Origin of the sequence: Chryseobacterium gallinarum (assembly GCF_001021975.1) — a bacterium.
GTDB lineage: Bacteria > Bacteroidota > Bacteroidia > Flavobacteriales > Weeksellaceae > Chryseobacterium > Chryseobacterium gallinarum.
The window spans coordinates 807,402-865,072 of the sequence record NZ_CP009928.1; the positions used below are offsets into that span (position 1 = coordinate 807,402).

Annotated in this window: 54 protein-coding genes (2 of these 54 cut by a window edge); 31 read left to right on the plus strand and 23 right to left on the minus strand. The window is 38.0% G+C overall.

Annotation, left to right across the window (positions count from 1 at the left end; translation table 11 throughout):
* Positions 1 to 672: the 5' portion of a T9SS type A sorting domain-containing protein gene (locus OK18_RS03695; protein WP_082129128.1), read on the minus strand. 267 nt of this gene lie to the left of the window's left edge; 672 of the gene's 939 nt are visible here — the first part of the coding sequence; the start codon lies at positions 670 to 672; the stop codon falls past the left edge of the window.
* A gap of 153 nt (positions 673 to 825) precedes the next feature.
* Here OK18_RS03695 and OK18_RS03700 point away from each other — a divergent pair, with 153 nt between their 5' ends.
* A complete protein-coding gene (locus OK18_RS03700; RefSeq protein ID WP_082129129.1) occupies positions 826 to 4,056 on the plus strand; it encodes a hypothetical protein in 3,231 nt (1,076 codons plus the stop codon).
* A gap of 123 nt (positions 4,057 to 4,179) precedes the next feature.
* Entirely contained in the window at positions 4,180 to 5,175 is a 996-nt protein-coding gene (dusB, locus tag OK18_RS03705) for a tRNA dihydrouridine synthase DusB (RefSeq protein ID WP_053327123.1), read from the plus strand.
* A 58-nt stretch (positions 5,176 to 5,233) separates the two neighbouring features.
* Here the strand turns inward: dusB and deoC are convergent, their stop codons facing one another.
* The 5 genes from deoC to OK18_RS03730 form a co-directional block, all read right to left on the minus strand.
* Positions 5,234 to 5,977 (minus strand): deoxyribose-phosphate aldolase, encoded by a 744-nt coding sequence (deoC, locus tag OK18_RS03710; RefSeq protein WP_053327124.1) that lies wholly within the window; start codon positions 5,975 to 5,977, stop codon positions 5,234 to 5,236.
* 9 nt (positions 5,978 to 5,986) lie between these two features.
* Positions 5,987 to 6,457, minus strand: a complete 471-nt coding sequence (locus OK18_RS03715) for an Lrp/AsnC ligand binding domain-containing protein (protein ID WP_002976659.1) — start codon at positions 6,455 to 6,457, stop codon at positions 5,987 to 5,989.
* A 28-nt stretch (positions 6,458 to 6,485) separates the two neighbouring features.
* The gene (locus tag OK18_RS03720; RefSeq protein WP_316932807.1) at positions 6,486 to 7,427 is read right to left on the minus strand and encodes an endonuclease/exonuclease/phosphatase family protein; all 942 of its coding nucleotides are present in this window, start codon (positions 7,425 to 7,427) and stop codon (positions 6,486 to 6,488) included.
* Between the two features lie 369 nt (positions 7,428 to 7,796).
* Complete coding sequence (gene trmD / locus OK18_RS03725; protein ID WP_050022137.1) at positions 7,797 to 8,468, minus strand: tRNA (guanosine(37)-N1)-methyltransferase TrmD; 672 nt, start codon at positions 8,466 to 8,468, stop codon at positions 7,797 to 7,799.
* Positions 8,465 to 9,727, minus strand: a complete 1,263-nt coding sequence (locus OK18_RS03730; protein WP_053327125.1) for an NAD(P)/FAD-dependent oxidoreductase — start codon at positions 9,725 to 9,727, stop codon at positions 8,465 to 8,467. The genes trmD and OK18_RS03730 overlap by 4 nt, the downstream gene beginning before the upstream one ends.
* Positions 9,728 to 9,792: 65 nt before the next feature.
* Between OK18_RS03730 and OK18_RS03735 the strand changes: the two genes are divergently transcribed.
* The gene (locus tag OK18_RS03735; RefSeq protein ID WP_053327126.1) at positions 9,793 to 10,656 is read left to right on the plus strand and encodes a glycoside hydrolase family 25 protein; all 864 of its coding nucleotides are present in this window, start codon (positions 9,793 to 9,795) and stop codon (positions 10,654 to 10,656) included.
* A 136-nt stretch (positions 10,657 to 10,792) separates the two neighbouring features.
* Here the strand turns inward: OK18_RS03735 and OK18_RS03740 are convergent, their stop codons facing one another.
* Complete coding sequence (locus OK18_RS03740) at positions 10,793 to 12,448, minus strand: alpha/beta fold hydrolase (RefSeq protein WP_053327127.1); 1,656 nt, start codon at positions 12,446 to 12,448, stop codon at positions 10,793 to 10,795.
* 256 nt (positions 12,449 to 12,704) lie between these two features.
* Between OK18_RS03740 and OK18_RS03745 the strand changes: the two genes are divergently transcribed.
* Positions 12,705 to 14,600, plus strand: a complete 1,896-nt coding sequence (locus OK18_RS03745) for an ABC-F family ATP-binding cassette domain-containing protein (RefSeq protein ID WP_053327128.1) — start codon at positions 12,705 to 12,707, stop codon at positions 14,598 to 14,600.
* 108 nt (positions 14,601 to 14,708) lie between these two features.
* Here OK18_RS03745 and OK18_RS03750 read toward each other — a convergent pair whose 3' ends face one another.
* The gene (locus OK18_RS03750) at positions 14,709 to 15,764 is read right to left on the minus strand and encodes a Gfo/Idh/MocA family oxidoreductase (RefSeq protein WP_053327129.1); all 1,056 of its coding nucleotides are present in this window, start codon (positions 15,762 to 15,764) and stop codon (positions 14,709 to 14,711) included.
* Between the two features lie 176 nt (positions 15,765 to 15,940).
* On the opposite strand from OK18_RS03750, the gene OK18_RS03755 reads away from it, so the two are divergent.
* From OK18_RS03755 to OK18_RS03765, 3 genes are all read left to right on the plus strand, one after another.
* Positions 15,941 to 18,232: a TonB-dependent siderophore receptor gene (locus OK18_RS03755; protein WP_053327130.1), complete on the plus strand. Its 2,292-nt coding sequence runs from the start codon at positions 15,941 to 15,943 to the stop codon at positions 18,230 to 18,232.
* Positions 18,233 to 18,317: 85 nt separating this feature from the next.
* A complete protein-coding gene (locus OK18_RS03760; protein ID WP_050022364.1) occupies positions 18,318 to 18,833 on the plus strand; it encodes a hypothetical protein in 516 nt (171 codons plus the stop codon).
* Positions 18,834 to 19,131: 298 nt separating this feature from the next.
* Positions 19,132 to 19,725 (plus strand): hypothetical protein, encoded by a 594-nt coding sequence (locus OK18_RS03765; RefSeq protein ID WP_050022143.1) that lies wholly within the window; start codon positions 19,132 to 19,134, stop codon positions 19,723 to 19,725.
* 91 nt (positions 19,726 to 19,816) lie between these two features.
* On the opposite strand, the gene OK18_RS03770 is transcribed toward OK18_RS03765, so the two are convergent.
* On the minus strand, positions 19,817 to 20,452 hold the full coding sequence (locus OK18_RS03770; protein WP_053327131.1) for a peroxiredoxin: 636 nt from the start codon (positions 20,450 to 20,452) through the stop codon (positions 19,817 to 19,819).
* A gap of 92 nt (positions 20,453 to 20,544) precedes the next feature.
* Here OK18_RS03770 and OK18_RS03775 point away from each other — a divergent pair, with 92 nt between their 5' ends.
* Positions 20,545 to 21,432 carry a mechanosensitive ion channel family protein gene (locus tag OK18_RS03775; protein ID WP_053327132.1) on the plus strand — a complete coding sequence of 296 codons (888 nt, stop codon included), beginning with the start codon at positions 20,545 to 20,547 and terminating at the stop codon, positions 21,430 to 21,432.
* A gap of 204 nt (positions 21,433 to 21,636) precedes the next feature.
* On the opposite strand, the gene sucC is transcribed toward OK18_RS03775, so the two are convergent.
* From sucC to OK18_RS03800, 5 genes are all read right to left on the minus strand, one after another.
* A complete protein-coding gene (gene sucC, locus OK18_RS03780) occupies positions 21,637 to 22,827 on the minus strand; it encodes an ADP-forming succinate--CoA ligase subunit beta (RefSeq protein ID WP_050022145.1) in 1,191 nt (396 codons plus the stop codon).
* Positions 22,828 to 22,958: 131 nt separating this feature from the next.
* The gene (locus OK18_RS03785; RefSeq protein ID WP_053327133.1) at positions 22,959 to 24,236 is read right to left on the minus strand and encodes a chloride channel protein; all 1,278 of its coding nucleotides are present in this window, start codon (positions 24,234 to 24,236) and stop codon (positions 22,959 to 22,961) included.
* A gap of 2 nt (positions 24,237 to 24,238) precedes the next feature.
* Positions 24,239 to 24,625, minus strand: coding sequence for a DUF423 domain-containing protein (locus OK18_RS03790; protein ID WP_050022146.1), 387 nt, complete (start codon positions 24,623 to 24,625; stop codon positions 24,239 to 24,241).
* A gap of 1 nt (position 24,626) precedes the next feature.
* Complete coding sequence (locus tag OK18_RS03795) at positions 24,627 to 25,697, minus strand: hypothetical protein (RefSeq protein WP_053327134.1); 1,071 nt, start codon at positions 25,695 to 25,697, stop codon at positions 24,627 to 24,629.
* A 166-nt stretch (positions 25,698 to 25,863) separates the two neighbouring features.
* On the minus strand, positions 25,864 to 27,192 hold the full coding sequence (locus OK18_RS03800; RefSeq protein ID WP_053327135.1) for a hydroxymethylglutaryl-CoA reductase, degradative: 1,329 nt from the start codon (positions 27,190 to 27,192) through the stop codon (positions 25,864 to 25,866).
* A 155-nt stretch (positions 27,193 to 27,347) separates the two neighbouring features.
* Here OK18_RS03800 and OK18_RS03805 point away from each other — a divergent pair, with 155 nt between their 5' ends.
* From OK18_RS03805 to gap, 5 genes are all read left to right on the plus strand, one after another.
* Positions 27,348 to 28,607: a putative DNA modification/repair radical SAM protein gene (locus OK18_RS03805; protein ID WP_050022365.1), complete on the plus strand. Its 1,260-nt coding sequence runs from the start codon at positions 27,348 to 27,350 to the stop codon at positions 28,605 to 28,607.
* Positions 28,608 to 28,714: 107 nt separating this feature from the next.
* A complete protein-coding gene (locus OK18_RS03810) occupies positions 28,715 to 29,476 on the plus strand; it encodes a TIGR03915 family putative DNA repair protein (RefSeq protein ID WP_316932811.1) in 762 nt (253 codons plus the stop codon).
* A 1,068-nt stretch (positions 29,477 to 30,544) separates the two neighbouring features.
* A complete protein-coding gene (locus OK18_RS03815; RefSeq protein WP_053327137.1) occupies positions 30,545 to 31,420 on the plus strand; it encodes a DUF4846 domain-containing protein in 876 nt (291 codons plus the stop codon).
* An 83-nt stretch (positions 31,421 to 31,503) separates the two neighbouring features.
* Entirely contained in the window at positions 31,504 to 32,490 is a 987-nt protein-coding gene (gene pfkA / locus OK18_RS03820; protein WP_053327138.1) for a 6-phosphofructokinase, read from the plus strand.
* A 33-nt stretch (positions 32,491 to 32,523) separates the two neighbouring features.
* The gene (gene gap, locus OK18_RS03825) at positions 32,524 to 33,528 is read left to right on the plus strand and encodes a type I glyceraldehyde-3-phosphate dehydrogenase (protein ID WP_053327139.1); all 1,005 of its coding nucleotides are present in this window, start codon (positions 32,524 to 32,526) and stop codon (positions 33,526 to 33,528) included.
* A 97-nt stretch (positions 33,529 to 33,625) separates the two neighbouring features.
* Here gap and OK18_RS03830 read toward each other — a convergent pair whose 3' ends face one another.
* A complete protein-coding gene (locus tag OK18_RS03830; RefSeq protein WP_050022151.1) occupies positions 33,626 to 34,177 on the minus strand; it encodes a hypothetical protein in 552 nt (183 codons plus the stop codon).
* A gap of 178 nt (positions 34,178 to 34,355) precedes the next feature.
* On the opposite strand from OK18_RS03830, the gene OK18_RS03835 reads away from it, so the two are divergent.
* Both OK18_RS03835 and recA read left to right on the plus strand, forming a co-directional pair.
* Positions 34,356 to 35,540 (plus strand): oxygenase MpaB family protein, encoded by a 1,185-nt coding sequence (locus OK18_RS03835; RefSeq protein WP_053327140.1) that lies wholly within the window; start codon positions 34,356 to 34,358, stop codon positions 35,538 to 35,540.
* A gap of 296 nt (positions 35,541 to 35,836) precedes the next feature.
* The gene (recA, locus tag OK18_RS03840) at positions 35,837 to 36,841 is read left to right on the plus strand and encodes a recombinase RecA (protein ID WP_053327141.1); all 1,005 of its coding nucleotides are present in this window, start codon (positions 35,837 to 35,839) and stop codon (positions 36,839 to 36,841) included.
* A gap of 246 nt (positions 36,842 to 37,087) precedes the next feature.
* Here recA and OK18_RS03845 read toward each other — a convergent pair whose 3' ends face one another.
* Positions 37,088 to 38,395 carry a hypothetical protein gene (locus tag OK18_RS03845; protein ID WP_053327142.1) on the minus strand — a complete coding sequence of 436 codons (1,308 nt, stop codon included), beginning with the start codon at positions 38,393 to 38,395 and terminating at the stop codon, positions 37,088 to 37,090.
* A gap of 379 nt (positions 38,396 to 38,774) precedes the next feature.
* Here OK18_RS03845 and OK18_RS03850 point away from each other — a divergent pair, with 379 nt between their 5' ends.
* From OK18_RS03850 to OK18_RS03915, 13 genes are all read left to right on the plus strand, one after another.
* Positions 38,775 to 40,094: a site-specific integrase gene (locus OK18_RS03850; protein WP_053327143.1), complete on the plus strand. Its 1,320-nt coding sequence runs from the start codon at positions 38,775 to 38,777 to the stop codon at positions 40,092 to 40,094.
* A gap of 536 nt (positions 40,095 to 40,630) precedes the next feature.
* Positions 40,631 to 41,023: a single-stranded DNA-binding protein gene (locus OK18_RS03860; RefSeq protein WP_053327145.1), complete on the plus strand. Its 393-nt coding sequence runs from the start codon at positions 40,631 to 40,633 to the stop codon at positions 41,021 to 41,023.
* A 43-nt stretch (positions 41,024 to 41,066) separates the two neighbouring features.
* Positions 41,067 to 42,140 (plus strand): DUF932 domain-containing protein, encoded by a 1,074-nt coding sequence (locus OK18_RS03865; RefSeq protein WP_053327146.1) that lies wholly within the window; start codon positions 41,067 to 41,069, stop codon positions 42,138 to 42,140.
* A gap of 52 nt (positions 42,141 to 42,192) precedes the next feature.
* Positions 42,193 to 42,675, plus strand: coding sequence for a DUF1281 family ferredoxin-like fold protein (locus tag OK18_RS03870; RefSeq protein ID WP_053327147.1), 483 nt, complete (start codon positions 42,193 to 42,195; stop codon positions 42,673 to 42,675).
* 11 nt (positions 42,676 to 42,686) lie between these two features.
* Positions 42,687 to 43,031, plus strand: coding sequence for a hypothetical protein (locus tag OK18_RS03875; protein ID WP_053327148.1), 345 nt, complete (start codon positions 42,687 to 42,689; stop codon positions 43,029 to 43,031).
* Positions 43,032 to 43,049: 18 nt separating this feature from the next.
* Positions 43,050 to 43,700, plus strand: coding sequence for a hypothetical protein (locus OK18_RS21645; protein WP_228377689.1), 651 nt, complete (start codon positions 43,050 to 43,052; stop codon positions 43,698 to 43,700).
* Complete coding sequence (locus tag OK18_RS03885) at positions 43,697 to 43,906, plus strand: hypothetical protein (RefSeq protein WP_053327149.1); 210 nt, start codon at positions 43,697 to 43,699, stop codon at positions 43,904 to 43,906. The genes OK18_RS21645 and OK18_RS03885 overlap by 4 nt, the downstream gene beginning before the upstream one ends.
* Positions 43,903 to 44,514 (plus strand): PRTRC system protein E, encoded by a 612-nt coding sequence (locus OK18_RS03890; protein WP_053327150.1) that lies wholly within the window; start codon positions 43,903 to 43,905, stop codon positions 44,512 to 44,514. The genes OK18_RS03885 and OK18_RS03890 overlap by 4 nt, the downstream gene beginning before the upstream one ends.
* Before the next feature lie 18 nt (positions 44,515 to 44,532).
* Positions 44,533 to 44,751 carry a PRTRC system protein C gene (locus tag OK18_RS03895; RefSeq protein WP_053327151.1) on the plus strand — a complete coding sequence of 73 codons (219 nt, stop codon included), beginning with the start codon at positions 44,533 to 44,535 and terminating at the stop codon, positions 44,749 to 44,751.
* Between the two features lie 17 nt (positions 44,752 to 44,768).
* Positions 44,769 to 45,944 (plus strand): hypothetical protein, encoded by a 1,176-nt coding sequence (locus tag OK18_RS03900; protein WP_053327152.1) that lies wholly within the window; start codon positions 44,769 to 44,771, stop codon positions 45,942 to 45,944.
* Positions 45,941 to 46,666: a PRTRC system protein B gene (locus tag OK18_RS03905; RefSeq protein WP_053327153.1), complete on the plus strand. Its 726-nt coding sequence runs from the start codon at positions 45,941 to 45,943 to the stop codon at positions 46,664 to 46,666. The genes OK18_RS03900 and OK18_RS03905 overlap by 4 nt, the downstream gene beginning before the upstream one ends.
* On the plus strand, positions 46,666 to 47,481 hold the full coding sequence (locus tag OK18_RS03910) for a PRTRC system ThiF family protein (protein ID WP_053327154.1): 816 nt from the start codon (positions 46,666 to 46,668) through the stop codon (positions 47,479 to 47,481). Before OK18_RS03905 ends, OK18_RS03910 begins: the two co-directional genes overlap by 1 nt.
* A gap of 437 nt (positions 47,482 to 47,918) precedes the next feature.
* Positions 47,919 to 48,524: a class I SAM-dependent methyltransferase gene (locus tag OK18_RS03915; RefSeq protein ID WP_053327155.1), complete on the plus strand. Its 606-nt coding sequence runs from the start codon at positions 47,919 to 47,921 to the stop codon at positions 48,522 to 48,524.
* A 40-nt stretch (positions 48,525 to 48,564) separates the two neighbouring features.
* On the opposite strand, the gene OK18_RS03920 is transcribed toward OK18_RS03915, so the two are convergent.
* Positions 48,565 to 49,005, minus strand: a complete 441-nt coding sequence (locus OK18_RS03920) for a nuclear transport factor 2 family protein (protein ID WP_053327156.1) — start codon at positions 49,003 to 49,005, stop codon at positions 48,565 to 48,567.
* Between the two features lie 14 nt (positions 49,006 to 49,019).
* Positions 49,020 to 50,051: an NADP-dependent oxidoreductase gene (locus OK18_RS03925; protein ID WP_228377690.1), complete on the minus strand. Its 1,032-nt coding sequence runs from the start codon at positions 50,049 to 50,051 to the stop codon at positions 49,020 to 49,022.
* A gap of 122 nt (positions 50,052 to 50,173) precedes the next feature.
* On the opposite strand from OK18_RS03925, the gene OK18_RS03930 reads away from it, so the two are divergent.
* Positions 50,174 to 50,524 carry a winged helix-turn-helix transcriptional regulator gene (locus tag OK18_RS03930; RefSeq protein WP_053327157.1) on the plus strand — a complete coding sequence of 117 codons (351 nt, stop codon included), beginning with the start codon at positions 50,174 to 50,176 and terminating at the stop codon, positions 50,522 to 50,524.
* A 113-nt stretch (positions 50,525 to 50,637) separates the two neighbouring features.
* Here the strand turns inward: OK18_RS03930 and OK18_RS03935 are convergent, their stop codons facing one another.
* Together OK18_RS03935 and OK18_RS03940 are read right to left on the minus strand one after the other, a co-directional pair.
* The gene (locus tag OK18_RS03935) at positions 50,638 to 51,042 is read right to left on the minus strand and encodes a response regulator (protein ID WP_228377691.1); all 405 of its coding nucleotides are present in this window, start codon (positions 51,040 to 51,042) and stop codon (positions 50,638 to 50,640) included.
* A gap of 304 nt (positions 51,043 to 51,346) precedes the next feature.
* A complete protein-coding gene (locus tag OK18_RS03940; RefSeq protein ID WP_053327158.1) occupies positions 51,347 to 52,135 on the minus strand; it encodes an XRE family transcriptional regulator in 789 nt (262 codons plus the stop codon).
* A 77-nt stretch (positions 52,136 to 52,212) separates the two neighbouring features.
* Between OK18_RS03940 and dinB the strand changes: the two genes are divergently transcribed.
* Positions 52,213 to 53,361 (plus strand): DNA polymerase IV, encoded by a 1,149-nt coding sequence (gene dinB, locus OK18_RS03945; RefSeq protein WP_053327159.1) that lies wholly within the window; start codon positions 52,213 to 52,215, stop codon positions 53,359 to 53,361.
* A 6-nt stretch (positions 53,362 to 53,367) separates the two neighbouring features.
* On the plus strand, positions 53,368 to 56,307 hold the full coding sequence (locus tag OK18_RS03950; protein WP_053327160.1) for a DNA polymerase III subunit alpha: 2,940 nt from the start codon (positions 53,368 to 53,370) through the stop codon (positions 56,305 to 56,307).
* On the opposite strand, the gene OK18_RS03955 is transcribed toward OK18_RS03950, so the two are convergent.
* The 3 genes from OK18_RS03955 to OK18_RS03965 all read right to left on the minus strand — a co-directional run.
* On the minus strand, positions 56,304 to 56,594 hold the full coding sequence (locus tag OK18_RS03955; RefSeq protein ID WP_053327161.1) for a helix-turn-helix domain-containing protein: 291 nt from the start codon (positions 56,592 to 56,594) through the stop codon (positions 56,304 to 56,306). The genes OK18_RS03950 and OK18_RS03955 overlap by 4 nt on opposite strands.
* Positions 56,575 to 56,886 (minus strand): helix-turn-helix domain-containing protein, encoded by a 312-nt coding sequence (locus OK18_RS03960; protein WP_053327162.1) that lies wholly within the window; start codon positions 56,884 to 56,886, stop codon positions 56,575 to 56,577. Before OK18_RS03960 ends, OK18_RS03955 begins: the two co-directional genes overlap by 20 nt.
* A 168-nt stretch (positions 56,887 to 57,054) precedes the next feature.
* Positions 57,055 to 57,671, minus strand: partial view of a cation transporter gene (locus tag OK18_RS03965; protein ID WP_053327163.1) — the 3' portion only. 178 nt of this gene lie beyond the right edge of the window; 617 of the gene's 795 nt are visible here — the last part of the coding sequence; its start codon lies beyond the right edge, outside the window — the gene reads right to left on this strand; it ends in the stop codon at positions 57,055 to 57,057.

The window sequence follows — 57,671 nt, forward strand, 5'->3', positions numbered from 1 at the left end:
AGAAAAATCATCTATAGCAAGACCATCATCGGTTCCGGAAATATTTACGTCAACAAACCTGATCCAAAACGTTTGTCCTGCAGGAATATTTAATCCTGTAATCGTTGCACTAAGTGCTGTTCTGAAATTAGCATTGTTCCCATCTTTTGCTCCTGCAGTTCCGGTAATATTCGTACTGTTGTAGGTTAAAGCAGATACAGCTGTCCATGTTCCTGTAGTCAGTGATGTAGCATCGGTACTGTATTCAAATGTTATTTGATCATTAGTCCCTCTATTCGTGAATCCCAATCTCCATTCCTCTCCGGTATAAGATACCAATAAGCTGGTAATTTCGCTTCCTGTATCGTTTTTAAACTGTGCACCCCATCTTGATAACAAGTTTCCACTTGCAATGGCTCCCAGTGCCCTGTCGGGGCTTCCTGCAGAACCATAGCTGTATGTATCACCTGCATTTGAGCTTCCTGTATCAGCTGTATATGTTGTATTGGCATTGGCACCTGTTTCTGAAATGCTCCAACCTGTCAGGCTGCCGGATAAATTTAAGGAGCCTGTTCCTGTATTGGCAAGATCGTCAAAATTTTGTGTATACGCAGTATTCATAGTGGGCAAGCTAATTTGTCCAAATGCGAAACTCGTTAAACAAAGCACTGCTAAAGAATAAAGTTTTTTCATGTTTTAAGATTTATTGTTATTAATACTTTTTAGGTCACTAAAATACCATGTATTTTCCCTTTCAGAATAATAATTAGATTAAATTTCTGTTAATAATCCTAAACCCACTGGTATTAACATTTTTTAATTATTTTTACGAATTATTTGTAGGGCTTGCGGAATTGTATTATTCTATTTACATTATTTTTCTTAGGCATATTTTCAGGAAATGCCCAGGTATTTTCATGGAAAAATCCCAACGTTCCCGAAGACAGTCTCAAAAGAGACAGTATTCTTGCCGCCAGGCTTGAGCAGGATATTTTCGTTAAAGACACCCTGGATTTTGTAAAGACCAATAATAAAATTGTTGTAGACGAAGCCGTACTCGCTAAAAATGATAAAAAAAGATTTTTAGGGGAGCTCAATTCCAAGGGCTCGATCATCCGGGGAATCACATTTGGTAACAACCAGGGGCAGTCTGTACAAAGTTCTATGGATCTCCAGATTTCAGGACGTCTTTCCAAGGATGTAACTATTTTAGCCAGTATTTCAGATCACAACCTCCCTATCCAGGCAGATGGATATACACAAACCCTGGAAGAGTTTGACAAAATATATATGCAGCTCAATATTAAGGATAAATCTATTCTCAGAGCCGGGCACCTGGATCTTGTAGAAGCTAAAAACTATTTTGCCAAATACCAGAGAAGAAGTATGGGACTTGAATTCCAGACGGAATTCGGGAAAGAAAATAAAACATTGGTAGATGTTTCTATGGGAGTTGCACGAAGTGAATTCCACAGGGTCCGATTTCAGGGGGTAGAAGGAAACCAGGGACCCTACCGTCTTACCGGAAAAAACGGCGAGCAGTTTATTACCCTGATTTCCGGTTCTGAACAGGTTTTTATCGATGGGATTTTAATGAAACGGGGAGAAAACCAGGATTATGTCATTAATTACAATACCGGAGAGGTTACTTTTACCAGTTTCCGTCCTATTTTCCAGCAAAATTTTATTACCATTTCCTATAATTACGCCAACAGAAATTATTCCCGGTATTTATTTACAGGAAAACTGGAACATCAGAGGGAAAAATTCAAAATTGGATTGAACTGGTTTATGGAGAATGACAATAAAAATGCTCCACTTTCTTTAAACCTTTCCAAAGAAGATGAACAGATCCTGGCCGATGCCGGAAATGATCCTAACCTGATGTATGCCCCATCCGGCGTTGTCACCGAATATGATGTCAATAAAATATTGTACCGACTGAATCCTAATGGAAACTTTTATGAGTTTTCCACAGATGCCACCCAAACGCTTTATCAGGTATCTTTTACTTATTTCGGAGCAAACATGGGAGACTATAAAACAGCCCAGACTACCAATAACGGACGTGTTTTTGAATATGTAGGTCCGAATGCAGGTGATTACAGGGCAGTGAGAAAGCTGCCTTCCCCCCAGAAATCCCAGGTTTTTTCCCTAAATTCAGAATACCTGCTGAAAGAAGGAAAAATAGGAACGGATATTTCACTTAGCAATTATGATGTCAATTTATTCTCATCAAAAGATTCCGATCAGAACATCGGGTACGCATGGCGTATTTTCGGAAATAAAAGCTTTACAAAAAACAACTGGAAAGGAACTCCCAGCTTTGAATATCAGTATATCGACAGACAATTCCATATTTTAGACCGTATCAATGATGTGGAATTTTCCAGAGACTTCAACCTTGCACAGGAGTTCAATAAAAAAACACAAAACAGGTTTATTTTCAGTTTCTTGAATAAATGGAATAATAAATCAACATTCAATTACCGGGTAAATTATTTAAATGAGCAGGATTCTTACAAAGGGATAAAAAATGACCTGGATTTCGGATGGATCAGCGGAAAGTTTTTCACCAAAGGAAATCTTTCCTACCTGAACACCAATGCCACCCTTCAGGATACCAAATTCATCCGTGGTGGGGTTTCTACAGAATTTACCGGCAAAAAAGGAAGCTGGGCGATTGGGGGAAGCATGGAGCATAATGAAAAAAAATATAATGATTCCCAGCTTATGGATGTTACCAGTTTCAGCTGGAAGGAAATTTTTGTACAAAAGAAAATCGGTGACAGTACCCGTACCAAATTACTGGCAAAAGTTTACATGAGGGATAACGACTCGGTCCGTGATAACAGGCTTCAAAATATGAATAATATCCTTGGGATCATGGCCGAAAGCCAGATCATCAAAACGGAAAGAACCACTTTGAATGCTTTAATTCATTACAGGAAATTCTTCTATCAGAATATAGAGGAAGGTGTTGCCACCAGAAATAATGATTTTGTGGTAGGAAACATTCTTTATAATCAGCAGCTTTTCAGAAACGGGATGCGTCTTCAGGCATTCTATGAATTAGGTAACGGACAGGAAGCCCAAAGAGAATTCCAGTACATTAAAGTTACTGACGGGCAGGGAATTTACAAATGGACCGACTATAACGGGGATGGGATACAGCAGCTTGACGAATTTGAAATTGCCGAATATTCCGACCTGGCACAATATATAAGGGTATACACCAATTCTGTTCGTTATATTCCTTCCAATAAGAATAAATTACAGCTAGCCTTATTCGTCAATCCGGCCATTATTTTCAATTCGGAAAATTCATTTTTAAAGCGCTGGAACTTCAATGTCTCTTTAAATTCTCAAAATTCTTTTTACAAAAAAGATAAAGTATTGGTCCTGAACCCTTTTGAGAAAAACAGTGATCAGATTTTAAAGAACCAGAATATCCTGGCCTCAGTACAATTTAATCCGACCGATAAATCCGGCTGGAATGGAAACTACCGGTTTATTTCAAATGACAATCTCATCAATGCCAATTTCAGTAACGAGGAAAGGGAACAAACCTCCCATTTTATAAATATCGGTTATTGGTTCAACAAGGAATTCAGAGTCGATTGGGAAAACTCTGTCCATGATATCAAAAATTCTTCACAGCTTTTTGCTACAAGAGATTACCGTCTGAATAATTTTGAAACCAAGCCGAAGGCTACCTATAAATTCACAGATGCCATACAAGCAGAGCTTTCTTCCGCTTTCCGTCAGAAACAAAGGATAGATGGTGAAGAACTCCTGAAAGCATTCGATGTCACAGGAACTATTCAATGGGAGCGAAGAAAGACCTCTATCCGTGGAAATTTCTCCTTCATCAGCAATAATTTTAACGGAAACAATTTCAGCATTGTCGGAAACCAGATGCTGGATGGTCTGAAGCCCGGCAAAAACCAGGTATGGAGTGTATTTATCCAACAGGCTATCAATTCTTTCATCCAGCTGAATTTAAATTATGAAGGAAGAAATTCAGGAGACAGAACGATTCATATTGGAAGCATGCAGGTAAAGGCAAGCTTCTAGATTTCAAAGCTTAAGACTACTCTTATACTTCCGGAGCTCCCATACTTAAATGCTCAATTCGCTACATCACATTGATAGATAATATCATATTTTCTTATGTTCAGAATTTTGTAAATTTGCACCATGATAAAAATAGGCAATATAGAACTGCCGGAATTTCCGCTTTTACTGGCCCCGATGGAAGATGTAAGCGATCCTCCATTCAGACGTTTGTGTAAAATGCACGGTGCAGACTTGATGTATTCGGAATTTATTTCTTCCGAAGGCTTAATCCGTGATGCCATTAAAAGCCGCAAAAAACTGGATATCTTTGATTATGAGAGACCGGTAGGTATTCAGATTTTTGGTGGAGATGAAGAAGCAATGGCCATGTCTGCGAGAATTGTTGAGACAGTAAATCCGGATCTTGTAGATATCAATTTCGGATGCCCTGTAAAAAAAGTGGTTTGTAAAGGAGCCGGAGCAGGTGTGCTGAAAGATATAGACCTTATGGTACGTCTTACCAAAGCGGTGGTAAGCTCTACTCATTTGCCTGTAACGGTCAAGACCCGTTTAGGCTGGGACAGTACTTCCATTAATATAGATGAGGTGGCAGAACGTCTGCAGGAAACAGGAATCAAAGCTTTAACAATCCATGCAAGAACCCGCGCACAGATGTATAAAGGCGAGGCCGACTGGGAGCATATTTCGAGGATCAAGCAAAATCCCAATATTGAGATCCCTATTTTCGGAAATGGTGATATAGATTCTCCGGAAAAAGCTTTGGAATATAAACAAAAGTATGCATGTGACGGGATTATGATCGGACGTGCTGCAATTGGATATCCCTGGATATTCAACGAAATCAAACATTTCTTCAAAACCGGGGAACATTTACCCGCTCCTACTATTTCAGACCGTTTACTTGCCGTACGTCAACATGCCGAATGGAGTGCGGAATGGAAAGGAGAAAGATTGGGACTGATTGAGATGAGACAGCATTACAGCAACTATTTCCGTGGTGTTCCTCATTTTAAAGAATTCAGAAAAAAATTCCTGGAAGTCTTTACGCTGGAAGAAATGGATAGCTTAATTAAAGAAACCCAACAATTTTACGAAGAATATCAGGAACAGATATAAAAATGAAGCCATCAAATAAATCTGATGGCTTTTATCATTTTAATAAGTTATTTTAATTTTAGTATCCTTCTGATGATGATTGGTTTTTAAGTAAAGCTAATGCTGAAGAAGTTCCGATTCTTTTTACTCCGAGATTAATCATCTTTTCAGCATCTTCAGGGGTTCTTACTCCTCCGGCAGCCTTTACAGGCAGCTTTCCTGCATTATCCAGCATAATCCTGATCCCTTCAAATGTTGCCCCATTAGGTTTACCATCGTGCGTCTGATAGAAGCCGGTAGACGATTTCACAAAAATCCTGGATAAATCATTTTCCTGGAAATTTTCTTCCGCCCAATTGGAAATATTTTTAGTAAGATCAGCGATTTGTACGTCTGTTAAAGCAGCAATTTCAATGATCCATTTAACGATTTTGTTGTGCTTCAAGCCAAGTTGAGAGCATCTTACAAATTCATCTTTTACTAATTCTGTTTTTCCCTGAAGATAGGCTTCATAATTTATTACAAAATCTAATTCATCTGCACCGTCTTCAATTGCCTTTGATGCTTCTGCCAATTTATCATCAACAGAATAGGTTCCTTCATGAAAACCTATTACAGTTCCCACTGCCACATTTGAATTTCTTTCCTGGATATACTTTTTAATTTCAGAGACATAATCCGGACGGATCATCACGGCAAAAATCCCGTTATCAATAGCTTCCTGAGCAAGTTCTTTATCTTTCTGAAGCGTTTCTTCATGTGAAATTCCTGATTGTTCAGGTGTCTTCAGGTAGGTTGAATCCAAATATCTGGCTATATTCATATCGTTTCGTTATACTTTCAATTGTCTGTAAATACCTTGTTCCAAAGATATAAAAGTTTCTGTTCTTGTCACTCCTTTTAGCTTCTGAAGTTTACTAAGAATCTGCATCAAGTGGTCATTATCTTTACAAAGGACTTTAAGAAAGATGGTATAATTTCCTGTTGTATAGTGGGCTTCCACCACTTCATTAATGTCATGCAGGGATTTCACCACTTCCGGATAATGACTGGGCTGGTCCAGGAATACTCCGATATACGAAATCACTTTATATCCAATTTTTTTAGGATTAAGAAATGAAATCGAATTTTCAATAACGCCTGCGTGTTCAAGTTTTTTGATTCTTTGATGTACTGCTGTTGTGGAAATCCCGACATTTTTCGAAATGTGGGCTAAAGAAGTTTTAGCATTATCCATCAACATGTAGATGATTTCTTTGTCGATCGAATCTAAATGGTAGCTTGTGTTGCTCGAATTTTTCATTTTCTACTTTTTTTATTATTTATGTTTTTTATGGTAGTCTTTTAAATTTTACAAAAACAGGAAAGTGATCACTATACCCACCTAAATACCGTGTTCCGGCATAAGTTCGAAAAGGTCTGTCTTCAAATTTCCTGGTTCTGCTTCTGATTTTCTCAGAATTAAACACATGAGCATCCTGAAAAACCAGCGTATTATTGTTGAGAAATGATCTCGACATAATAATCTGATCATACAGTAAGCCAGACTTATAATGAAAAGTAGAATAATTTCTTGTAGAAAACAATTCAAGAAAAGGGTTCATCAAAACCTTCTCATGATCATTGTTATAGAGAATTTTTACTAAATTTTCATCATCCGGGTTTTCGTTAAAATCACCACACAATATGACATGTTCCTTTTCAGCATTCACAATTTTCATGATCCGTTCCCGGATCTCGTTCAATATAAAGGTTCTTTTGGGTTGGTTGATGTCTTTTTCCCGCTTAGAGGGAAGATGCGCGATAAAGACATTAATCAATTCTCCTTCATATTTTATTTTTGAAAAAAGTACGTCCCTGGTTGTATCGTAATTTCCTGTGTTTTTATTCAATATTTCAAAAAAGAAAGTAATGGTTTCAGAATCAATAACCTCTACTTTATTTTTGTCATATAACATTGCTACATCTACCTTTCTTTCATCCATAGAATTGTAATGTACAATTCCGTATTCTGAATTAAAAGGTTCCATCTTCACTAGATCTTCCAAAACTTTCCTTCCGGAAACTTCAGATAATCCGATTATGAATGGCATTACACCATTTTCCTCCTTCATCAATTGAAATACGTGCGAGATTTTAAAAAGCTTGTTTTTATATCTCTTTTCATCCCAGTTTCTTAAACCTGATTGCGTTGGATCCAATTTATGGATTGGCTTGGGATCAGGTAAAAATAAATTTTCAACATTGTAAAAAGAAAACAATTCCATCAGCATAAAATTCGTTCTTTATATGTATTGTGTCCTTTTTTCAAATGTAAATTTATTATTTTTTTCCAAATTTATTGATTTTTCTGTAATATTTTCAAATCAATTTCAACTAAGAAATATTTCAAATATAACAAAAAATATCAATAATCCGACCCATAGTGAATTAATTTTTCAATTATTTAAAGTTATCACCCCATAAATCAGAATAAAATCAATATGTGAAATTCAAAATAATGAGAATAAAATTTTAATTTTCAACAAAAAGAATTTACTTTTTCCTTCTTGCTTACACTAATAACAAATATTATTCCATTTCAATAGATAATCAATGAAACAGATGAAAAAAAGAACAGTAAAATTAAGTCTCTGCAGTTTCTAAAGCAGGTCCGGACGTTTTTCCTTGGTAATTCTTACCGCTTCATCATGACGCCATTCTTCAATTTTTGCAAAATTCCCGCTTAATAAAACTTTAGGAACTTCCAATCCTTTGTAAACTTCGGGTCTGGTATAGATGGGAGGAGACAGCAGATCATCCTGGAAACTGTCTGTCAGCGCACTTTGTTCATCGTTTAAAACTCCGGGAAGCAAACGGATAACAGAGTCGGCCAATACACATGCTGCCAGTTCCCCGCCGGTAAGGACATAATCTCCGATAGAAATCTCTTTGGTAATATGGAGATCCCTTACCCTCTGATCGATGCCTTTATAATGACCACACAGAAAAATCAGGTTGTTTTTAATAGAAAGGGTATTGGCTATTTTTTGGTTCAGCGTCACTCCATCAGGTGTCAGATAAATAATTTCATCATAGTCTCTCTGGGCTTTAAGTTCAGAAATGCATTTATCCAATGGCTCTACCATCATAACCATTCCGGCCCCGCCTCCATAAGGCTCATCATCTATCTGCCTGTGCTTGTTGATGGCCCAGTCTCTCAGGTGATGAAAATGTACTTCTGCCAGCCCTTTATCCATTGCTCTTCTTAGAATAGAAGTTTTGAACGGACTTTCCATCAATTCAGGAAGCACGCTTATTATATCAATTCTCATTGTAATGTTCCGTTTTTCTTTGTAGGTATAATAATTAATCGTAGGGAAGAATCTTTGTTGATATAACTCCACATCCAGTTGAAGAATATGGCCAATTTATTCCGAACGCTCAAAATTAACATTAAATGGAGAAACATCCAGAAATACCAGGCTAAAAATCCCTGAAATTTTATAAATGGCAAATCTACTACTGCTCTGTGCTTTCCTATTGTTGCCAGAGAACCCTTATCATCATATTCATATTCTTTCCATTCTGCAGTGCGTTTTTTCAGCAGGTTTTTCCCCAGATTTTTCGCCTGATTAATAGCGACATTGGCAACCTGCGGATGGCCATGCGGATATTTAGGGGTTTCCATATAGGCAATATCACCAATGGCATATATATTATCGTATCCTTTTATTTTATTATACCGGTCTACTATATATCGGTTTTTAACCAATTTTTCCTCCGGGAAGCCGCCTACAACATTCCCTGTAACTCCGGCTGCCCAGATCACATTATTGGAAGGTATTGTCTGCCCGCTTTTCAAATGAACTTTATCGCCATCATAATCGGTAACCACTTCCCCACTCAGAAAGGTTACCCCAAGATCTTTAAGGTATTTTTCAGATTTATCCTGTGCTTCAGTACTCATTACGGCAAGTGGCTTATCGGTAGAGCTTACGAGAATAATTTTCAGCTGGTCAAAATTCATATAGGGATAATCTCTGGGAAGGATATCTTTCTTCATTTCTGCAAAAGCACCTGCCAGTTCTACTCCGGTGGGTCCGCTCCCTACAATAACAATATTCCAGTTTCCATCATCGCTTCTGCTCTTTTCAAGGATCAGTTTTTCAAATGTCATCAAAACATGATTCCTGATACTGATGGCTTCCTGGGTATTTTTCATTCCAAATGCCTTTCCTTCGAGTTCTTTATTACCGAAAAAATTAGTTTTACAGCCGGTTGCGATGATTAGTTTATCATAGGTAAATTCCGCTTCATCAGTAATCACTTTATTGTGTGCGGGATCAATTTCTTTCACCTCTGTCATCCGGAACTGTGTATTTCTGGATTGCTGGAAAATCTTTCTGAAAGGAAAAGAAATATTAGAAGGTTCTATCCTTCCTGAGGCTACCTGATAAAAAAGCGGCTGAAACATATGATGATTCATCCGGTCTAAAACAATTACTTTTTTATTCTTGTTATTTAATGTTTTTGCAAGCTGTAGCCCCGCAAATCCTCCTCCTATAATGATGATTTTTTCGCGTGTTTCCATAGTACACAAATTTACTGATTTTATTTAGCATTTAGCAGTGAAAAAAGTTAGTTTTGCAAAACTTTATGACACCTAAAAAGTACACCAAAAAAACTGCCAAACAAATCCACAGGAAGAGACGGAAGAAGTATTTTTTCCGGAGATGGATGCTATTGGCGATATTAATAATTGCGTTAATAGGGACCGGATTTTATTTAAAACAATCTGTCAGCTATTATTATGCCTTATACTTTAATAAGTTTGTTCATAAAAAACTTCATAACAGTGAAAAGGAAGCTTCAAGGATTCAACGGATACTGGCAAGCAATCTTGATAAAACCTATGGCTTTGATGTTTCCCATTATCAGAATAAGGAAGATATCAAATGGGACAGTCTCAGCATCGGAAATAAAACGATACCGCTGGAATTTGTTGTAATGCGGGCTACTATGGGAAACCGTAGTGCTGACAAACATTTTGATGAATTCTGGGAAAAAGCCAAAAAACATGATCTTATCCGCGGAGCTTACCATTTTTACAGGGCCGATGAAGATCCTGTTATTCAGGCTAATAATTTTTTAGCTAATGTAAAACTGGAAAGTGGAGATCTTCCTCCTATTTTAGATATTGAAAAAATTCCTAAACGCAAAACCAACAAAAAGCTTATTGAAGATTTAAAAATATGGTGTAAAATCGTGGAGGAAACTTATGGTGAAAAGCCTATTATTTATACTTATTATCATTATTATAAAGATTTCCTGAAAGGTGAATTTGACGGTTATCCGCTTTGGCTCGCCAATTACAATGATGTTCCGTCACCATCTCCGGATGACCAGTGGGATTTCTGGCAGTTTACAGAAAATGGGATTGTTCACGGAATTAATACTAAAGTAGATCTTGATATTTACAATGGTAATTCCTGGTCTCTGAAAAGGTTGACGTTGGATTAATAGCAGGAAGGTTTCTAAGCTCCCGATAGTAATTATAAGTTTATTTTAATGATTATTAGTGATTTAAAAAAAATGCTTCTTTTAATTCAAAGTTGAAATTAAAAGAAGCAATCTATAACTTCGAGCCTCTATCTTCCTATTTACTCTTTTCAAGAAAACTCAGTATATCGGCATTAAGTTGATCTGGTTTTTCATAAGGAACCATGTGAGTAGTATCATTATAAATTTTCTTTTCAGCATTGGGAATTTGCTGGGAAATAAATTCTGTATGATCCGGCTTGATAACATCCCTGTCTCCCGCAATAACCAAAACCGGACTTTTTATTTTATTTAGATCATTTTTACTGATATTAGGCTCCGTAAGCATGATCTTTAAAAGCCTGCGTTCTCCCAAAGTTTCTTTAGCTGCTATGTCATTCAGCTGTTTCATCTGATTGGTAAAACGTTCAATAAGTTTATCTTCCACTCCTTCAGGAAAAGCGTTCGCCCCGATGGTTATCAATTTATTAAGACGATCAGGATATTTCAGTGCAAATTCAAGTCCTGTATTTCCACCATCACTCCATCCCACAATATTAATTTTATCAAGCTTCAGGTTGTCTGCTAATGCTTTTACATCATCTGCAAATAATTTATAGGTAAAATCTTTTTTGGAGGTATCTTTGCTTCTCCCCTGCCCCCTTGTATCTACCGCAATAACCTTATACTGCTTAGATAAAACTGGAATTTGCTTGTAAAAATCTTTGATACTGCCTGAATTTCCGTGAAGTAATACTAAAGGTTTACCTTCTCCATATACTTCATAATAAAGATCAGTATCTTTCAGCTTTAAATATTTTCCGGCAGAGTCATTTTTACCATATATAGACTGATTGGCTTCCTCTATGTTCTTTGAATTATCGGTTATCCAACTCTGAGAGATATCATCATCTGCATACACACCAGCATCTTGTATATCTTTTCCGCTTTTATCCACTTTCACATCAATATTAATGGCAGGTGCTGCAATGGACATTTTTTTCCAGTCTCCATAGAATTCTCTGATAAATCCCGTTTTAAACAATGCTGCACTGATTTTAATGCTCCCGTTAAATGCTTTTAAAAATTGAATGCCAACAAAAAACTTTCCCTTCACCCAAATATTATAGTCATTAACATCAAGCCTATAAGTTCCGTCTTTAATCATATCTTCAGTAAGCTCTACTGTAATTTCTTCATTCAGAATATTTTTATCAGGGTAACCATCCTTTTCACTGTAAATACTGTACCGCATAAGAACCGGTTCTGTGGAAATATATCGGGCGATATTCAGATTAATATTCTTGATTTTGGATCTTTTCTTAGTGTTAAACTCCAAAGCTGTTTCACCAAGAAAACGTGCTTTATCTCCCGCCGGATTAACGAAATATAAGACACTTTTGCTTTTTGTTGTTACCCCCCAATTTTTATCAACCAGTTTTTTAGGCTTAATAGCAATTTCTTTGATTGTTTTAGTTTTTTCATTTAAGAATACCTTCTGCTGATCGTGCTTTTTGAAATCCTGTATAGCTTCTTCATACAGCTCATATCCCGGAACCTCTATTTTTACTTTCTGCTGTGGATTCAGGCCGGTAAGATCTATTGCGAAGTTCCCTTTCCCATCAGAGATGGTTCCGTTGGTTTCCTTTTCCACTCCAATCTTTACATATGGAACGGGCTGATTTTCATTTTTGGAAATAATGGTTCCTGAAATCACCTGTGCATTGAAAGCTGAAACTGTAAGAATAAGGAATAAAACGCTGAGTTTTTTCATGGTAAAAGTTTGATGCAAACTTATCTACTTTATCACTATCAACATTCATAAGGTATTATTAAATTTAATGGCTCTTTAGTTAAATTTATACTAAAAAATTAAGTTCCAGTCTATGAGTCCTAAAAATCTTAACATTATCCTCTTTTTTAAGAAATCATAAATATTCATTTTTATAAAGCACGTTCCGGGAAATTGTATGGTTACATTTTCGTACTTTTGCCGCTCAATTCAATTCAAAACAAACCATTAAATTCTAATGAATTACGTTTCTGCTGAAAACCTTACCAAGTCTTATGGTATAAAAGTGTTGTTCGAAAACATTTCTTTTCACATCAATGAAGGAGACAAAATAGCTATTGTCGCCAAAAACGGAAGTGGAAAATCTACGCTTCTGAAAATACTAATGGGAAAAGAAATTGCTGATAGTGGCAGTGTAGTCATTAATAAGGATATCCAGGTGGTTTTATTTGACCAGGAGATTGATTATGACCCCAACCTCAGTGTTGAGGAATTTATGATGACCCTGGATTCTGCACCGATTCTTGCCTTGAAGAATTACCATCAGTCACTACATTCCACTGATCATAATTTCATTGAAAAAGCATTAGCCGATATGGAAGTGCACAAAGCATGGGATCTGGAAAATGAAATGAAACAAATCCTTTCCCAGCTTAAAATTACCGATCTTGACGCTAAAATGGGAACCCTGTCCGGAGGTCAGATCAAGCGTGTAGCGTTGGCAAAGCTTTTAACAGAAACCAGAGCAGAACACAGACATACTTTACTGATTATGGATGAGCCTACCAACCACCTGGACGTGGACATGGTAGAATGGCTTGAAAACTATCTGAATAAAGCAAAAATAACCCTGTTGCTTGTTACCCACGACCGGTATTTCCTGGACAGTGTGTGCGACATTATCTGGGAGATGGAAGACGGAGCTCTTTATACCCATAACGGCTCCTATGCCACCTATCTTGAAAATAAGATGATCCGTGAGGAAAACCTGAATGCCACCATTGATAAAGCAAACAACCTTTACAGGAAAGAACTTGAATGGATGCGAAGACAGCCCAAAGCAAGAACTACAAAATCCAAAAGCAGAATTGATGCTTTTTATGAAACGGAGAAAGTAGCCAAGACCGACACCAGAAAAGACGGACTTGAACTGGACTTTGAAATGAAGCGCCTGGGCAATAAAATTCTTGAACTGAAACATATTGACAAAAGTTTTGGTAATAAAGTTTTACTAAAAGATTTCAGCTACCAGTTCCAGCGGGGTGAGAAAGTAGGGATTGTCGGGAAAAACGGAGCTGGAAAGTCTACCCTTCTGAATATCATCCAGGGATTTGAAAAAGCCGATCGTGGTGAAATAGAAACAGGAGAAACCATTTCTTTCGGTTATTTCTCTCAAAAAGGTCTTACCTATAAAGAAGATGAGCGTGTTATAGATTTTATTAAGGAAATTGCAGAGTTTTATCCTTTGGCCAATGGAAAAAGCCTGTCTGCATCGCAGTTTTTAAGGTTATTCTTATTCGATGATCAGACGCAGTATTCTCCCATATCAAAACTCTCAGGTGGTGAAAAAAGAAGACTTCATCTGATGTATATTTTATACCAGAATCCTAATTTCCTGATTTTTGATGAGCCTACCAATGATCTCGATCTTCCCACTTTAACGGTTCTCGAGAACTTTTTGCAACAATTCCAGGGATCTTTAATTATTGTTTCCCACGACCGATATTTTATGGATAGAATCGTGGACCATGTTCTGGCTTTTGAAGGCGATGGAAAAATAAGGGATTTTGTAGGAAACTTCTCCGAATACCGTGAAGCTAAAAGCCGCGAAGAAGCTCTGGAAAAAAATACAGCCATAAAACCTGAGCCTGCAAAAGAAACGATGGCTGCTACAGAAAATACACCATCATCCAATTCTCAAAAAAGAAAACTGACATTCAAAGAACAAAGAGAACTGGAAACTATAGAAAAAGAAATGCCGGAGCTGGAAGAGCAACGTGCAAAGATCCTGGAATTACTCAATAATGAAGCAGATTATGAAAAAATAGCCAGGCTTTCAGCGGAATTGGAGGCCGTTTCCGAAAAACTGGAAAATCATGAAATGAGATGGCTTGAGCTTCAGGAAATCATGTAAAAATGAGTGATGAATGAGACTTGGGGCTTTAGGATAAAGGGCAGAAAGTGTACTTCTGCCACCATTAAGCTTCAACCTTCCTTAGCTCATTCATAACTCACTATAATTTTATAACGATACTATCTTTCCTTCTTGGGCACTTTTCAATGAAGCATCGATGATTTTCATGTTCAGGATAATTTCATTTCCCGGAGAAGGTAAGGTGTGTCCGAAAACAATATGTTCATAGATTTGCTGATAGTAGTGCATATAATTACCCGCGTCACTGAAAGTCAGAATTCTTTCCGTTTCGGAGTTTTCATTTAAAAAGTTCAGAATGCCATCAGCTTCTTTTAGGGGTAGCATCCACTCTTTACCGTATACCGGAATAGCACCTGCTACCAGTTCACTTTCCTGATTATCGGTTCTTTCCTGTAAAAAGCTCCCCCTGTCTCCATGGATTTTATAAGCATAATGGTCTTCTTTGGTAAAAACTGAAGACTTCAGTCTTACCCTCAGGTTGTTTTTGTAGAACAGTAAAATCTCAAAATAATCATTCGCAAATTCTTCACCTTTCATAGAGAATACATCTGCAAAAAGCTTCTCAGGGAAGCCGAAATATTGTACCGCCTGATCCACAAGATGGGCGCCAAGATCGTGAAGTGAACCTGATCCGGACTGATCCGGACTTTCTTTATGTTGTTTTCCACTAGGGGCAGTCCTGAACCTGTCAAAACGTATTTCCGCTTCTTTAATAATCCCCAGTTTTTTTTCAGCTAAAACCTTTTGAACCTGTAAAAAATCTCTGTCGAATCTTCTGTTTTGATATACACTTAAAAACAGTCCTTTTTCTTCTGCAAGGCTAACCAGTTCTTCAGCTTCTGCAACGTTCACCGTGAATGGCTTTTCAACAATAATATTTTTCCCAGCCTCCAAAGCTTTCCTGGCATATTCATAATGCGTTTGAACCGGAGTATTGATGATCACCAGTTCTATATCTGCATTTTGAAGCATTTCTTCTACAGAGCGATATATCGTTGCTTCAGGATATTTTTCTTTAGATTCCTCCTTGCTTCGCTCTACTATTCCTGAAATAGAAAATCCGGGGTGTTCTTTTAAAAATGGCGCATGAAACACTTTTCCGCTCATTCCAAAAGCACACAATCCTGCTCTTACCAATTGCATAATCTTAATTTTTAACAAATATATTCATAAAAACCGGATAATAGTCTGTCTGGATTCCATAGAAATAATATTTACCCATCCTGAAAGCATGACAAAAATCATGAAATTATTTTTATCTATTCTAAACAAATACTTACATTTGCGCGTTATTTAAAACTGTTCTACATAAAAATAAAATGAAAAGACAATTACTTTCCCTAGGTCTTCTATTTACTGCTGTTTCATTAAGTGCGCAGTTAAAAAACTTTGAAGCAGATACTATCAGAACCCAAACGATTGAGGATATCAACCTTCATAAAACGGGAAATCCTAACCAGGCGAGAACTTTATCTACAAAGTCAAACCTTACGGTAATGGAAAACCCGCAGCCGATTGCTATTGTTACCCATGAAATCATTGAGCAGCAACAGGCCAAGCAATTGAGTGATGTTCTACAAAACGTAAACGGGATGTATGTAACTTCATCCAGGGGAAATTCTCAGGACAGCTTTGGTGGGCGTGGTTTTATTTTAGGAAATGATAATATTTTCAAGAATGGATCAAGAATAAACAGTGGAGTTTTCCCTGAAGTAAGTGGTCTGGAAAGAGTAGAAGTTTTAAAGGGAGCAAACGCAATGCTTTACGGAAATACTGCTGCCGGTGGTATTGTCAACATGATTACAAAAAAACCTAAATTCAATTTTGGGGGAAGCATAGGATTAAATGGCGGAAGCTGGAATTCCTATAAGCCTACAATTGATGTTTATGGCCCTTTATCTAAAAATATTGCTTTCAGAGTAAACGGTGCATACGAATATGCTGAAAGTTTCAGAGATGTTGTACAATCTGAAAAATATTATTTCAATCCGTCATTCTTATTTAATTTAAGTGATAGATCTCAATTAATTGTTGAGGCAGATTATCTTAAAAATAACTTTACCCCGGATTTTGGACTTGGGTCTATTACTGAAAAAGACCAAAGCTACAGATTGAATGATAGTTTTTCCAGAAACGTTTTCTTCGGAACTGACTGGCAATATCAAAATGTACAGCAAACTTCTACGAATGTAACTTTCAATCATCAGTTTAACGAAAGATGGTCTTTAAATGCTACAGCTTCTTATCAAAACTATACGAAAGATTATTTTTCCTCTGAAAGAGTACAATGGATCTATGACACTAAAGATAAAACTGTAGATCCCAACAGGTTATCATGGAAAAGACCTTTTGGTAAAACGTATAACGAACAAAATTATACTTCTGCACAAGTAAACATCAATGGTGAATTCAATACCGGAAAAATCAACCATAAGGTATTAATTGGTTCAGATGCGGATTACAGCCAAGCAGATGCTTATGCATATAATGTTACAGATCCAAAAAATCTTCTCTATTTAGATGATCCTTCAACATGGGGAAGTATTGGCATGCCTAATTCTACCCTTAATACAAGAAACAGAATCAATACAAGAAGAATTGGAATCTATGCACAAGATTTTATCAGCTTAACGAAGCAACTAAAAGTAATTGCTGGATTAAGATGGTCTTATATAGAAAATATGCCTACACTAACAACCCGTTTTGCATCAAATGAGAAATTTGAAGTAGCCAATTCTTCAACATCTGATAATGCATTTTCTCCAAAAGTGGGGTTGGTTTATGCTCCGAATGAAAATCTTTCGGTATTTGCAACGTACACGAATTCATTTGCTTCAAATGCAGGATATACTTCAGATCAGTTTGGTACAGTAAATACCAATCAAACTGTAACTCAAATTCAAAATCAGCTAACCGGGTTATCAAAACAAAGCATAAAACCATCAACAGTTGATCAATACGAAATTGGTGTAAAAAAGAACTTCTGGAACAATGCGTTAGCGGTTAACTTAACGGCTTACCAGATTATGTACAACAATTATTATCAAACTTATTGGTTTATTCCTACAACTACGCCTAATGCAGCACCGGTAAATTCAACAGATACCAACCTTAAAGAATTTGCAGGAAATATGAGAAGCCGTGGTGTGGAATTAGACATTACGGGAAATCCTACAGAAAACCTATCTATTATCGGAGGTTTTTCTTATAATAATTCTGTATACCTTAACACTCCTGAAAAAGGATATGTTGAAAACCAAAGACTGGTAAGAACACCGGCTACAACAGCAAATGTTTCCGTTTTCTATAAATTTACGAACTATGTAAAAGGATTAAAAATTGGAGCTGGAATTTATTACATCGGAGACAGAATCGCCGGATGGAATGATACTAAATCTACCAATGTAAGCAGAAACAATGTAACTAGAATGTTTGATCTAAAAGATTATACTACTGTTTCTCTATCAGTTGGTTACGAGTGGAAGAAGTTCTCTATCCAGGGAAGAGTGGGTAACCTGTTTGATGTTGTAAACTACAACGTTCACGAAAATTATTCAGTAAACCCGATTACCCCAAGAAATTATTATTTTACATTGACATACAGACTTTAGAATTAAATATATAATTACTCTTATTAAAGTGGAAATTGCATTGTTGCAGCTTCCACTTTTGAAATTTAAAACAAAACAATACGATATGGATAAGATTAAAGACACAAGAAGTTTCATGAGAGTCACTCACCGTTATCTTGGATATTTCCTTGCGGGTATTATGGCGGTGTATGCCGTAAGTGGAGTTATTTTGGTCTACAGGGACACAGATTTCCTGAAAAGTGAAAAAAAATATGAAAAGACTTTATCTGCCAACCTATCTGAAAAAGAACTGAAAAAGGAGCTGAAGATGAAAGGCCTTGAAGTGGAAAAAACAGAAGGCACCGTTCTTCACTTTAAAAAAGGAACTTATGATTCTGCAACCGGAGTAGCCAAATATTCAAAAATGGAACTGCCGTTTGTATTGGATAAAATGGTTTCGCTTCACAAATCACAGTCTAAGGATGCTATTGCCCCTTTAAGCGTATTTTTCGGAGTGGCACTCTTCTTTTTTGTTATTTCTAGTTTCTGGATGTTCAATCCTAAAACCAAAGCCTTCAAACGTGGGATCAGGTTTACCATTGCAGGGCTGATTGTTTCAATTATTCTTCTGTTTATTTAAATACCTTAATTCAGATTATATAATTAATGACTGTCTTCCGCTTGATTTATCAGATCAATAAAGCGGAAGACAGTCATCTTTTTGAAGTTCAATGACTTCCATATTATGCTTAGTGAATCTCAGTTTTTTATTTTTATAGTTACGAAATTATCAGGAGAATTGTTAAAAAATTAAAAAGTACATTGCATGAAATTTAACACTTTTTTTGAAAATTTGTCTAAAATTAAGACTCTGGCACATTTATTGTTTTTTCTATAATTCGTGAATAATAAACATTTAATTATTAAAATAATAAATTATGAAAAAACTTATTTTAACAGGGATATTAGCTGTAGCAGGTTTAACAGCAACTGCAAACGCTCAGATTCAAAAAGGTAATTGGATGGTAGGAAGCAGTTTAATATCAAGTAATTTCGGATTAAATACAGGTGGCGGATATCAAATTGACATACAACCCAAAGGAGCTTATTTCATTGAAGATAATCTAGCCGTTGGAGGATATGTAACATTAGGTATCGGTAAATCTTCTAAGGAGGCGAGTACAAGATTTGATTATGGTGTAGGTGCTTTAGGACGTTATTATCTTTCTCCTGGAGAAAAAGGTGTGGACAACTTATTACATCACGGTAGATGGTTCTTCGAGGGTAACTTAGGTGTAGGTGGTTATTCTATCAGCAATGGAGGTAACTCTACGACAGGTCTTGACTTTGGTGTAGGTCCAGGTTATTCATACTTTATCACACCAAACATTGGTCTGGAAGGTTTAGTAAAATATGCAGGTGTAACAGGTTTCGGCAATAAAGGTTTAACATCTAACATTACCTTTAATTTAGGATTTAGTATTTATTTGCCAACTTCTAAAGCTAAGCAAGTTATCAACGAGGTTAAGTAATCTTACTACTCATAAAAAAATAAAGCGCCCCGGATTTATTCCGGGGCGCTTTTCGTACAAATTAAAACTAAACTATAAAAAATCAAATAAATCATGTATTCGGTTGTGGAGTATATCTCAGATAGGGTTTTATTTCTGTAACGCCCTTAGGAAATATCTTTCTTGCATAGTCCGTTGAAATAGATGGAGGAACAATCACGTCTTCCCCGTACTGCCAATTCACAGGAGTGGCAACTGTATGTGCATCTACCAATTGCAAAGAGTCTAATACTCTCAATATTTCATTAAAATTTCTTCCTGTAGAAGCGGGATAGGTAATAATCAATCTTACTTTTTTGGCAGGATCTATAATTAATAGAGAACGTACGGTAGCTGTAGTTGAAGCATTAGGATGTATGAAATCATACAGTTCTGAGATTTTCTTATCTCTGTCTGCAATAATCGGAAACCGGACCTCTGTATTTTGGGTTTCATTAATATCCTTAATCCAGTTCTGGTGGTCCTCTACCCCATCCACACTCAGGGCAATAACTTTTGTATCTCTTTTCTCAAATTCAGACTGTAATTTTGATGTGTATCCTAATTCCGTAGTGCAAACCGGAGTATAATCTGCCGGATGTGAAAATAAAATCCCCCATGAATCTCCGAGATAATCATAGAAATTAATCACGCCTGAAGATGATTCTGCCTGAAAGTTGGGTGCTGTATCTCCTAATCTGATTGACATAATATTTTGTTTTATAGTCTACAAATTTAGTAGACTTTTTGAAACTGACAAATTTTTTGCTGAAAATTTATATCTTTAACTAAAAAATATTCATGCAGAAAACTGGAATCAGTTATATTGATGTTGTTTACAAAGTCCTGGAAAACTGGTATGTAACTTTTGCCGAGCTTACCCCAAAGCTGATTGTCGGAATCCTGGTATTCACATTTTTTCTTCTTACCAGCAAATACCTGAGCATAATTGCAGTAAAGCTTTTTCATAAATTTTTCCCGAAAAGCCAGAAAGAAAGCTCTCTGGTTACGTTAATCGGAGTATTCAGATTTCTAATTATGCTAATGGGAACGTTTATCTCCCTCGAAATAATGGGATTCAGCGGCTTTCTTTGGAAGTTTATCGGAAGTTTAGGTGTGGCGGGGGTTATTGCCGGGGTTGCCTTGAAAGACCTTGTATCGAGTATCTTTTCGGGAATGCTGATCGGAATTGATAAGGCTTTTAAAGTGGGAGATTATATTACCATCGGAACTCATTCCGGGACCGTACAGGAAATCGGTTTTTTAACAACAAAGATTCTTACAGATGATGGCAAAAAAGCATATATTCCTAATCAGGTAGTTTTTAATGCACCATTTTATAATATTACAGCATCACCACAACGAAGAATTATATTAAACTTTGAAATTCCTGCAGATGAGGATATCAGCAAAGCACAAAAAAGTATTCTTAATGTGATTAAAAATCTTGACAATGTGGATAAGCTGGATACGGCAGAGGTTATTTTTACAGACCTCAAACAAGGGGCATTTAACCTTCAGGTCAAATTCTGGATTAAAGTAGGTGCTAACCTGGCTCAGGTGAGAAGTAAGGCCTATTTAAACATTAAAGAACGTTTTGATGAGGATAAAATTCAACTTGTAACTCCAACGAGTATCAGTATTACGAATGGAGATTCCAGCTTACCCGAAAGTCATCAGGATAAATAATAAATGTCTATAAAATAAAGGCCACTTCAAAACTAAGGTGGTTTTTCATTATAGCTTTTTTTGAGAAACCTAACAGGTTTTTGAAACCTGTTAGGTTTAAATAACTTTGCTGAAATTATTAACAAAATTTTGCCCTTGCATTGGCCAACAAAAAACCGCTCCACAAGTGTGAAACGGTTTTCTTATTTATTTGAAAATTTTAGATTACGCTAAAACTTCTTTTACTTTGTTTGCAGCTTCTTCTAAAGTAATTGCAGAGTGTACCGGAAGACCAGACTCATCGATTAATTTTTTAGCTTCAACAGCGTTAGTTCCCTGTAATCTTACGATCAATGGAACCGGAAGGCTACCCATAGCTTTGTAAGCATCTACAACCCCTTGAGCAACTCTGTCACATCTTACAATACCTCCGAAGATGTTGATCAGGATTGCTTTTACGTTTGGATCTCTTAAGATGATTCCGAAAGCAGTCTGTACTCTCTGAGCATCTGCAGTACCCCCTACATCAAGGAAGTTAGCAGGGTTACCACCTGATAATTTGATGATATCCATAGTTGCCATAGCAAGACCGGCACCGTTTACCATACAAGCAACGTTACCATCCAGTTTTACGAAGTTAAGACCCGCTTCACCTGCTTCAACATCCATTGGATCTTCTTCTCTTGTATCTCTTAATTCCGCTAAGTCTTTGTGACGGAATAATGAGTTATCATCTAAAGTTACTTTAGCATCTACAGCGATAATTTTGTTATCAGAAGTTTTCAACACAGGATTGATTTCGAAAAGCGATGCATCGATACCAACGTAAGCGTTATATAAAGAGGTAATGAATTTAGTAAATTCTTTGAAAGCATTTCCTTCAAGACCTAGGTTGAAAGCAATTTTTCTAGCCTGGAACCCTTGAAGACCTAAAGCTGGATCAATGATTTCTTTGTGAATCAAGTGAGGAGTTACTTCAGCAACGTGCTCGATATCCATACCTCCTTCAGTAGAATATACAACTGTATTTTTACCTTCAGCTCTGTCTAACAGGATAGAAACATAAAATTCTTTAGTTTCTGATTCACCTGGATAATATACATCCTCTGCAACCAAAACAGAATTTACTTTTTTACCCTCAGCAGAAGTTTGTGGTGTTACCAACTGCATTCCGATGATGTTCTGAGCGTTTTCTTTAAGTTTATCCATGTTTGGAGAGAACTTTACACCACCACCTTTACCACGACCTCCTGCGTGGATCTGTGCTTTTACTACCCATCCCTGAGCGCCGGTTTCAGCAGTTAGTTTTTCTGCAGCAGCTACAGCTTCATCTACGTTATTCGCTACGAAACCACGTTGGATAGCTACTCCGTACTTTGATAAAATCTCTTTTGATTGATACTCGTGAAGATTCATATTATTTTTATTATTTTATTTAAATATTTAAAGGTTGACAAATTTACTAAAAAGACACGGAAGTTCAAGTTTATTGACTTAAAATTTAAAGTCCTGTTGACTTGATTTTTAACATATCATTTGATTTTCCCTTATTCTTCCGCCAATTTCTCTGATTGTGATCCGATAAACGGAATTTTTGGTGCCAGGAAATATCCTGTAAGACTGGCGAACAATATCGGCACAAAATAAGTAAACCCTGTTAATGTTCCTAAAATGATCGTTGTACTCATCGGAGTTCTCGTTACACAGGCATTGATTGCTGCCATACAGCTTACAATGGCAAGCGTGGTGTCTACATTGGGAAATAAATTGTGGATAATTAATCCTAATGTGGTTCCCACGAAGAAAAGGGGAATGATGAAGCCTCCTCTCCATCCTGAAGTTACGGTAATGGCAATGGCTACTATTTTAAAAACAAGGACAAGGATCAGAAAATTCAATCCGAAATTCCCACCAATCAACTGGTTGATTTCGTTATGTCCAAAATATCTTGTAATAGGGAAATTATAAGCAATAACGCCTAAAATGATCCCTCCTACCAAGGTTTTAATATAGATGGGAAGATTTCTGTATTCAAAAAGTTTTTTAAAAAATTTCACGACAAAAATGAAAATCCATCCGAAGAATGTTCCTACAACTCCAAATAATGTGGCATATAAAAAATCATATACTCCCGTGTAATGGTAAGCCTTTAAATCCCAGGTTGCTCCAATACCCAAATGAATGATCAGAGCAAACATCAGGTAGCTGAAGCAGCTTGCTACTAATGCAGGGATAATAGCTTTATAATATTCTACAGCATGTTTATGATGCAGGATTTCCAATGAGAAAAGACTTCCTCCCAGTGGAGCTCCGAACAATGCTGTAAATCCGGAAGCCATTCCGGCAATACTTAAGGAACGCAGTTCTTCACCTTTCAGCCTGAATATTTTCCCCAACCAGGTTCCTGTAGATCCGGTTACCTGTACCAAAGGAGCTTCTGGACCTAAGCTTCCCCCTGATGCCACACAAAAAAGTGACGAAAGAATCATGGATGGATTGTTCTTTGGCTCCAGCTTTCCTTTATTAAATCTGATATTATTAACAATCAGATGGATTTCCCCGGGATCACCAATAAAATGGATCACTAATCCTGCCAGCAATCCGCAGATCGCCATCGTAGGAATTACTTCCCATCCCTGAAATTCAGCAAGGAACTCCGTAAAATGCTCCAGTACGATCCAGTATCCACCGGCAATAATACCGCCTACCAAACCGGTAAAAGCCCACATAAAAAAAGTACGGCTGAACACAAAAGGATTAAATCTTATCGGCTGGTCCAATAAGTTAAAGGTTCTTATAAGCCGTCTTCTCCTGTTAATTTTCATTCTCAGATCTTATTTTTAGCAAAATAAAGAATCAGCATTCCCCAGCTTAGGATCATTAATAAACCTCCTAGCGGGGTAATAGGTCCTAAAAATTTAAGATTAGCTCCTAAATAATCCTGCATACTTAAGAAATAGATACTTACTGAGAATAAAAACGTTCCGGCAATCATTAAAATGGACGTCCATTTTTCCGTTGATGTTTCAAATTTTAAAATATACCCGATAATCAGCAGAAAAAAAGCTGCATACATCTGGTATCTTACTCCCGTTTCAAAACTTTCAAGTCTTTCTACGGACAATATCTTCTTCAAGGCATGTGCTCCGAATGCGCCGAGTATTACTGACAGCATTCCATACACCGCTCCAAAAATTAAAGTAATTGTTTTCATTTTATAACTCTTCTAATTCTAGGGTTAAATATTTTTTTGTTCTATAATCCTGCCATGTCCCGATGATTTTATTTCCTTTTATATCGGCTTCCACCAGAGCTCTTGGTATCCATGCTTTCAATTCTTCACTATGATAATCATCTTCTATGATAGAGAAATGATCCTGAACAAACTTTCCTCTCCAATGGATCAGCTTTTTATTCTTGTCATACCAGTACACAGCTGAAAAAGAATTATCCTCATTAATTTCGTTGAATAAAACCGTAATGGGGTATTTTCCATTAATTTTGCCTTTATACAATTTATTTCCCGGACCGGTTTGACCAATTGTTTCAGAACCGGATATCAGATTCTTTCCATAAGGGCTCCAGTACTTTTCAAGTTCTTTATAGGTAAATTCAAGTTCGTGGCTTCCCAAATCATCCAGCGCCCGCATTGCATGATTGGAGCATCTGCCTGCTACAAAAGTCAGCTTGTCCTTTCCAAAAAAATACCTGATACCGTTCAAAGTATAATCCATGAAACACCCTTCATATAAATCAATCTGATCCTGAATTTCTTCTGAAGGATTTTTTTCAGATTTTAATGTAACAAGAAAGTCATCAACTCTTTTTTTTATTCTTTTTTGAATCAAACCTGCAACTGTTTTAGCAGTACTCTTTTGAAATAAAGCTTCAGCATTGATATAATTCCCTGTCCTTAAATCGAAATTTTTCCAGTCTGCAAATTCCTCAGGATATGCACCGATAGCTTCTCCATGTATTCCTATACTTAGAATATCCTTAGGTGTCTCCAGCTTTTCCCAATCATAATAGTAAATATAATTGGAGTATGAAGTCGTTCCTGTAGAGACTAATTTGGAAGGGTCTCCACCTGTCCCCGGGATGTATTCCAGTTCTTTTACCTGCAGGAATGTATTGATCTTATTTTCTACTTCCGGACGGTCCGGATAAGAAATCACAGGAAACACAAAGTTTTCAATCTTTGGTGGCAAATTGCTTATTTTTAAATTTTTCTGTTGTGAAAAACTTACACCGGAAATCAATAAGAAAAGCAGAACACTTTTTTTCATTATTTCGATTTTAGGTACATTAAAATAAATTTAGCCACCAAAGTAGAAATGCCCAGTATGATAAACATATTGGCAAATCTCTTGGAACTTTGGAATCCCGGTGATGTTGTTTTCTTCAAAAAGAATCCAAAGATGAGAAATATGATGGGCAAGATAATCTGTAGCATTAGTTCCCTCTCATTCTGTTAAACTCATTGATTACCTCGTGATGGCTTACCGTTTTATCTTTAAAGTAAGTCACAAAATGTTGTTTCTCCTCTTCTGTAGCTCCTAATTGATTCAGAATATTCAATAAATGCATTTTCATGTGACCTTTCTGAATACCTGTTGTTACCAATGAACGCAGAGCTGCAAAATTTTGGGCTAATCCAGAAACAGCCAGAATACTCATCAATTCCTGTGCGGAAGGTTTTCCCAGTAAAGCCAGAGAGAATTTTACCAATGGATGAAGATTGGTAAGACCTCCTACAACGCCTACAGAAATCGGAAGATCGATCCAGAACCTGAAAACGCCGTTATCGGTAGTACAGTGGGTCAAAGACCGGTATTTTCCGTCTCTTGCAGCATAGGCATGAGCACAGGCTTCAGTTGCCCTGAAGTCGTTTCCGGTTGCAATCACCACTGCATCTACTCCGTTCATTACTCCTTTATTATGAGTAGTTGCGCGGTAAGGTTCAATTTCAGCAATGGTAACAGCTTGTTTAAACTTGGATGCAAATTCCTCAGGAGAAATTCCGCTGTCATCTTTTAAATCTTCCATTTTACAGGAAACCTCAGCTCTTACGATACAATCCGGAGTAAAGTTGGAAAGAATATTCATCACGATTTGCAATGAGTTTTTTTCATCCTGGGTAAAGTCCTCGCTCGTGGCAACTTCCTGTCTTAGTGTTTTACCAAACTGCTCAAGACATGAATTGATAAAGTTGGCTCCCATCGAGTCTACCGTGTCAAAGCTTGCCTTCAGCTGGTAATAATTTGGCATTTCTGCTGTTTTATCCACAAGGCTGATGTTTAAGATTCCTCCACCACGTTTTCTCATATTGGCAGTGATATCTTCTGTAGCCTCCAATAATTTTTTCTTTAGACTAAAATTAAAGAAATGTAATAATTTATGAGATTCTACATTAAATATGAAATGGGTATGCCCCAATTTTTCCGTATTGATAATGGTTGTTTTAAAACCACCTTTATCAATCCAGAATTTTGCAGCTTTAGAGGCCGCAGCGACTACGGAACTTTCTTCAACAGCCATTGGCAGAGCCAATAGTTTTCCGTCAATCAGAAAATTTGGAGCAATTCCATAAGGCATATAAAAATTGGAAATCGTATTTTCAGAAAACTCTTCGTGAAGTTTCTGAAGGTCGGCATCTTCGTTCCAATATTGTTTTAATATATTTTGATATTCCTGATTTCCTTCAAGGTATTCGTTTACAAGCCAGTCGATTTTCCCCTGCTTTGGAAGCTTGGAAAAACCTTCAATCGGTTTATGATTCATAATAGAAACTTTAATGAGCCGTAAATATAATGATTTTGAGACTCTTTTTTGTTGATAACTTCCATGAAAAAAGGTTGACATTTATCAATTTTGGAACTAAATTTGGACAATGTTTAAATACACATCCGATACAAAATGTATCAATTATTAAGAATATGAATTTTGACCGTCTTAAAGAAAAGCTTGAAATCCTTGCCGATGCAGCAAAGTATGATGTCTCCTGCTCATCCAGCGGAGGGACAAGGAAAAATAAAAAAGGAGCTTTAGGTGATAGCTCCGCAAGCGGCATCTGCCATACCTATACCGAAGACGGAAGATGCGTTTCATTGCTTAAAATTTTACTGACCAATCATTGTATCTATGATTGCGCTTATTGCGTTTCCAGAAGTTCAAATGACATTAAAAGGGCAGCATTTACAGTAGAAGAAGTAGTAGATTTAACAATTAATTTTTACCGTAGAAACTATATTGAGGGACTATTTCTAAGTTCAGGAATTTTCAAAAATGCAGATACCACGATGGAACGATTGGTACGAGTAGCTAAAAAACTTCGTCTGGAAGAAAATTTTAATGGCTATATTCATTTAAAATCTATTCCCGGGGCGAGTGATGAACTGATGCAGGAAGCAGCTTTATATGCAGACAGACTATCTGTGAATCTTGAAATCCCAACAGAAAGCGGTTTAAAATTATTGGCTCCGGAAAAGAACAGACATGATATGATCAGTCCGATGAGATACATCCAAAAAGGGATTACGCAGTATCAGGACGAGAAGAAAATCTTAAAGAAAGTTCCCAAGTTTGCCCCGGCAGGGCAATCTACTCAGATGATTGTAGGTGCTACCAACGAAAATGATCTTCAAATCATTAAAGTGGCTGACCATTTTTATAAAAATTTCAACCTGAAAAGGGTTTATTATTCCGGATATGTTCCGGTGCTGGAGGATAAAAGACTTCCTTCATTAACTACAGAAGTTCCGATGCTTCGTGAAAACAGGCTATATCAGTCTGACTGGTTGATGAGATTTTATGGTTTTAAAGCAGAGGAAATTTTAGATCCTGACATCCCTTTCCTTGATCTGGAAGTGGATCCGAAGTTAAGTTGGGCATTGCGACACTTGGACCAATTTCCCGTCAATCTTCAGACCGCTGACTATCAAATGATTTTAAGAATCCCGGGAATTGGAGTAAAAACAGCTCAGAAAATTGTGAGCGCAAGGCGGTTTCAAATTTTACATATGGATCATTTGAAAAAGTTAGGAGCCGCTGTAAACCGCGCGAAATATTTTATTGATTTTAATGCCGGGAATGCTTATCTGAAATATTTGACAGATAAAAACCTTAGGAAATTGCTGGTTGGTGGAAGTTCATCAAAATTTCACAATCAATTTTCTCAACAACTGAGTTTATTTTAAAACGAGTTAAAATTAATATATTATCAGAAATAAAACATTTTTTTCAGGGTTCTTCTACATCAGTAACCGGAAACATGACAAAAAAGTCAATTTTATTATATTTTTAAATGATGACCACTCTACTCTACGACGGAAGTTTTGACGGACTTTTCACAGCAATATTCGAAATTTTTGAATATCGCTATAAAGATGTGGAAATTGTGAGTAGGGAAAGGTTTCATCAGGAAAATATTTTTGCAGAGATTCATGAAGTGATTACTCAGCCTGATAAATCTGAGCGAGTCTTAAAAAAATTAGAACAAAATCTGGGAAAACAAGGAATATATAAGCTTTTAAAAGTCTTTTTATCTGAAGATCCTGAATTGGAAAAAGTAACACTATCAGCAGTAAAACAATCTGTAAAGAATCCTCAACAAAATATTCTGGAAAATTATGCCGACTCTGATATCATGAAAATATCCAAAATCTGTAAATCTGTAGATAGAGAAAGTCACAGGATGACAGCATTCGTCCGTTTTGAGAAAATGCAGGATGGTATTTTCTTTTCAAAAATAGATCCTGACTTCAATGTTCTTCCTTTAATCAGAAAACATTTCAGCGACCGTTACCAGGATCAAAAATGGATGATCTATGATCTGCGAAGAAATTATGGGATCTTTTATGATCTGGAAACTTCTGATTTCTTTTATCCGGAAGAAAAATTAGATGGTAAAAATTATCAGGAAAAGTTTCATGATGAGGAAAGGAACTATCAAACACTTTGGCAACGGTATTTTACCAAAACCAATATTGTGGAAAGAAAGAATCTGAAACTCCATGTACAACATGTTCCCAAAAGATACTGGAAATATCTGACCGAGAAGTGGTGAGAACTGTTTATAGTTTTATCTGTGATTGTTAGTTTGTTGATAACTTTTTATTTTTCCTATAAAGGCATTTAAATATATGGAAAATAAATAGGTTGCTATACATATTTATTTGTGGATAACTTCTTTATTAACTATAAATATTCGCCTGATTTTAGGCACGCAGATTTTAACTTCTGCGCGCTTCTCAACATTATACTGTTAACTTTAAAAAACTAAAGTGTCTAAAAACTTTTGTGACTTTTGTGGTTTTAATTGTAACCACTGATGACACAGATATCCACAGATGTTTACGGATAATTTTTTTATAGCATGGTTGAATCCAAATCCCCTATACAAGGATTACCCATAACTAATTGTTTATCACTAATTCCCAGCATAATCACAATCAACAATTTCACTTTGTGGATAACTTTTTTATGAATTATCGCTCGTGAAAACCCTTGTGAAACAGCTCTACAAAAGGATTACACAATAGATTAATTACCATTCACTTACATAAAAATCACAATTCCCATTCCCATATTGTGGATAACTTTTTCAAGACATAATAAAAATGGACACAAATGTTGATCTTACCCGCAGATTATGCCAATACTGCAGAAAGTATTTGATTTTTGACGTAAGTGTTTTTCGAGTTTTTATGTTTTAGCTAAAAAATAATTGAAGCAGTAAAAACTTGTATGTCTTTTATGGTGACTGTTTCATCGACAAAACTCATATTGTGGATAACTTTTTCAAGATTAAAATAACATGAATACGCTATACAAAGGCCATACATAATAAATTAATTATCATACCATTACCTTGTAAGTGCAACTCACACTTCCATATTGTGGATAACTTTTTCATATACGACGGGCAAGATAAATTAACATAAATGCCCTGTACAAAGGATAAAACAAACATATTCATTATCAAAATCTTACAATACAAAATACAATTTACGCTATCACATTGTGGATAACTTTTATTTCCGGATTGTTCGTAGAGTTTTTTTTGACGAATAGCTTTGCTTCAATACTTCAAATTTCACAAAAAATCCCATATTTGTAACCCAATCAAATGAATATGAAAAGAATTAGCTCAGGACTGATTATTGCTATGCTTCTTTTAAGCTGTACTCATGATAAAACTCCATCATCAAACCGAAACTCTCAGAATACAAAAGATAAGGCTGCTGAAAGTCTGTTGAAGATCAATCAACATAAAATTACCATTAAAGAAAGATTTTCTCCTCCTAAGGATTATAAATGGGTCGATGAAAAATCAGATTCTTTCGGATACTTCATTGAAAATTTTAAACTTAAATCTTATGGAAGTCCGGTTCTAAAATATGATGGAACACCAGTTTCCACTCAACATCTTCACGAAGCCGTATTTGATATCGATACGGGAAATAAAGATTTACAACAATGCGCAGATGCTGTTATCCGTCTGAGAGCCGAATATCTCTATAAAGCAAAAAAGTATGATGAAATCAGATTCCATTTTACAAGCGGTGATCTGCTGAGCTGGAATGATTATAAAAATGGAACCAGAGCTTTTGTCAGTGGTAATTCCGTAAGTTTCAGAAAAACGGCCAATTTTGATGATTCTTATCAAAACTTCAGGAATTACCTGGACCTCATCTTTAATTATGCAGGAACCATTTCATTAAATAAGGAAACAAAACCGGTTGCACAAAATCCAGATATAAAAACCGGGGATATTCTGATTACTCCTGGAAGTCCGGGACATGTAGTATTTATTGCAGGAGTATGTAAGAATAAACAAGGAAAAAGATTGTTTTTATTGGGCGAAGGCTTTACTCCGGCACAGTCTGTACACTTACTGTCCAATCCTTTTAATAAAAATATTTCGCCATGGTATGATCTTGATATCCATGCTCAGGAAACCAAAACAGCACGGTATATTTTCAAACCGACAAATCTCAGAAGCTTTTAATTCTATATATTCAAAACTATTGAAAAGTTACTGCAATAATCTGAACTTGTTTTTGTAAATTTGTGTTCGAAATTTTTTACTAGATGAAAGAGAGTGCTGTAAAAAAGATTGCAGTTCTTACTTCAGGAGGAGATTCTCCAGGTATGAATGCTGCATTAAGAGCGGTAGTAAGAACCGCCAATTACTATAATATCGAATGCTACGGAGTTAGAGAAGGTTACAACGGACTCATCAACGGTGATTTTCTGAAAATGGGCCCTCGTTCCGTAAAAAATATAATCAACCAGGGCGGAACGATTCTAAAGTCTGCCAGATCCACCGAGTTCAGAACGAAAGAAGGCCGCCAGAAAGCTTATGACAACTGTGTAAAGCTTGGTATTGACGGTTTGGTATGTATCGGGGGAGACGGTACTTTTACCGGAGCCAAAATCTTTAATGAAGAATTTGGGATCAGAGTGATCGGAATACCGGGGACTATTGACAATGATATTTTCGGAACCGATAATACCATCGGATATGATACGGCACTGAATACTGCTATGGAAGCTATTGATAAAATCCGTGACACTGCAACTTCCCACAACAGGGTTTTCTTTGTAGAAGTAATGGGGCGAGATGCCGGATTTATTGCTTTAAACAGCGGATTGGCTACCGGAGCTTTAGATATCCTGATCCCTGAGAAAAAAGACAGCATGGATGACCTTTTCGCAAACTTCAGAAAAGCTGAAAAAACAGGAAAAGCATCCAGTATTGTAGTGGTGGCAGAAGGTGAAAAATTAGGAAGCATTTATGATCTTGCCAACAAGACTAAAGAAGAATTCCCGGAATATGATATCCGGGTAACGGTTTTAGGTCACATCCAGAGAGGAGGATCACCAAGCTGTGCAGACAGAGTATTAGCGAGCAGACTCGGATTTGGTGCAGTAGTAGGATTAATGGAAGGACAAAGTAATGTAATGGCAGGGATGCGTTCCAATGACCTGGTATATACGCCTATCGAAGAAGCCATTAAAAAACATAACGAAATCAACAAAGATCTGATGTTGATTTCAGAAATTTTAGCAATCTAATTATTTTTATAAATCTAATAAAAACAAACTATTATGTCAACAATCAAAGTAGGTATCAACGGTTTTGGTAGAATTGGACGTCTTGTTTTCAGAGCAATGACTGAAAGAGACAACATTGAAGTTGTAGGAATCAATGACCTGATCAATGCAGAATACATGGCTTACATGTTAAAATATGACTCTGTACACGGAATTTTCCCGGGTGAAGTTTCTGTAGAAGGAAACGATCTTGTGGTAAACGGAAAAAGAATCAGAGTAACTGCTGAGAAAGATCCAAATAACCTAAAGTGGAATGAAATCGGAGCTGACTATATCGTAGAATCTACAGGTCTTTTCTTATCTAAAGATTCAGCTCAGGCTCACATCAATGCAGGTGCAAAAAAAGTAATCCTTTCTGCTCCTTCTAAAGATGATACTCCAATGTTTGTAATGGGAGTAAACCACAAGGAACTTACAGATGATATCAAAATTTTATCAAACGCTTCTTGTACAACAAACTGTTTAGCGCCTTTAGCTAAAGTTATCCACGATAAATTCGGAATCGTAGAAGGTTTAATGACTACTGTACACGCTACAACGGCAACTCAGAAAACAGTTGACGGTCCTTCAATGAAAGACTGGAGAGGTGGTAGAGCTGCTTTGAACAATATCATCCCTTCTTCTACAGGTGCTGCTAAGGCAGTAGGAAAAGTAATTCCTTCATTAAACGGAAAATTAACAGGTATGTCTTTCAGAGTACCTACTGTAGATGTTTCTGTAGTTGACCTTACAGTAAGATTAGAAAAAGCAACTTCTTATGATGAAATCTGTGCAGCGATCAAAGAAGCTTCAGAAGGTGAATTGAAAGGTATCCTTGGATACACTGAGGATGCAGTAGTATCTCAGGACTTCGTAGGAGATAAGAGAACTTCTATCTTCGACAAAGATGCTGGTATCATGCTTTCTCCTAACTTCGTGAAACTTGTTTCCTGGTATGACAACGAAATGGGTTATTCCAACAAGTTGGTAGATATGCTTGTACACGCTGCTTCTTTATAATAAATAATCAGCAATGAGTAATACAAAAGCCTTCCCGATGGGGAGGCTTTTACTTTTAGTTACTTTCAGGAAAATGAGTCTTTAAAATTTAATCCTTTTAATTAATGATAAGACTAAATAATTTGTCTGTGTCGTCTTCTACCGCTTTAACAGTGTAATCTGGTCTGTATTTAAAAACAGCATATAGTGTTCCTTTATTTTTACCCTTGCCTGCTACAGTCATTTTTAATCCGGCAGAACTTCCATCAGCAGCAACTGATGTCCCTTTGTTTGTGCCGACTACTCTAATCCATCCGTTGGTTGTATAAAAAGCAGGTGAAGGAGCAGAAACATAGGAATAGCCACAATTCTTTTTACCTCCGGAACTTTTGCTGGTACACCAATTTGTAACAGCCAGCTCTACGGATTTGCTTTCAAATTCACTTTTTCTATCTTTTTTAAATTTTGTTTTTAAATTAAGAAGACCATCATTCAATAGTTTTAATTTTTCAGACAAGGGAATATTCATTTCCTGGATTTCTGAATACATCATCGTATAATATGGTTTATACTCAGACAAATAAGCTGTATAAGGTTTTACTTCATAATCCTTTTGAGCTGAACACATGATAAATAGTGTTAAAAAAGTAATAATTGATAATTTTTTCATGACAATAGTTTTTAAGGGTTGTACTTGCTTAGAACAAAGGTTGGAAATTAAACGACACAAAAAAATTACCCGTTTGTGGTATTTTTCAGACTACTGTAGAAATTATATGGATAACTGATAAATCTCACCAGTGAATTCCGGTGCAAAACTTGTATTTTTATATACAAAGGAATGAACAATGATACAGCCCCGGTTTAAAGATGCTCCTCATTTCAAAAACTTTTGGGAGAATGGTAACGGAAGACAACTGATTGATTTTTCCGGTGCTGAAGTGAGTTGTAAAGACTTTGAAAAATTTGCCCCCTTCTTTTATCATATTGATGAAGCCGGAGATAATGTTGTAAAAGAAGTTTATTTTACAAAAAAGTTTCATGAAGCGTTCCGGGAAATCGAAGGATATATCCGGAAAGGTGTTTCAGAAACAGATTCCGTTCCTGAGAGTGTAAAAAAATTGTTTGCCCAAACACAAAAAGTTCCTGAATGGCTTGATGACAATTTACTGAAAAGCGGCGCTGAGCTTTGTATGCGCAGCAATCTTGATTCTTTAATTTCTTTAAGGGATTACTGCCTGATCGGAGGGTATGATTATGCTTACCTCAACAAACCGCTCATCGTTACCGAAGCTCTGAAAAAAGGAGCTGTAAAACGTCTTGCCGAGACCTTAGACTTTTGGGTAAATGTTACCCGTTATAGTGCCCTGGAACTTCATGCCAAAGGATATGAATTTGCCATAAAAACCCGTCTCATCCATTCCTATGCAAGGCTTTCCATCAAAAAGCATTATAAAAACTGGGACACTGAAAACTGGGGAGAGCCCATCAATTCCTGGGATATGATGGCCACCTATATTGGTTTCAGCCTTGTTTTCCTTCATAGCCTTCAAAAACTGGGAAACACTTTTTCGATTGAAGAAGAACATGGGATTTTTCACTTATGGAAATACGTCGGATACTTGTTGGGTATACCGGAACAGCTTCTTCCTGACAATAAAAAACAGGCTACAGAATATTTTTATTTATGGACCTCCGTTCAACCGCCTTCTGATAAAGACTCTGTTCTTCTGGCTCATTCCCTTCTCAACGAATCATTGGAGAATCCTATTTTAAAATTTAAGGTCCAAAGGAAGAGCTTAAGGTATCTTCATATCTGCTGTACGTGGTTCTTATTGGATGATGAAGTTTGTAAAAGGCTTCAGATCCCTGAAGTTTCCAATAAAAAACTATTCCCAAAGTCTAAAATATTGTTCAACAAAATTTATGACAAATTAGTAAGCCGGGACTCCAGAATAAAAAGAGGAAACAAAGATCAGATGAAAGTATTGGGAGACTACCTGAATATCACTAAAAATTCAAATTTTCATTAGGGTAGGCAGTAAAGTTTCTGTTGGATGATACACCTCACTTAGCAAGAGTAATAAAATTAAGTACAATACATTTACAGGCTTCAATAACTTCCTTCTTCCAGCTTTCAGCATCTATCCTAATCAACAGATATTATTTTTTTTCCGCCACCCATACTATGTTTTGCATCTGCTTCGTTATGAATCACATCTGCTCTAAAACTTTATCATTTTTTAACTCTAAAAACCAGTTTTAAGGGCAAATAATATTAGTTTTTGATCAATAAATTGTGTATTTTTGAGAAATTATTTTAATAGAGATGAGTAACATTGATGATAAGAAAAAAGCACTCGCATTAGTGCTTGACAAATTAGATAAAACATACGGAAAAGGAACGGTAATGACTTTAGGTGACGAATCTATAGACAATACTGTAGAGGTAATTCCTTCCGGTTCTTTAGGATTAGATATCGCATTAGGTATAGGAGGATATCCAAAAGGAAGAATCATTGAAATATATGGTCCTGAATCTTCAGGTAAAACAACTTTAACGCTTCACGCTATTGCTGAAGCCCAGAAAGCAGGTGGTATTGCTGCATTCATCGATGCTGAGCACGCTTTCGACAGAACTTATGCTGCTAAGTTAGGAATTGATTTGGAAAACCTTATCATTTCCCAGCCGGACAACGGTGAGCAAGCGCTGGAAATTGCGGATAATCTTATCCGTTCAGGAGCAATTGACATCGTAGTTATCGACTCTGTAGCAGCACTTACTCCAAAAGCGGAGATTGAAGGTGAAATGGGAGATTCCAAAATGGGTCTTCATGCAAGGTTAATGTCTCAGGCATTAAGAAAACTGACTGCTACCATTTCAAGAACGAAGTGTACGGTAATTTTCATCAACCAGTTAAGAGAAAAAATCGGTGTTATGTTCGGTAACCCTGAAACCACTACCGGAGGTAATGCTCTTAAATTCTATGCTTCTGTAAGAATTGATATCAGAAAAGCAAGTGCACCAATCAAGCAAGGTGATGAAGCCATCGGAAGCCGTGTGAAAGTGAAAATTGTGAAAAACAAAGTAGCTCCACCTTTCAAACAGGCAGAATTTGATATTATGTATGGTGAAGGGGTTTCTAAAGTTGGAGAAATTCTTGATACGGCAGTAGATATGGGAATTGTGAAGAAAAGCGGTTCCTGGTTCAGCTACGAAGAGACTAAATTAGGACAGGGGCGTGATGCTGTAAAAGACGTCTTAAGAGACAATCCTGATCTTGCCGAAGAATTGGAAAACAAAATCAAGGAAGAACTGAAAAACAACAAATAAGTTTTCAAAAAATAATGGAAAGGCAGTCTTAGGATTGCCTTTTTTATTTTTATAAATCCGTAATTTTTCAACAAATTTTAAGATTGATTAACAGGTCGCTCCTACGGAGCTTCTCTTCAACAATGTATAAATTCTATGAACATATTGTTCCTATGGAGCGGTTAAACAGATTTTAAAAATAAAGGAATATATTAAAACGAGACTGCTCTTTTGGAACAGTCTCGTTTTATTTTTATGTTTTTGATATTATTCTGCAATTTTACCTTGTAGCTGTAAAGCTCCAGTAACCTTCATTCCTTTTGTTAACGTATCGAATCTCATATTCTCTTTATTCACAAAAGCATCAATAGTGAAGAAATCTTCATTTTCTTCATGGGTGATCAGTTTCAGCTTCAGGATATATCCTTTAATGCTTCTGTCTTCAAGCAATGTCGTTTCTTTAAAGTCTACAAGCTGGGCAATGAAGTCAAAACATGCATAATTAGGAAGATCCTGGCTTGGTACATACGTTGTGAAATCTTCATTCATTTTGGTACCATCAGGTAAATCCGTATTCGTATGAACATCAAGAATGAAAACAATTCCGCTCACATTCACCTTCAGATGAGGTTGTGTCAGATATGTATTCCTATTTTCGGCATAATCGGTTGCAAAGAACCAAACTCCGAAAGTATCCCGGGCCGGGCCGGCTACAATCGCATTCAGATTCAATGCATTTTCCCATTCCCTGATCGATCTTGTTTCAAAATCTAAAGTATAATCAGTTTTTACTTCCGGGATTATTGTACTCATTTCTTCTGTAAAGATGGTTTTAAATCTTACATCTTCAAATTCCGTCTTATGATTACTTTCTCCGGAAGGATCAGGGACTGCAGACTGCATTAAAACGTTTGTCAGGTATTGTCCGTAATCTTTAGTCTGAAAATTCTCATGGCCAAAAATACCACTCCATGTATTCACAAGGTTATGAACATTTGACTTTCTTATGATAATTCCCGCTTCATTAGTTGTCTCAGGAGCTGTAATTCCTTCTGTATTGGGAAAATACTCTTTACCATCTATCAGCTGATGATTCATGATTTCATTATTTTCTTCGTGAGAAAACCCAGCAAAACCTTTATAGGTAATATTCCCGTTTTCGAAAATATACGGAAGTCCGATTTGTTTCTTGCCATTCCCTTTAAAATGATAAGAAAGTGAGATCGCTTTAAATTCTCCTTCTTTTATTGCCGGAGTATGATTACCGTTATCGTTAAACTGAGAATGATACAGAATTACATAAGATTTTATTTTCTCTTCCTGAAGTTCGTTTTCAAACTTTTCTTCCATCTTCCCTACCGCATCTTGTGGAGAAAATGCATAGGCATCTTCAGTTACCGTATATGCAAATCCCTCAACGATTCCATCCCCTTTTTCAAAAGCCGCCAGAGGCATATACTCCCCTCTTAGCTGAAGCGCAATAGAATATACGATATAATCTTTATAAATCCTGATTTTTTCAAACTGCTCATTTATTTTTTTCTCTTCTGCAGGTTGGAGGGAAACTTCCTGCACTGTTTCTATAACTTCTTCTACTGTCTCTTCTATTTCTGGTTCTGCAATCTCTACATTTGTTGCTCCATACTGTTGAACCGGGGTACTGCTCTTCTCCTGTCCGCTACTTTTTTTGGTAAAAAAAGATTAGTAAAAAGCAAAAATAAGCAAAACGGATAAACCCTTTGCTATACAACGCTTTGCAAAACAGTAGTCTTGGTATGGAACTCGGTGTCGGATGGGTTTTGGGCTTAAATTGACAACGTTAGGTTACTAATTCGTTACCGATTGACACAGGCAACGATATAGCTTAACTGTTTATATTTCAGTGTTTTGCACCGCTTTCTCTATTCCCTTGTAACTCAATGTAATTTAATTTTAAACATTAAACATTTGAGTTATGGAGCAGACAAAAAAATCAACGTACAAACTCCTTTTCTACCTGAAAAAGAACGAACCGAAAAAGAACGGTAATGTACCAATTATGGCACGTATTACCATTGACGGAACACCCAAAACGATGGGTACAAAGTTAGAAATTGACCCCAATATTTGGGATTTGAAGTTCGGAAGAGTTGAGGGCAAGAGTGCCAAAGCATTAAGCATTAATCAAAAATTAGACAACATACGTGGGCGTATCGACAAGATTTACGAGGATATGCTGAAGCACGAGGGCTTTGCAACTGCACAGAAAGTAAAGATTAAATTTCTCGGCGTAGGCGTAATGGACGATGCCATTTTAAAGGTTTTCAGCGACCAAAACAAAGAATTTAAAAGGTTGGTCGATAAGGGGAAACGCTCTGAAAGCACTTATAGCAAGTATAACACTGTTTACAACCACCTAAGCGAATTTATAAAGGAACGTTATCATCGGGAGGATATGGCTTTCCGGGAACTCACTTCTGATTTTATTCGGGAGTTTGACTTCTTTCTCCGCTTTGATAAAGAATGTACCCACAATACGGTTTGGGTTTACACAATGCCTGTTATTGCTCTGGCTGAATTGGCTATCAAAAAGGGCTTGATACGGGATAATCCTTTTGAGGATTATGAAATCAGTATGGAGGAAACCGACCGCAGCTACCTTTTAAAAGAGGATGTGGAAACCTTAATGCTACTGAAACCATCCAACCCAAGATACGAGCTTGTAAAAGACCTCTTTATTTTCAGTTGCTTCACAGGTCTTTCTTACATTGACATTAAGAAGCTGAAATGGAGTAATATTCAATCATTCTTTGACGGACACCAATGGATTATCAGCCGGAGGAAAAAATCTGATGTTGCTTCCAACGTCCGTCTTTTGGAAATTCCTAAACGAATTATTGAGAAGTATCGTGGAGTTACGAGAAATGATTTTGTTTTTACGATGCCTTCAAATGCGACCTGCAATAAGCACATCAGTAAACTTATTGAGGAAGCGGGGATTGTTACCGAACAGAAAGTTACATTTCACACGGCTCGTCATACATTTGCCACAATGTTTTTGACCGAGGGCGTACCGCTTGAAAGCCTTAGCAAAATGATGGGGCATAAAAATATTTCTACCACACAGATTTATGCCAAGATTACCAGCCAGAAAATCAGTAAGGATATGGATTTGGTAGCTCCTAAATTCAAGGCAATGGAAGATGCTTTTCTAATCCAAATGGAAAGCGAAGAAGTAGAATTGTTGAATGAAGCTACAATTGAATTTTACGATACCGAAGAAGTGATGGTTTAAAACGTAGCCTTTATCAATCAAATAGAAGCAGGATATAAAAGTCCTGCTTTTTTTATTTTACCCCACTTACATCAATGCCGGAACCACGGCATTCTTTATTAAAACACAATCGTGTTTCCGGTTGCGGAAGTGCTTATTCTAATCACTTCCTGGACAATTACAGATTGCTGTTTTCCTTTCTTCCCATTCGGTTTTTATCAAAGTAGCCAGTATGCGGTTTGTTCCCATTTCAGAGAGCAAAGGTATTTCCGTGTTCTTAACGCATCCACAAGGTCAAGTCCCCGGATTTGGTAAAAAATCTCCACCCCTTGGGTAGTATTTGTTTCCCAAAACCTTGTGGCTGCTAAACACGAACCTTTTATCGCTCTCGAAACGAAAACAAGCATACTCCGGCTCTTTAGACGAATAAAAAAAATGTCAGAAATGAAAAATAACAGAATTGGAAATGGTATCAGAGTGAAACGAAACAGCACCTCCTCTCATTACCGAATAAATCAAAAAAATCAAATCAAAAATCAAATCAAAAATCAAGCGATATGAACATCACAGGAAGACTGACAAGAGATGCGGAAGTACGCACAACGTCAAACAACAGACAGGTAGTAAACTTTTCCGTAGCGGTAAATGACGGCTACCGAAACAAACAGGGCGAACGGGTGGAGCAAACAACCTACTTCGATTGTGCCTATTGGATAACCCCGAATGTGGCAAGGCTACTGACAAAAGGCACGTTGGTAGAACTCACAGGACGGGTAAGCACAAGAGCGTGGACAGGCAAAGACGGCGAAGCAAAGGCAGGGCTGAATTTCCATACCTCACAAATCAAACTGCACGGAGGTAGCAGGAGAGCCGAAACCGTACAGGCTACTGAACAAGCCGTGAGTAACAGTACAGTAGGACAAGGCACGGAGGACGACCTACCATTCTAACAACAAGTATTCAATCATTTTTTAACATCAAAATTTTATCAAAATGGCACATAACATCAATTTCAACGAGCGGACAGGAAAGTATAGTTTCTTTTCAGTACAGCAAAAAGCGTGGCACGGTCTGGGGCAAATCGTGGAGCAATACCCGACAAGCGAGGAAGCAATCAAATACGCAGGATTGGATTACGAAGTCGTAAAATCCCCACTGTTTACCAAAGGTTCGGGCATTCTCGAAACCGCCAACGGCATAGAGATAGGCAGTAACGAATTGGAAGTACCCAATTATTTCGCCAACATACGCACCGACAACAATGCAGTATTGGGCGTAGTCGGTAAGGATTACCACATTGTACAAAATCGTGAAGCCTTTAATTTCTTTGACAGCATTGTAGGCGGTGGCGAGGGTATTCTCTATGAAACCGCAGGAGCATTGGGCAACGGAGAACGCATTTTTATCACAGCCAAACTGCCCGACTATATCCGTGTAGGCAATGGCGATGACGTAACGGAAAAATATATCTTCCTAACCACTTCGCACGATGGTAGCGGAAGTATTACCGCAGCGTTTACGCCTATCCGTATCGTCTGCCAAAATACCCTTAACGCTTCACTCCGCAATATGACCAATGTGGTGCGTATCAAACACACTTCGGGAGCAAAACAGCGTATCGAGAACGCTCATAAGATTATGGGGCTTGCCAATACTTTGAGCAACCAATTGGAGGGCATTTTCAACGAATGGGCAAAAGTAAAGGTAACAGACCGAGAGGTAAGAAAGTTAATCCAATTGGCACTTTGCCCGAACAAGGAAACGCTTGACCTTATCAAGAAAGGTGCGGAAGATGAAATTTCCACCGTGTTCAAAAACACCGTAGAGGACGCATTTGCATACGCTATGATAAGCGACACGCAACAAATGCAGACCACAAAAGGCACTTTGTTTGGAGTATACAATGCGGTTACAGGCTACTACCAAAATGTAAGAAGTTACAAGAACGATGAAGCCAAGTTACAGAGCATTGTATTGGGCGGTACTGCCCAACTCAAATCACAGAAAGCATTTGAATTGTGTACCGCATTTGCATTGGACGGTGCGGAAATCCTAAACCTTAATTAAATAACCACAGGCTACCGCCTTAATCGGTGGTAGCCTACTAAAAACAAAAAATATGGCGAATTGGTGCAACAATACGGTTGCTTTCGAGGGAAATCCCGAAGCAATCAGACAGATACAACGGCTATTCAAAGAAATGGCAGAACAGGAACAGAAAGAGGGTTGCGGACAACTGCCCGACTTTGTAGCAGACAGCAACGGAGGTTATTTCTTCGGCATTTATCAAGACTATGACAATACGGACACCTTTCAATATGAAACAAAATGGTCGCCCAATACGGAAGTATTGCAAAAGATAGCAGAACACTACAAGGTGGATTTTACACAGGACTATGAAGAATTGGGGTGCTTGGTATTTGGCAGGGCAACATTTTCTGACAGGCTACTCACGGATATTTATTTGGACGATGAGGATTTTGATAAATACGAGTATGACGAAGAAAATTCCGTGTGGTATTTCGAGAACGAAACCTACGAAAGTGATTACGAAATCTTGGAAATATTGTTGGAACGGAAAATTGAAAATCATCAACCTTAAAAGCGAGGACAATGGAAACGAAAGGAATAGCAATAGCCACAAAGTTTGTCCGCCACGAAGTTCCCGAATTGGAAACGCTGAAATTTTCAAAGGTCTATCAGTTAAGGGAAAAACTGAACAAAGGCGACAAGCTGAACCGAGCCGAAAAGAATTGGCTTGCAGAAGCCGTAAACCGAAATGTTTTCTTCAAAAGAGCCGTTCCCTTGCAGGGCTATCGGTTTGGGTTTGAAGATGTTTTAAAAACCTATATCGTAAAGCAATACGGAAGTTGGCAGGAATACAATGCCCCCGATAAAACAAGCCTTAGAAGCATTGTTTACGGCAGGATTGACCAAATAGCAGAAATCAGTAAATAACAGTAAAAGCAATTAAAGATGAAACTATCAAATAAAGCAACAGCACACCTATTGGTAAAAGCCAATACCAACAGCGAATGGGATAATTGCGATTTTGCAATAATCCACCTTTCCGAAGAATGGAAAAAGGAACAGGCAAAACGATTGGAAGCCGTTAAGCCTTTTGCAGAGGATTACAATTTCCAATCCCTTAACTACTATGATACCGCAGTAGATTTTTACAGAACGAGCGAAGACGACCAACCCGACATTGAGGAATTGCTTGCAGGTAAGGAATGGGTATTTGTGGAACTTGAAAACGAGGAACAGGAAACATTTACCGTTCCCGAAAATCGGTTGGACTGTTACAGGCTTGTCGTGTACCGTAGTGGCAACGCCATATACAAAGCATACGGAAAGCACACAAGCGAGGAATTTTGGACGGAAGAATTTGACCTCAATATTCTGTGCAATCCCACCACCGAAGAAACGGAGCTGGAAAGGTTTTGCAGGGAGCGTTTTCAGCACCTTAGCAATGCACAGCTTGTGGCAAGGGTAAACGGTCTGCCCGACTTTGGTTGGGATGACGAGGGCGTGGAACTGCAAAGACGGCAAAGGGTTTCAAACGGTGCGTTTGACTATGCTTTTGACTACAATACTATGGTAATCCTAAAAGATGAAAAGCGATGAAAGTAACAGATTTAAACGGTTGCCCTATTGAAGTAACCGACCTTGATGAAGCAATCAGAATAACAGCGGATTACAAGGAATACAGGCACAAAGAGAAAAGTTTTTCCGAGTTCGACAAACGGCAAAATGCGTATTGGACGGATATGTACGAAAAACTGACGGCACTCAAAAAACAATCATTAACAATTAAAATTTCAGAACGATGAACACGAATTTTTTCAATCAGATACAGCAGTTGGACTTTACAGGCGTATTGCAACTGAACATTTCAAAAGGAGCAGAAAATAACCTAATCGTATCGGTATTGCTCAATAACGAGCAATGCGGAGATAACGCCAAAAAACTTATTCCCCCATTGACATTTAACGCCACACCACAGGAGTTTGACGAGGGATTTTTTGAGCAGATAACCACGCCTATACAAACCATTTCGGGTGTAATGGTGGATATGGAAAAATTCCTAAAACAAATGGAAGAAGTCAAAAAACAATCCGCAATGGAGAAAGAAAAAGCCGAGAAAGCCAAAAAGGAAAAAGAAGCCAAAGACAAGAAGTACAAAGAAAGTATGGCAAAGGTGGACGAGTTAGAAAAAGAGGGCAAACACCGTGAAGCGTGGATGAAAGTTCCCGACATTACCGAGTTCCCCGAAAAAGCGGACGAGATACGCAAACGCAAAACTTCATTGTCCGACAAATTCGCCTCTCCGAGCCTTTTCGGGGCAATGGAAGAAGCAACGCCCGAACCGCCACAAGCGGAAGAAGTTACAGCCGACTATCCCATAGACGAAACGGAGGAAGAAGAAAACGAGTATTAACCATTAAAAACGAATAGTATGTTATTAGCAACGCAATTAGAGCGAGTTTTTATACTCAAAGATAAAGGACAGGACATCAGACTGACCGACCCCGAACCACGTTGGGGCGTGAAAGCCGTAATGAATTTTTACGCCAATATGTACCCGATACTGACAACGGCAAAAGTATCTGCACCACAAATCAAAGACGATGCAGTCGAGTACAAATTTGAGAGCGTAATGGGAACAAAAGGTTAATCCAAAAATCAAAAACGATGAATTATGCAACGCAACATCATATCGGGAGTTATCAGCATACCCGAACAGAAACGGCAACGGCAGTTGCACCGACAGTTGGGCGAGTTCGCCAATTGGCTACAAAGACCAAAGGACGCAAACCAAGTGCAAAAGGACAAACAGAAATCCGTACCGATAGCAATGCTACCAATGGTATTCTGAAATGTACCTTTCTGCCTAAACTGAAAACGGCACAATCCGTACAGGCTTGTAAGGGAACAGCAAAAACGGAGAGGGATTTTTACAAGTCCCTTTCCAAACTTGCCGAGCATTACGGCATTGAGCCAATGCAGACCAAAGATTTTGGTTTTCCCTACAATATCGCATTGGGTATGTGGGATATGGAAGCCAAAGTAAACCGCACCAACATCAATTGGGATAGTTTTAAATTGTTACAGGACAGTAAGAAAACTTTTTTGGTAAGCGAGGAACGGTACAACACAGGTACAACCCTGTATTATATTCCGATTGTACCACTTTTCAGAATGTTGCACGATAAAGGGCGAAAACACAATGCACATTTACTCTTATCGGTTTGCAGTTATCTGTACCATATCGCCAATATTCCGTATTACAGGCAACAAGACAGCTATCTGTATTGGCTATATGAAACACATAAAGATTGGGTGGAACAGGACGATGAAACGGACGAAACCGAATGTTACAGAAATGAAATAAAGCGAGCCGAGTGGATTGGCGACAACATTGAACAAAAACTGTTTAACCGTATCAATCTGACCTTATTTGAAAAGCGTTTGAGCCGTTTCAAAAGCCGTGATACATTCGACAGGGAATGTTGGCAGGTGGCGTGTAATGCCTTTGCCCTTTATACGGAATATCCGAACGCCACCATTTTCAGAAACGCACCAATGCCCGAACAAGACCCCTATAACGATGATTACGATAACGAAGCAATCACAATGGAAAAGTATATTTCATTTATTGCCGATACCAAAGGTTGGTTGTATGAAAGCCTTAAAGACAGTATCAACAACGAGTTTAACGAATACGGCATATTGGAAGAACCGACCATTTGCAAATCCTTTGACGGCAATAAAATAGAAGCAAACAATCTTGACTTTGAAAACCGTCTGTTTGCCCTATTGGACGACATCTGCACCCTATTGTATGCCTATAAAAGCACAGCAAAATGAACGACGAAAATAACATAACAGAGAATTTCGGAACACTATACCACCCGAAATCCGCTTTGGTTTTCTATGAAACCAAAGGCGAAAATTCAGATGTGTATGTGGAGCATTTTGATATGGATAAAAATGGCAACCCAATCAACGCCCACCCATTGACCGTAAAGGAAGCCAAAGTATTGGCAAAGTCCTTACAGACTGATGAAGAAAAGAACCAAGCCTTTTTAAAGCCAAAGGGAATTTTGCCGACCAATATTCTGCATATCAATCCTAATGCTGAAAAAGGTACGGTGCTATGGTACACCAAAACACAGCAACGGCAAATGTATTTTGTTGATAGCTTGAATATACCGAGCGGAAAGGCACAAGTACCGCCAATGCTATGGTACGCCAATAAAAACAGCCTTGCCGTCTTTGCACTTACAACAGACAGAAGACCGACAGAAAAAACGCCCTTGCATTACGCTCCGTTTTTTAACATCTATGAAGACGGCAAAGTATGTATGGGTACGGTAAGCATTGATATTAAAAATTCCGCTTCGGTGGAAGAATTTATACAGGCTTGGGAAAGCTATTTTTTCAACAGCTATTTCAGCCACTTATTGGGACGGCACAGCCCCATAAAAGGAAATTGCGTAACCGTATGGAAAGACTTAATCGGAACAGATAAACCCTTTCCAAAAGAGGTATTGAAAAAGAACAACAGAACCCTTAAAAATCTATTGTAATGAATACACAGGAAACAACAAAAACAGCCGTACATTTTACGGACAACTATTTGCTCAATCCTACCAACCCGATTTCGGTAAACCTAATCGGTGCAGGTGGCACAGGCTCAAAGGTATTGACCGCCTTATTGGAAATAAACGAGAGCCTTTTAGCGTTAGGGCACGCAGGATTACAGGTGCGTTTATGGGACGATGATATTATCACAACCGCAAATTTAGGCAGACAGCGTTTTTTTGAAAGCGAAACAGGATTGTACAAATCCGTTGCGTTAATCAACCGTGTCAATAGGTGTATCGGTACGAATTGGAAAGCCGAAACGGTAAAGTTTGAAAAGGACAAATTCGGCAGGTTGCCCGAAAACGCAAGGGCAATCCTAACCATTACCTGTGTGGACAATGTACAGGCGAGGTTTGGAGTGGCTGAAATCCTGAAAGAAACAAGCCACCGCAGACACTACCAAGACGACCCAAAGTATTGGTTGGACTTCGGTAACAGCCAACACACAGGGCAAGTCCTACTATCTACAATAGGAACTATCAAACAACCCAATTCAGAAAAGTACCAAACGGTGGCGAGCCTGCCAATGGTTACAGATGAGTATGGCGAATTGCTGAAGCAATCCGAAAAGGATGATAACACGCCAAGTTGCTCATTGGAGGAAGCATTGCAAAAGCAGGATTTGTTTATCAATGGCTCATTGGCTCAAATGGGCTGTGATTTGCTTTGGGGGGTGTTCCGCTACGGAATGACCGAATACAGGGGATTTTTTCACAATCTGAAAGATTACCGCACCCACCCGATAAAAGTCGCCTGACCCGAAAAATCGGGCGGCAAAAAGACACTCCCTCCCGATGGTCGGGGCAGTCTTTTTGCATCAAAGCGGTGCAACCCCTTTGCCAAAATGCACCGCCACACAATTCCCTCACTTCACATTTCACCAAAGAGGTTGCGACATCATCTCGTGGGATATTCGGTATCCCTTTCGTTTTTTTGGTAATGACTTCTTTTCTTTTCACATAGCGACCAAAGAAAAGAAGCAAAAGAACGTCGCTTTATTGATGAGGGATTTTAACTGAATGCTTGTCAAAGTGTGTTTTTATTTCTTTAAATTCGCTGTTAAAGAAGCGGACATACTGTTTTACGAGTTGAAAGTGATACAATCAAATTCGATGAAGTAATTGCTACTGTAAGCAAATCGAGATTTAACTGTGAAATTTTGGACGACAAAATTTATGCATTACAACAAAAAAAATGGCAGAGTTTTGGGAAGAAGCATTTAAGGACAAACAGGAAATGTGGGGCTTAGAACCTGCAAAATCTGCGATAGTGACAAATGATTTTTTTATTGCCAATAATGTGAAAAACGTTTTAATTCCCGGTGTGGGCTATGGACGAAATGCCAATGTGTTTATACAAAGCGGAATGACTGTAACCGGAATTGAAATTTCCGAAACCGCAATCGGCATAGCAAAAAAACATTTCGGTAATGATTTAGAAATTTATCACGGTTCAGTAACCGAAATGCCTTTTGATACTAAATTGTATGACGGCATATTTTGTTATGCCTTAATTCACTTATTAGACAAAACCGAACGAATAAAACTAATCACGGACTGTTATAACCAACTGACCGAAAATGGTTATATGATATTCACCACTATTACAAAAGATGCCAAAACTTACGGTCAAGGAACCTACATCAGCAAAGACAGGTTTGAAATGTTTGGCGGAGTAAAAATGTTCTTTTACGATAGGGAAACCATAGCTGAAGAATTTGGGAAAGCAGGACTTTTTGAATTTTCGGAAATTAAGGAGAACTACCCTTTTTACATCATAAAGTGTAAAAAAGGAGTATAAAACAAAAGTGCCGTACACGAGGAACGGCACTTTTAATTTTTCAGGATTTAATTTCCGTTTTATCCTGCCAATTAAAATAGCCTATTCTTTTGGAAACCAGCCATTGGCTATCCACACGAATGTACTCATCTTCATAAATAGCTCCAATGGTGGTCTTTAATTTTTTACCATTTTCATTGCTTATCAGCGTAATCAAACAATAGCAGATACCGCTTGTGGAATTTCCGTTTATGGTAACGATTTGCTGACCATTAAAGTGGTAAGCCGTTTCAATTTCTTGATGAAATTCATTGAATGCATCAAGCATTTCTTTTCTGCCCCGAAGTTTTAAAATGGTTTTTCCCTTCGCTATTGTTTCGGATACGGCATTTTCTGAAAATAACTGTACCTGATTTTCAAAGTCCTTTTTATCTCCAAGAATTGCAATTTTATCAACGAGTTCTTTTAGGGCAATTTTGTCTTCTAATTCAGTTGCATTCATAATTTCATCTCACATTAAACAGTTAATGCAATTTTACCCTGTATATGCCCCTTTGCGGCTCTTTCGTGTGCTTTACGGGCATCAGCCAATGGGATAATACTATCAATAACCACTTTGATTGTTCCATCATCAAGCAAACGGGCAAGTTCCGAAAGTTGTGTACCATTGGAACGTACTTGCGTGGCAGACACTTTAACTCCTAATTTTTGGGCTTCCTCAGCACCGGAAAAACCTAACGGAAAAATCGGGAATAACGAACCGCCCTTTTTAAGTGTTTTCAGAAAACGTCCTGCCGAAGAACCGCCAACACAATCAACAACCAAGTCTATATCAGAGAAAATCTCATCTGCATTATGTTTCGTATAGTCAATAAATTCGTCCGCACCCAATTCACGCAAAATGCTTTCCTGTTTGCCTGAAGCTACTGCAATCACGTATGCCCCTTTCCACTTTGCCAACTGCACTACAAAATGACCCACTCCGCCTGCTGCACCATTTATAAGCACTTTCTTCCCTGCAAGCGGTATAGGTTCGTGTCGGTTCGGTTGTAGCGGATTAGGTTCGTTATGTCCAAGTTCAATCAAAAACTGCCAAGCCGTAAGCAATGACATCGGTGCAGCGGCAGCTTTAATAAAATCAATATTTTTAGGTTTCAAAGCCAATTCTGAAACAGCTACACTTACATATTCCGCATACGCCTGGCTATCTCCGTAACTCGGAAATCGTACCATCGCATACACTTCATCGCCAACGGAAAATTCCGTTACATCTTCACCCAATGCGACAATTTCACCCGATATATCCGTACCCAGAATAATAGGAAACGGCACTTTGGGTTGCCATTCGGGAGGTAGCATCGAATATCCGTCACGTAGATACCAATCAGGAGGATTTAACCCGATTGCTTTTACTTTTACCAATACTTCTCCTTTTTTTACCTCAGGAATAGGTGCATCTTCATAACGAAGCACTTCCGGTCCGCCAAATTCGTGTTGTCTTACCGCTTTCATAACAGCGGATATATTACTTTCTTGTTTTAAACTCATTTCTTATTTAGTATTTAATTGAGCAACAAAATTATATTATATGTATCTTTGCCACAAGTATGTACATTTTTGTATGCTACATACCAATAGTAATGTATAATTGATAATCAATGATATAAAAAATGAAAAAGAAAGAAAAAATTTGCCCCGAGGAAACAACATGCTCTGTTGATTACGCTTTCAGACGCATCGGAGGTAAATATAAAGGTAGAATTTTATGGTATTTGCACGAACATCAAATTTTGCGATACGGCGAACTAACCCGAACAATGCCTGACATTACGACCAAAATGCTGACCCAAACGTTAAGGGAACTGGAAGCCGATAATTTGATTAACAGAAAAGTATATCACGAAGTCCCACCCAAAGTGGAATATACATTAACGGAAACAGGCAAGGAACTTATACCATTTATCCAACACTTAAAAAATTGGGCAGACAAACAAATTGAAAAGGAAGAAACAGGAAAGTAGTAACTTGTTATAGGTTTATAATAATTTCTTCTTTTCACACAGCGATTAAAAAATAAGCAAAAGAACGTTGCTAATTGCTAACTGTAATGATGACTATTGGGTAAGTTTGAGGATTAATTGTTCCTATAATATTCCGTAGCTATATCACTCACGCCCAAGCTAAAATATTTCTTACCTTTACTTAATGCCTCAACAGCAGTCAAAAGCTCATCGGGGTCAGCGTATTTCAGTATATATCCCCAAACTCCGATTTCCAACATATCGGTAACGCTTTTTTTGTCGTCATTGGTGCTGGAGATAAGCACTTTTAAATCGGGGAACTTTCCGAGCAGGGCATTGGCTGCACCAAAATTTTCCTCTATGATGCAAACATCGGGTAATGTGTTGCTTTCTTCTATTTTTTGGATAGCTTCCTGTTCGTTTTCGGATTGGAAAAACAGTGTGTACCCGCTATCTTCAAGTTGTTTTTTGGTAATATCACGAAGCCGTGCATTATCATCAATTAGTGCCAATTTCATTGTATATGTTTTACAGTTCATAGTCTTAACAAAATATACAAGTGAGGACACCACAAAAAGAAAGCGTAGGCAGCCACACTCATTGGCATTAAGGCACTGGTACGCCTGACCCCCAAATAAGCGAGCGCCCACGCCTATGACGTGAGCGTTCTTACTTATCTGTTCCGGGGTCATAAAAATTACCAGTTTTTAATGCGGAACTTAAAGTAAAAACACTTTAAGCATTTCTATATTTTCAAAACAAAGATAGCAAAGCTATAAATGATGAGCAACATCATTCAGCACAAATCATCTTTCTAATTGATTAATTGTTACCCGAGACAGCAGAATTGCCCTTTAATTTCCGTACCTCATCTTTCAGTTCTTGTAACATTCTGATAATGGCAATATTGTCCAATTGAAAATCATCCTTTGAAAATTCCTGTGTAGCGATGCTGCTGGCATATTGCCATATCTCCAAAATATCTGAAAGGTGTATTTCGTATGATTTGTAAAACACATTGTCGGCAGAAACTTCCAAACTGTCTTTATTTACTTTCAGCAGGCGTTTATAGGTAATTCCTTCGCTTCGTGTTAAGAATACATACGTCTTGCCAGTTCTTATATCAGCAAGGTTTTCTACATATTTTCCGATGATGAACGAATTGTCTTTGTGCGGAGGCATGGAAGCACCGTCCGCAGGAAAAGCCCTGTATTTTCCACCTTTCAGAAACGGTAATGAAATGGTTTGCAGGCTTTCGATATATTCGGGATCTGCATAGCCGTTCAGGTAGCCCATTGATGCTTTGTGGGGAATGATTTCGATTTTGTTTTCGCCTGCATTATCCACTTTGATGGGAAGCAGAATACGGTTATCGGGCAGTTCTAAAATTTCTTTTAGCGGGATTTTTCGTAAATCGACCGAAACCAACAAATCAATGCTCACGTGATAATAATGAGAAATTCTAAGCAATATCTCAATCGGTGGCTCTGTCGCTCCGTCTTCATATTTACCATAACGACCACGGGTAATAATCAGGTCATCCGCTACTTTTTGTTGCGAATACCCAAGCTGGTTGCGTAGATACCTTATGTTTTCTGATAATAATGACATTGCTCCAATTTGTAGCAACAAAGGTAAAATATTTTGCTACAAAACTTAGTAATTTTAAACAATAGATTTTGTGTGTTATGGAAAGAACGATCGTCCATTGTGATTTAGACACCTTTTTTGTGTCAGTAGAACGTTTATTGAACAGCAACCTTGTTGGAAAACCAGTCCTAATCGGCGGTAGCTCCGACCGTGGCGTGGTGGCCTCGTGCAGTTATGAAGCCCGTAAATTCGGGGTGCATTCCGCTATGCCTATGCGGTTGGCGAGACAGCTCTGCCCCGAAGCCATATTGGTGCGTGGCGACCACGACCTGTACAGCAAGTATTCCAATATCGTAACGGAAATCATCGAAGAAAAAATACCTGTCGTTGAAAAAGCGAGTATAGATGAGCATTACCTCGATATGAGCGGAATGGATAAGTTTTTCGGTACGTGGAAACTCACACAGGAACTTCGTAAGCGTATCATCAAGGAAACAGGTCTGCCTATCTCGTTCGGTCTATCTACCAATAAGACCGTGAGCAAGATAGCTACCGGAGAAGCTAAGCCTTGTGGCGAACGCAAGGTGGACGGTGGAACGGAAAAGCCATTTTTAGCTCCCCTTTCCATCCGCAAAATTCCGGGCATTGGCGACAAGACTTATCCTTTGCTCCGCAATATGGGTATATCCCATATTTATACTTTACAGCAGATGAATGTGTTTACAATGAAACAGGTCTTGGGCGAAAACGGAGTGAGTATCTGGAACAAAGCCAATGGCATTGACAATAATGCGGTCATACCTTTTCATCAGCAAAAAAGTATGAGCAAGGAGCATACATTTGAACAGGATACCATTGATATGGAATTGTTGAGGAGGGTAATGCTTTCTATGGTGGATGAGCTGGCTTTCGACCTGCGGAAAGACGGCAGGCTCACTTCCTGTGTAACGGTCAAAATCCGTTACAGCAATTTCGATACGCATACCACACAGGCCAAACTGGCTTTCACTTCGTCCGAAAGGACTATATCTGAAAAAGTGCTTCAACTGTTCCATAAGCTGTACAGCAGACGAATGTTGATAAGACTGATTGGTGTCAAATTCAGCAACCTGATAGCAGGCAGCTATCAGGCGGATCTATTTGATGATACGCTCGAAGACATCAACCTTTCCAAAGCAATGGACAAGATTAGATTGCGTTACGGACACCATTCGGTAGTAAGGGGTTTTGCACTTTTAAATTCCTGATTTGCTATGTTACTCAATCTGCACAGTTATTATAGTCTGCGGTACGGAACAATGAGCCTTACGGAACTCATTGAACATATCCGTACCAATGGGTATGATACGGCCGTGCTGACCGATATCAACAATTCATCTGCCACCTTGGATTTCATACGGCTTTGTACAGATGCTGGGATACGGGGTTTGGCAGGAATGGAATTTAGAAACGACAATCAATTGTTGTACGTGGGCATTGCCAAAAACGAAATGGGCTTTAAGGAACTCAACGACCTGATGACCTTTGCCAACCGCTACAAATCGGCTTTGCCTGCCATTGCTCCGGAATTTAAAAACGTTTTTGTCATTTATCCCTTTGGCTCTATTTCAGAAACGAATTTAAAGGATAATGAATACATCGGCATACGACCCCACGAGGTCAATAAATTCATAGTAGCTCCAAAGAAATATTTGGAACGCTATATCATCCTGCAACCTGTATCATTTAAAAGACAGGATTTTCAACTGCACAAGCAGTTAAGGGCTATCGACAACAATATCCTTATATCCCAATTGGAACAAATGCAGGTAGCCCGTGAGGATGAGGTTTTTATGAGCCTGACAGAACTCAACAAAACATACAGTCCTGTACCCAAACTCATCGAGAATACCCAACATTTGTTGTCGGAGTGTAATTTCAACTTCGATTTCAAAACCAGTAAGAACCGTAAGACCTTTACAGGGAACCGTTACGATGACAAACAGTTATTGTACAAATACGCAATGGACGGATTTGGCAGAAGATATGGAGCAGACGATAAACGGGCAAAAGAGCGTGTGCTGAAAGAACTGGATATTATCGATAACCTCAACTTTTCAAGCTACTTCTTGATTACCGATGACATTTGCCGATATGCAAGAAGCCGGGATTTCCACTATGTGGGCAGAGGTAGCGGGGCGAACAGTATTGTAGCCTATTGTTTGGGCATTACCGATGTTTGTCCCATTGAGCTGAACCTGTATTTTGAACGTTTTCTAAATCCAAAAAGGAAAAGTCCGCCCGATTTTGACATTGATTTCTCCTGGAGGGACAGGGACGAAATGTATGCTTACATTTTCAACCGATACCAGAGTGAACATACCGCCCTGATGGGTGCAATGGGTACGTTTCGTGACCGCAGTATTATCCGTGAGTTGGGTAAGGTTTACGGATTGCCCAAAAGCGAAATAGACAGACTCATACAAGAGCCTGATAATATGCTCAACAAAAATGAAGTAACCCATACTATATTGTCCGTTTATAACCAAATGGCAGATTTTCCAAACCAACGGACGATACACGCTTCGGGCGTTTTGATTTCTGACAATCCACTCACTTGTTATTCCGCATTGGATTATCCCCCAAAGGGATTGCCTACGGTACAGTTCGATATGTATGTAGCAGAGGATATTGGCTTTGAAAAGTTCGATATTCTTTCCCAAAGAGGTATCGGACACATCAAGGATTGCAGGGAGCTTATCCGCATTAATAAGGGGGTGACGATAGATACTTCAACCCCCAAACGGTTCTTTACCGACCCTATTATTGCGGAGCAACTGCGTTCGGCAAATACAGTCGGTTGCTTTTATATCGAAAGTCCGGCAATGCGACAACTGATTAGTAAATTACGGTGCGATAACTACCTCACATTGGTCGCTGCCAGCTCTATCATTCGTCCGGGTGTAGCTTCATCAGGAATGATGCAGGCATATATCGAACGCCATTTGAACCCCGAAAAGGTTGAATATATCCACCCCGCATTCAAAGAACAATTAGAGGACACTTATGGTATAATGGTCTATCAGGAAGATGTGATGAAAATCGGGCATCATTTCGGGGGACTGGATTTGGCGGAAGCCGATGTATTGAGGCGGATGATGAGCGGTAAATACCGAAACGTCAACCACCTTGCCGAGATTGAGGACAGATACCACAGCAACTGCCGTGAGAAAGGTTATCCCGAACACATTGCCAAAGAAGTATGGCGACAGATGCAGTCGTTTGCAGGCTACAGTTTCAATAAGGCTCACAGTGCTTCCTTTGCCGTAGAAAGCTATCAGAGTTTGTTTCTGAAAACGTACTATCCATTGGAATTTATGGTCAGTGTGTTGAATAATTACGGTGGCTTTTATTCCCGTGAAGTTTATATCAATGAAGCAAGGAAGGCAGGCGGAAATATCTGTTTGCCTTGCGTAAACAAAAGTGTGTACGACACGAGTATCGAGGGCAACGATATTTATCTGGGCTTCGATTGCCTTTTAAATCTTGAAAACAAGCTGGCACAGCTTATCTCCGAAGAACGGAAACGCAACGGAGATTATTCGAGTTTGGAAAATTTCCACCTGCGTACAGGTGCAGGATTGGAACAGATGATTATCCTTATACGCTCGGGAGCATTCCGATTTTTGGGTGCTGGCAAAAAGGAATTGCTTTGGGAAGCTCATTTGTTGCTGAATAAAAACAGGAATACTCATTTGCAAGTCGGTCAGTTGTTTTCCACTAATGCTGAAAAACCGCAGCTTCCCGTATTCGTTACGGATGAATTGGAAAACCTCTACGATGAAATTGAACTGATGGGATTTCCGGTATCGGGTAGTATTTTCGACCTTGCTAAATCCGATTATAGGGGCAATGCCGATGCAAAAACATTGGCATCATCTAATGGGAAGATTGTCAGAGTGGTTGCTCATTTGGTCGCTTCAAAAACAGTGAGGACAAAAAACGGCTCATTGATGAAGTTCGGTACTTTTATTGATCACAACGGCGACTTTATAGATACGGTGCATTTCACACAAAGCCTGCAAAAATCCCCCTTACGTGGCAAAGGACTTTATCTGATCGAGGGCAAAGCAACGGTAGACTATGATTGCCCAGCAATAGAAGTACACCGTTGTGCGATGATGCCCATTAAACCAGATCCAAGAAGTGTTTAGGGTTTGTGGCTGATATAGTTTTGCTCCAATATGCTCAGTATATCCGTTTCTTTATAGATGATCTTGCCCCCAATCTGTATAAACGGCAGGATATTATCATCACGGTATTGCTGGAGTGTGCGTTTGCTGATGTGTATCAGCTTGCACACGTCTTCGCCGGATAGGTAAATTTCCCCGTTCATTACAGGGCGGTAGTTTTTCAGTATCTCTTCGATACGCTTTCTCAATAGAGTTATCATCTCCTGATGGGCGATGATTTCTTCGGCTTCATTCGTCAGTAGATCCATTGTCGTTGATATTGTAGGGATACCCGGCTTTAAGTAAAGTCAGTACGTCCGAAAGTTTGTAATAATTTTTACGGTTTAATTTGGAGTATGGCAATAGCCCCTTGTCTTTATAGGTCTGCAAAGTCCGTTTGGTAATGTTCATCATCAAACACACTTCCTGGTTATCCAGCCATTTTTCTTCTTTGAAAATCGGGGTATATTTTCGTGTGGCACTTTCGGTCAGTTCCAAAAGTGCCTTTAGCTCATTTGTCATTCCGTCAAATGCGGATTTTTGTATTGCGATAACTTCCATAGTTTGCTCAATTTTTCTGTGGAAGTCGAATTTATAAAGGCTTGTTACAGGGTTGAGGAATGTTGCACCCGTTGGCGTTGAAAGGCAGTGTTTGGCGTTTTACATTTGCCATAAACGAAAATCGGATAACCTTTTGAGCTATCCGATTTTTTGTTTTAAGTAAGTTGTTTATTTAGCAAGTTTCAATATTCTATACGCCCCCCTCGCTACAATCATAAATACAATTGCTCCGATAATCAAATCGGGATAGCTTGAATTGAGCCAATGAACCAAAAGCCCTGCAACTATAACACCCGAATTGATAATAACATCGTTTGATGTAAAAATCATACTTGCCTGTATATGGGCTTCTTTGCTTTTGTTCTTTTGTAACAGATAAAGACAAAATACATTTGCGATAAGTGCCAAAACAGAAACAACAATCATCGTTTGAAAATCGGGCATTTTTTCAAAGCCTAAAAACCGTCTAACGACTTCCACAAAACCAATAACAGCTAACAGGATTTGAAAATACCCTGCAAATTTGGCAATGTTGTTTTTTCGGGCTATTGTTCCACCCACAGCGAATAAAGCCAAAGCATAAACAATGCTGTCCGCAAGCATATCCAAACTATCAGCTACCAAACCCATTGAGTTAGAAAAGAAACCAAAAAGTATTTCTATCCCGAAAAACAGAAAATTGATTATCAAAACCGTCCAAAGAAGTTTCCATTGATTATTGCTTGTATCTGTTTCAATAACCGCATTACTTTCTTCGGTTGAAATCAATGTTGTATTCAAATTCA

Coding starts and splice junctions, on each gene's coding strand:
- dusB (WP_053327123.1), top strand. CDS start 4,180: ATGATAAAAATAGGCAATATAGAACTGCCGGAATTTCCGCTTTTACTG.
- OK18_RS03830 (WP_050022151.1), bottom strand. CDS start 34,177: ATGAAAAAATTATCAATTATTACTTTTTTAACACTATTTATCATGTGT.
- OK18_RS03915 (WP_053327155.1), top strand. CDS start 47,919: ATGGCAGAGTTTTGGGAAGAAGCATTTAAGGACAAACAGGAAATGTGG.
- OK18_RS03910 (WP_053327154.1), top strand. CDS start 46,666: ATGAATACACAGGAAACAACAAAAACAGCCGTACATTTTACGGACAAC.
- dinB (WP_053327159.1), top strand. CDS start 52,213: ATGGAAAGAACGATCGTCCATTGTGATTTAGACACCTTTTTTGTGTCA.
- OK18_RS03885 (WP_053327149.1), top strand. CDS start 43,697: ATGAAAGTAACAGATTTAAACGGTTGCCCTATTGAAGTAACCGACCTT.
- OK18_RS03720 (WP_316932807.1), bottom strand. CDS start 7,427: ATGCTGATGGAATTGTTTTCTTTTTACAATGTTGAAAATTTATTTTTA.
- OK18_RS03730 (WP_053327125.1), bottom strand. CDS start 9,727: ATGGAAACACGCGAAAAAATCATCATTATAGGAGGAGGATTTGCGGGG.
- deoC (WP_053327124.1), bottom strand. CDS start 5,977: ATGAATATAGCCAGATATTTGGATTCAACCTACCTGAAGACACCTGAA.
- OK18_RS03755 (WP_053327130.1), top strand. CDS start 15,941: ATGAAAAGACAATTACTTTCCCTAGGTCTTCTATTTACTGCTGTTTCA.
- OK18_RS03875 (WP_053327148.1), top strand. CDS start 42,687: ATGGAAACGAAAGGAATAGCAATAGCCACAAAGTTTGTCCGCCACGAA.
- OK18_RS03715 (WP_002976659.1), bottom strand. CDS start 6,457: ATGAAAAATTCGAGCAACACAAGCTACCATTTAGATTCGATCGACAAA.
- OK18_RS03950 (WP_053327160.1), top strand. CDS start 53,368: ATGTTACTCAATCTGCACAGTTATTATAGTCTGCGGTACGGAACAATG.
- OK18_RS03740 (WP_053327127.1), bottom strand. CDS start 12,448: ATGAAAAAACTCAGCGTTTTATTCCTTATTCTTACAGTTTCAGCTTTC.
- OK18_RS03850 (WP_053327143.1), top strand. CDS start 38,775: ATGGAGCAGACAAAAAAATCAACGTACAAACTCCTTTTCTACCTGAAA.
- OK18_RS03760 (WP_050022364.1), top strand. CDS start 18,318: ATGGATAAGATTAAAGACACAAGAAGTTTCATGAGAGTCACTCACCGT.
- OK18_RS03960 (WP_053327162.1), bottom strand. CDS start 56,886: ATGGAAGTTATCGCAATACAAAAATCCGCATTTGACGGAATGACAAAT.
- OK18_RS03955 (WP_053327161.1), bottom strand. CDS start 56,594: ATGGATCTACTGACGAATGAAGCCGAAGAAATCATCGCCCATCAGGAG.
- OK18_RS03800 (WP_053327135.1), bottom strand. CDS start 27,192: ATGAATCATAAACCGATTGAAGGTTTTTCCAAGCTTCCAAAGCAGGGG.
- OK18_RS03765 (WP_050022143.1), top strand. CDS start 19,132: ATGAAAAAACTTATTTTAACAGGGATATTAGCTGTAGCAGGTTTAACA.
- OK18_RS03935 (WP_228377691.1), bottom strand. CDS start 51,042: ATGAAATTGGCACTAATTGATGATAATGCACGGCTTCGTGATATTACC.
- OK18_RS03900 (WP_053327152.1), top strand. CDS start 44,769: ATGAATTATGCAACGCAACATCATATCGGGAGTTATCAGCATACCCGA.
- OK18_RS03890 (WP_053327150.1), top strand. CDS start 43,903: ATGAACACGAATTTTTTCAATCAGATACAGCAGTTGGACTTTACAGGC.
- sucC (WP_050022145.1), bottom strand. CDS start 22,827: ATGAATCTTCACGAGTATCAATCAAAAGAGATTTTATCAAAGTACGGA.
- OK18_RS03805 (WP_050022365.1), top strand. CDS start 27,348: ATGAATTTTGACCGTCTTAAAGAAAAGCTTGAAATCCTTGCCGATGCA.
- OK18_RS03810 (WP_316932811.1), top strand. CDS start 28,715: ATGATGACCACTCTACTCTACGACGGAAGTTTTGACGGACTTTTCACA.
- OK18_RS03860 (WP_053327145.1), top strand. CDS start 40,631: ATGAACATCACAGGAAGACTGACAAGAGATGCGGAAGTACGCACAACG.
- OK18_RS03865 (WP_053327146.1), top strand. CDS start 41,067: ATGGCACATAACATCAATTTCAACGAGCGGACAGGAAAGTATAGTTTC.
- gap (WP_053327139.1), top strand. CDS start 32,524: ATGTCAACAATCAAAGTAGGTATCAACGGTTTTGGTAGAATTGGACGT.
- OK18_RS03795 (WP_053327134.1), bottom strand. CDS start 25,697: ATGAAAAAAAGTGTTCTGCTTTTCTTATTGATTTCCGGTGTAAGTTTT.
- OK18_RS03895 (WP_053327151.1), top strand. CDS start 44,533: ATGTTATTAGCAACGCAATTAGAGCGAGTTTTTATACTCAAAGATAAA.
- pfkA (WP_053327138.1), top strand. CDS start 31,504: ATGAAAGAGAGTGCTGTAAAAAAGATTGCAGTTCTTACTTCAGGAGGA.
- OK18_RS03745 (WP_053327128.1), top strand. CDS start 12,705: ATGAATTACGTTTCTGCTGAAAACCTTACCAAGTCTTATGGTATAAAA.
- recA (WP_053327141.1), top strand. CDS start 35,837: ATGAGTAACATTGATGATAAGAAAAAAGCACTCGCATTAGTGCTTGAC.
- OK18_RS03790 (WP_050022146.1), bottom strand. CDS start 24,625: ATGAAAACAATTACTTTAATTTTTGGAGCGGTGTATGGAATGCTGTCA.
- OK18_RS03785 (WP_053327133.1), bottom strand. CDS start 24,236: ATGAAAATTAACAGGAGAAGACGGCTTATAAGAACCTTTAACTTATTG.
- OK18_RS03835 (WP_053327140.1), top strand. CDS start 34,356: ATGATACAGCCCCGGTTTAAAGATGCTCCTCATTTCAAAAACTTTTGG.
- OK18_RS03735 (WP_053327126.1), top strand. CDS start 9,793: ATGACACCTAAAAAGTACACCAAAAAAACTGCCAAACAAATCCACAGG.
- OK18_RS21645 (WP_228377689.1), top strand. CDS start 43,050: ATGAAACTATCAAATAAAGCAACAGCACACCTATTGGTAAAAGCCAAT.
- OK18_RS03770 (WP_053327131.1), bottom strand. CDS start 20,452: ATGTCAATCAGATTAGGAGATACAGCACCCAACTTTCAGGCAGAATCA.
- trmD (WP_050022137.1), bottom strand. CDS start 8,468: ATGAGAATTGATATAATAAGCGTGCTTCCTGAATTGATGGAAAGTCCG.
- OK18_RS03940 (WP_053327158.1), bottom strand. CDS start 52,135: ATGTCATTATTATCAGAAAACATAAGGTATCTACGCAACCAGCTTGGG.
- OK18_RS03750 (WP_053327129.1), bottom strand. CDS start 15,764: ATGCAATTGGTAAGAGCAGGATTGTGTGCTTTTGGAATGAGCGGAAAA.
- OK18_RS03930 (WP_053327157.1), top strand. CDS start 50,174: ATGAAAAAGAAAGAAAAAATTTGCCCCGAGGAAACAACATGCTCTGTT.
- OK18_RS03920 (WP_053327156.1), bottom strand. CDS start 49,005: ATGAATGCAACTGAATTAGAAGACAAAATTGCCCTAAAAGAACTCGTT.
- OK18_RS03905 (WP_053327153.1), top strand. CDS start 45,941: ATGAACGACGAAAATAACATAACAGAGAATTTCGGAACACTATACCAC.
- OK18_RS03925 (WP_228377690.1), bottom strand. CDS start 50,051: ATGAGTTTAAAACAAGAAAGTAATATATCCGCTGTTATGAAAGCGGTA.
- OK18_RS03775 (WP_053327132.1), top strand. CDS start 20,545: ATGCAGAAAACTGGAATCAGTTATATTGATGTTGTTTACAAAGTCCTG.
- OK18_RS03870 (WP_053327147.1), top strand. CDS start 42,193: ATGGCGAATTGGTGCAACAATACGGTTGCTTTCGAGGGAAATCCCGAA.
- OK18_RS03815 (WP_053327137.1), top strand. CDS start 30,545: ATGAAAAGAATTAGCTCAGGACTGATTATTGCTATGCTTCTTTTAAGC.